Annotated in this window: 40 protein-coding genes, 1 pseudogene and 1 riboswitch; of the genes and pseudogenes, 19 read left to right on the forward strand and 22 right to left on the reverse strand. The window is 70.4% G+C overall.

The genetic code is table 11. The features are described from left to right. The first annotated feature begins 12 nt into the window (after positions 1 to 12). Positions 13 to 921, forward strand: coding sequence for a 1-aminocyclopropane-1-carboxylate deaminase/D-cysteine desulfhydrase (locus tag CA983_RS07860; protein WP_086600182.1), 909 nt, complete (start codon positions 13 to 15; stop codon positions 919 to 921). A 39-nt stretch (positions 922 to 960) separates the two neighbouring features. Here the strand turns inward: CA983_RS07860 and CA983_RS07865 are convergent, their stop codons facing one another. Beyond that, positions 961 to 2,559 (reverse strand): Na+/H+ antiporter, encoded by a 1,599-nt coding sequence (locus CA983_RS07865; protein WP_086600150.1) that lies wholly within the window; start codon positions 2,557 to 2,559, stop codon positions 961 to 963. A 62-nt stretch (positions 2,560 to 2,621) separates the two neighbouring features. Between CA983_RS07865 and CA983_RS07870 the strand changes: the two genes are divergently transcribed. From CA983_RS07870 to CA983_RS07880, 3 genes and pseudogenes are all read left to right on the forward strand, one after another. After that, complete coding sequence (locus CA983_RS07870) at positions 2,622 to 2,882, forward strand: UBP-type zinc finger domain-containing protein (RefSeq protein WP_086600151.1); 261 nt, start codon at positions 2,622 to 2,624, stop codon at positions 2,880 to 2,882. 260 nt (positions 2,883 to 3,142) lie between these two features. Next, on the forward strand, positions 3,143 to 3,556 hold the full coding sequence (locus tag CA983_RS07875; protein ID WP_003992877.1) for an ATP-binding protein: 414 nt from the start codon (positions 3,143 to 3,145) through the stop codon (positions 3,554 to 3,556). Between the two features lie 17 nt (positions 3,557 to 3,573). After that, positions 3,574 to 4,710, forward strand: a pseudogene (locus CA983_RS07880) (RNA polymerase sigma factor SigF). 3 nt (positions 4,711 to 4,713) lie between these two features. On the opposite strand, the gene CA983_RS07885 reads toward CA983_RS07880, so the two are convergent. Continuing rightward, a complete protein-coding gene (locus CA983_RS07885; RefSeq protein WP_086600183.1) occupies positions 4,714 to 5,154 on the reverse strand; it encodes a hypothetical protein in 441 nt (146 codons plus the stop codon). A gap of 116 nt (positions 5,155 to 5,270) precedes the next feature. Between CA983_RS07885 and CA983_RS07890 the strand changes: the two genes are divergently transcribed. After that, positions 5,271 to 6,239: a diacylglycerol/lipid kinase family protein gene (locus CA983_RS07890; protein WP_086600152.1), complete on the forward strand. Its 969-nt coding sequence runs from the start codon at positions 5,271 to 5,273 to the stop codon at positions 6,237 to 6,239. Between the two features lie 321 nt (positions 6,240 to 6,560). Beyond that, positions 6,561 to 6,818, forward strand: a complete 258-nt coding sequence (locus CA983_RS07895) for a WhiB family transcriptional regulator (RefSeq protein ID WP_003992873.1) — start codon at positions 6,561 to 6,563, stop codon at positions 6,816 to 6,818. Positions 6,819 to 7,026: 208 nt separating this feature from the next. Here CA983_RS07895 and CA983_RS07900 read toward each other — a convergent pair whose 3' ends face one another. After that, positions 7,027 to 8,493 carry a sensor histidine kinase gene (locus tag CA983_RS07900; RefSeq protein ID WP_086600153.1) on the reverse strand — a complete coding sequence of 489 codons (1,467 nt, stop codon included), beginning with the start codon at positions 8,491 to 8,493 and terminating at the stop codon, positions 7,027 to 7,029. A 439-nt stretch (positions 8,494 to 8,932) separates the two neighbouring features. Further along, positions 8,933 to 9,649 carry a TetR/AcrR family transcriptional regulator gene (locus CA983_RS07905; RefSeq protein ID WP_244206724.1) on the reverse strand — a complete coding sequence of 239 codons (717 nt, stop codon included), beginning with the start codon at positions 9,647 to 9,649 and terminating at the stop codon, positions 8,933 to 8,935. Positions 9,650 to 9,746: 97 nt separating this feature from the next. Here CA983_RS07905 and CA983_RS07910 point away from each other — a divergent pair, with 97 nt between their 5' ends. Further along, positions 9,747 to 10,499: an SDR family oxidoreductase gene (locus CA983_RS07910; RefSeq protein ID WP_086600154.1), complete on the forward strand. Its 753-nt coding sequence runs from the start codon at positions 9,747 to 9,749 to the stop codon at positions 10,497 to 10,499. 87 nt (positions 10,500 to 10,586) lie between these two features. Here CA983_RS07910 and CA983_RS07915 read toward each other — a convergent pair whose 3' ends face one another. Continuing rightward, on the reverse strand, positions 10,587 to 11,657 hold the full coding sequence (locus CA983_RS07915) for an SIS domain-containing protein (RefSeq protein WP_086600155.1): 1,071 nt from the start codon (positions 11,655 to 11,657) through the stop codon (positions 10,587 to 10,589). Positions 11,658 to 11,906: 249 nt separating this feature from the next. On the opposite strand from CA983_RS07915, the gene nagB reads away from it, so the two are divergent. Continuing rightward, entirely contained in the window at positions 11,907 to 12,692 is a 786-nt protein-coding gene (nagB, locus tag CA983_RS07920) for a glucosamine-6-phosphate deaminase (protein ID WP_086600156.1), read from the forward strand. Here the strand turns inward: nagB and CA983_RS07925 are convergent. The 6 genes from CA983_RS07925 to CA983_RS07950 all read right to left on the reverse strand — a co-directional run bounded on the left by CA983_RS07925 (position 12,689) and on the right by CA983_RS07950 (position 18,271). Then, entirely contained in the window at positions 12,689 to 13,234 is a 546-nt protein-coding gene (locus tag CA983_RS07925; protein ID WP_086600157.1) for a hypothetical protein, read from the reverse strand. The two genes, nagB and CA983_RS07925, sit on opposite strands and share 4 nt — an antisense overlap. Continuing rightward, complete coding sequence (locus CA983_RS07930) at positions 13,231 to 13,479, reverse strand: helix-turn-helix transcriptional regulator (protein WP_086600158.1); 249 nt, start codon at positions 13,477 to 13,479, stop codon at positions 13,231 to 13,233. Before CA983_RS07930 ends, CA983_RS07925 begins: the two co-directional genes overlap by 4 nt. A 30-nt stretch (positions 13,480 to 13,509) precedes the next feature. Further along, positions 13,510 to 15,084, reverse strand: coding sequence for a glycoside hydrolase family 3 protein (locus tag CA983_RS07935; RefSeq protein ID WP_086600159.1), 1,575 nt, complete (start codon positions 15,082 to 15,084; stop codon positions 13,510 to 13,512). A gap of 9 nt (positions 15,085 to 15,093) precedes the next feature. Continuing rightward, positions 15,094 to 15,933, reverse strand: coding sequence for a carbohydrate ABC transporter permease (locus tag CA983_RS07940; protein ID WP_086600160.1), 840 nt, complete (start codon positions 15,931 to 15,933; stop codon positions 15,094 to 15,096). Further along, positions 15,930 to 16,916, reverse strand: coding sequence for a carbohydrate ABC transporter permease (locus tag CA983_RS07945; protein ID WP_086600161.1), 987 nt, complete (start codon positions 16,914 to 16,916; stop codon positions 15,930 to 15,932). The genes CA983_RS07940 and CA983_RS07945 overlap by 4 nt, the downstream gene beginning before the upstream one ends. A 74-nt stretch (positions 16,917 to 16,990) precedes the next feature. Beyond that, positions 16,991 to 18,271: an extracellular solute-binding protein gene (locus CA983_RS07950; RefSeq protein ID WP_086600162.1), complete on the reverse strand. Its 1,281-nt coding sequence runs from the start codon at positions 18,269 to 18,271 to the stop codon at positions 16,991 to 16,993. A 313-nt stretch (positions 18,272 to 18,584) separates the two neighbouring features. Between CA983_RS07950 and CA983_RS07955 the strand changes: the two genes are divergently transcribed. From CA983_RS07955 to CA983_RS07990, 7 genes are all read left to right on the forward strand, one after another. Continuing rightward, positions 18,585 to 19,349 (forward strand): GntR family transcriptional regulator, encoded by a 765-nt coding sequence (locus tag CA983_RS07955; RefSeq protein ID WP_208636915.1) that lies wholly within the window; start codon positions 18,585 to 18,587, stop codon positions 19,347 to 19,349. 130 nt (positions 19,350 to 19,479) lie between these two features. Further along, positions 19,480 to 19,746: a DUF3311 domain-containing protein gene (locus CA983_RS07960; RefSeq protein ID WP_086600164.1), complete on the forward strand. Its 267-nt coding sequence runs from the start codon at positions 19,480 to 19,482 to the stop codon at positions 19,744 to 19,746. Then, complete coding sequence (mctP, locus tag CA983_RS07965) at positions 19,743 to 21,371, forward strand: monocarboxylate uptake permease MctP (RefSeq protein ID WP_086600165.1); 1,629 nt, start codon at positions 19,743 to 19,745, stop codon at positions 21,369 to 21,371. Before CA983_RS07960 ends, mctP begins: the two co-directional genes overlap by 4 nt. Before the next feature lie 72 nt (positions 21,372 to 21,443). After that, a complete protein-coding gene (locus tag CA983_RS07970) occupies positions 21,444 to 21,950 on the forward strand; it encodes a GNAT family N-acetyltransferase (RefSeq protein ID WP_086600166.1) in 507 nt (168 codons plus the stop codon). 52 nt (positions 21,951 to 22,002) lie between these two features. Continuing rightward, positions 22,003 to 22,131: riboswitch (cobalamin riboswitch) on the forward strand. Positions 22,132 to 22,253: 122 nt separating this feature from the next. Then, entirely contained in the window at positions 22,254 to 24,653 is a 2,400-nt protein-coding gene (locus CA983_RS07975; protein ID WP_086600167.1) for a ribonucleoside-diphosphate reductase subunit alpha, read from the forward strand. After that, positions 24,653 to 25,660: a ribonucleotide-diphosphate reductase subunit beta gene (locus CA983_RS07980; RefSeq protein ID WP_086600168.1), complete on the forward strand. Its 1,008-nt coding sequence runs from the start codon at positions 24,653 to 24,655 to the stop codon at positions 25,658 to 25,660. Before CA983_RS07975 ends, CA983_RS07980 begins: the two co-directional genes overlap by 1 nt. Before the next feature lie 248 nt (positions 25,661 to 25,908). After that, a complete protein-coding gene (locus tag CA983_RS07990; RefSeq protein ID WP_086600169.1) occupies positions 25,909 to 26,871 on the forward strand; it encodes a helix-turn-helix domain-containing protein in 963 nt (320 codons plus the stop codon). 13 nt (positions 26,872 to 26,884) lie between these two features. On the opposite strand, the gene CA983_RS07995 is transcribed toward CA983_RS07990, so the two are convergent. From CA983_RS07995 to CA983_RS08040, 10 genes are all read right to left on the reverse strand, one after another. After that, a complete protein-coding gene (locus CA983_RS07995) occupies positions 26,885 to 28,255 on the reverse strand; it encodes a bifunctional albaflavenone monooxygenase/terpene synthase (protein ID WP_086600170.1) in 1,371 nt (456 codons plus the stop codon). Continuing rightward, the gene (gene cyc1 / locus CA983_RS08000; protein WP_086600171.1) at positions 28,252 to 29,337 is read right to left on the reverse strand and encodes an epi-isozizaene synthase; all 1,086 of its coding nucleotides are present in this window, start codon (positions 29,335 to 29,337) and stop codon (positions 28,252 to 28,254) included. Before cyc1 ends, CA983_RS07995 begins: the two co-directional genes overlap by 4 nt. A 294-nt stretch (positions 29,338 to 29,631) precedes the next feature. Beyond that, positions 29,632 to 30,282 (reverse strand): peptide deformylase, encoded by a 651-nt coding sequence (def, locus tag CA983_RS08005; RefSeq protein WP_086600172.1) that lies wholly within the window; start codon positions 30,280 to 30,282, stop codon positions 29,632 to 29,634. Positions 30,283 to 30,413: 131 nt separating this feature from the next. Beyond that, entirely contained in the window at positions 30,414 to 31,394 is a 981-nt protein-coding gene (locus tag CA983_RS08010; RefSeq protein ID WP_086600186.1) for a tetratricopeptide repeat protein, read from the reverse strand. Between the two features lie 117 nt (positions 31,395 to 31,511). Then, the gene (locus tag CA983_RS08015) at positions 31,512 to 32,849 is read right to left on the reverse strand and encodes an HD domain-containing protein (protein ID WP_086600173.1); all 1,338 of its coding nucleotides are present in this window, start codon (positions 32,847 to 32,849) and stop codon (positions 31,512 to 31,514) included. Continuing rightward, complete coding sequence (locus tag CA983_RS08020; RefSeq protein ID WP_086600174.1) at positions 32,756 to 34,087, reverse strand: HD-GYP domain-containing protein; 1,332 nt, start codon at positions 34,085 to 34,087, stop codon at positions 32,756 to 32,758. Before CA983_RS08020 ends, CA983_RS08015 begins: the two co-directional genes overlap by 94 nt. A 153-nt stretch (positions 34,088 to 34,240) precedes the next feature. Then, positions 34,241 to 34,552: a mycothiol system anti-sigma-R factor gene (rsrA, locus tag CA983_RS08025; RefSeq protein WP_033314427.1), complete on the reverse strand. Its 312-nt coding sequence runs from the start codon at positions 34,550 to 34,552 to the stop codon at positions 34,241 to 34,243. After that, positions 34,549 to 35,235: an RNA polymerase sigma factor SigR gene (gene sigR / locus CA983_RS08030; protein ID WP_059416549.1), complete on the reverse strand. Its 687-nt coding sequence runs from the start codon at positions 35,233 to 35,235 to the stop codon at positions 34,549 to 34,551. Before sigR ends, rsrA begins: the two co-directional genes overlap by 4 nt. 256 nt (positions 35,236 to 35,491) lie before the next feature. Continuing rightward, positions 35,492 to 36,157, reverse strand: a complete 666-nt coding sequence (locus CA983_RS08035; RefSeq protein WP_086600175.1) for an alpha/beta hydrolase family protein — start codon at positions 36,155 to 36,157, stop codon at positions 35,492 to 35,494. 1 nt (position 36,158) lies between these two features. Further along, on the reverse strand, positions 36,159 to 36,974 hold the full coding sequence (locus tag CA983_RS08040) for an SOS response-associated peptidase (RefSeq protein WP_086600176.1): 816 nt from the start codon (positions 36,972 to 36,974) through the stop codon (positions 36,159 to 36,161). 103 nt (positions 36,975 to 37,077) lie between these two features. On the opposite strand from CA983_RS08040, the gene CA983_RS08045 reads away from it, so the two are divergent. From CA983_RS08045 to CA983_RS08060, 4 genes are all read left to right on the forward strand, one after another. Further along, on the forward strand, positions 37,078 to 37,800 hold the full coding sequence (locus CA983_RS08045) for a M50 family metallopeptidase (RefSeq protein ID WP_086600177.1): 723 nt from the start codon (positions 37,078 to 37,080) through the stop codon (positions 37,798 to 37,800). A 94-nt stretch (positions 37,801 to 37,894) separates the two neighbouring features. Next, entirely contained in the window at positions 37,895 to 39,211 is a 1,317-nt protein-coding gene (aroA, locus tag CA983_RS08050; RefSeq protein WP_086600178.1) for a 3-phosphoshikimate 1-carboxyvinyltransferase, read from the forward strand. A gap of 17 nt (positions 39,212 to 39,228) precedes the next feature. Further along, entirely contained in the window at positions 39,229 to 40,239 is a 1,011-nt protein-coding gene (gene rsgA, locus CA983_RS08055; RefSeq protein WP_086600179.1) for a ribosome small subunit-dependent GTPase A, read from the forward strand. 173 nt (positions 40,240 to 40,412) lie between these two features. Further along, positions 40,413 to 40,736: a DMT family transporter gene (locus CA983_RS08060; RefSeq protein WP_086600180.1), complete on the forward strand. Its 324-nt coding sequence runs from the start codon at positions 40,413 to 40,415 to the stop codon at positions 40,734 to 40,736. 7 nt (positions 40,737 to 40,743) lie between these two features. On the opposite strand, the gene CA983_RS08065 is transcribed toward CA983_RS08060, so the two are convergent. Next, positions 40,744 to 41,349, reverse strand: a complete 606-nt coding sequence (locus tag CA983_RS08065; protein WP_086600181.1) for a TetR/AcrR family transcriptional regulator — start codon at positions 41,347 to 41,349, stop codon at positions 40,744 to 40,746. Positions 41,350 to 41,617: the final 268 nt, after the last annotated feature.

Genomic DNA, 41,617 nt, shown 5'->3' on the forward strand with positions numbered 1-41,617 from the left:
GACAATGGCCCGGTGACCAGCCCCGACACCTCCGGATTCGCCGCACTGCGCCCGCGGCTGCCGTCGCCGGTGCAGGAGGTCGCGGACGACCGGTTCGAGCGTCACGGCGTCCGGCTGGTGCTGAAGCGGGACGACCTGATCCACCCGGAGCTGATCGGCAACAAGTGGCGCAAGCTGGCGCCGAACCTCGCGGCGGCGACCGGCCGTACCGTCGTCACCTTCGGCGGCGCCTACTCCAACCACCTGCGCGCCACGGCCGTGGCCGGCCGGCTGCTCGGCATCCCCACGGTCGGCGTCGTACGCGGCGAGGAGCTGGCTGGCCGGCCCCTCAACCCCTCACTGACCCGCTGTACGGCCGACGGCATGCGGCTGCACTTCGTCGACAGGGCGACGTACCGCCGCAAGTCCGAGCCGCGGACCCTGGGCGCGATCCTGCGCGCGGCGGACGCCGAGGAGGCGTACGTCGTCCCCGAGGGCGGCAGCAACGCGGAGGCCGTACGCGGCTGCCGGGCGCTCGGCGCCGAACTGCACGGCCAAGCCGATGTCGTCGCCGTGGCCTGCGGCACCGGCGGCACACTGGCGGGACTGGCCGCCGACCTCGCCCCCGGGCAACGTGCCCTGGGCGTCCCGGTCCTCAAGGGCGGCTTCCTGGCCGCCGACGTCAGGGCCTTGCAGCACCAGGCCTTCGGCGGTCCGCGCGGCACCTGGAGCCTCGACGACCGCTTCCACTTCGGCGGCTACGCGCGCGTGCCCGACGCGCTCGACTCCTTCGCCGCGGACTTCGAGCACCGTCACGGACTGCCCGTCGAACGCCTGTATGTCGCCAAGCTGCTGTACGGACTCGTCGCCCTGGCCGGCGAAGGCGCCTTCCCGCCCGGGACGACGGTGGCGGCCGTGGTCACCGGCCACCCCTTCCCATGACGCCCGGCAGCGCGCCCGTGCCGTCCGCCCCTCCCGCCTCTACGCCGTCTCCCGGAAGGCCGCCGCCTCCTCCAGGTCCAGCCTGCGCAGCAGCGTCCGGAGCATCTCGTCGTCGATGTACCGGGCGTCCCGGAGCTTGACGAACACCTCGCGCTCGGCGCTGATCATCTCCCCCGACAGCCGCCGGTAGGTGTCGTCGACGGACTCCCCGGTGACCGGGTTGGCCTGCCCGAGCCGTTCCCAGACGGCGTTGCGGCGGCGCTCCAGGACGGTGCGGAGCCGGTCGGCGAGCGGCCCGGGCAGGGCGTTGCGCTCGTCGGCGAGGAGTTCGTCCAGGCGCCGCTCGGCGGCCCGGGAGGCCTGCGCCTGGGCGTTGGCCTCGGCCAGTGTCTCGGCCTGTGTGTCCCGCCCGGGGAACCGCAGCAGACGGATCAGCGGGGGCAGGGTCAGCCCCTGCACGACCAGCGTCCCGATGACGGTCGTGAAGGTCAGGAACAGGATGAGGTTGCGGTGCGGGAAGGGCTCCTCGCCGTCGTGCAGGGTGAGCGGGATCGAGAAGGCGATGGCGAGGGAGACCACGCCCCGCATACCGGCCCACGCGACGACGAACGGCCCTTTCCAGGTCGGACTCGCCTCCCGCTTCCGGATCCGGGCGGACAGCAGCCGCGGCAGGAAGGTCGCCGGGTACACCCACGCGAACCGGGCCGCGACGACCACCAGGAAGACGGCGACCGCGTACCAGGCGGCCAGGACCCCCTCGTACTCCCCGAGGCCCCTCAGCACCACCGGCAGCTGGAGTCCGATCAGCGCGAACACCGCCGACTCCAGGACGAAGGCGACCATCTTCCACACCGCCTCCTCCTGCAGACGCGTGGCGAAGTCGACCTCCCACGCGCGGTGTCCCAGGTAGAGCGCGACGACCACGACCGCGATGACACCGGAGGCGTGCACCTGCTCGGCGACGGCGTACGCGACGAACGGGGTCAGCAGGGAGAGCGTGTTCTGGAAAAGCGCCTCCTTCACGTGCGTGCGCAGCCAGTGGATCGGCGCCATCAGCACGAGCCCGACCACGACGCCGCCGACCGCCGCGAGCAGGAACTCGCCGATGCCCCCGGCCCAGGTCGCGCCCTCGCCGACGGCGGCGGCCAGGGCCACCCGGTAGGCGGTGATCGCGGTGGCGTCGTTCAGCAGGGACTCGCCCTGGAGGATCGTGGTGATCCGCGACGGCAGCCCGACCCGGCGGGCCACGGCCGTCGCCGCGACCGCGTCCGGCGGCGCCACAACCGCGCCGAAGACCAGGGCCGCGGTCAGCGGCAGGTCCGGCACGATCAGGTACAGGGCCCAGCCGACGACGAAGGTCGCGAACAGCACGTACCCGACGGACAGCAGCGCCACCGGGCGCAGCTGCGCCCGCAGGTCGAGGTAGGAGCTGTCGGTGGCGGCCGTGTGCAGCAGTGGGGGCAGCAGGAGCGGCAGGACGATGTGCGGGTCGAGGGTGTAGTCCGGCACCCCGGGGACGGAACTGACCGCCAGCCCGACCGCCACCAGCAGCAGTGGCGCCGGCACCGGTGTGCGCCTGGCCGCCGCGGCGATCGCGGCGCTGCCCGCCACCAGAAGCAGCAGTGGCATCACGTCCATCGTTCCCGCCCGCCCTCTTTTTTCCACGCGGTCTTCGGCGCGACCGTCGTAACCTGGCAATCATGAAACAGTGCACGCACGCCGAGGCGCTGCCTCACCCCGAACCCGTCCCGCTCAGCGAGACGTGTCCGGAGTGCCTGGCGGAGGGCAGGGATCCGGTGCAACTCCGGCTGTGCCTGAGCTGCGGTCACGTCGGCTGCTGCGACTCCTCGCCGGGGCGGCACGCGGCGGAGCACCACGAGAAGTCCGGGCATCCCGTGATGCGGACCCATGAGCCCGGGGAGACGTGGCGCTGGTGCTTCGTCGATCATGTCCTGGTGTGACTCGACAGGACCCCGGCGCGGGACGGTTCGACCGTCTGACGTCTGGGTACGTCAACCCGGCGCACGCTCTTCCCATTTGGGCCCGCAGAACCTCTAGACACGGAGCGTATCCACAGGTTTACTGTGAGTGACGGCAAGGGGTTGGGGTCCCGGGGACAGGACCGTTGAGAGCGCGGTAGCGTCACCGCTGAACCATGTATCGCGTTACCCCGGGGGGCGACCCTCGGCCCTGAAACACTTGTACCACCATGGAGGTGAGGGTGTCCCAGATCGCAGGCGAGCCCGCGACGCAGGACTTCGTGGAAGTCCGGCTGCCGGCTGCGGGTGCCTACCTGTCGGTGCTGCGTACGGCCACGGCCGGTCTCGCGGCCCGTTTGGACTTCACCCTCGACGAGATCGAGGACCTGCGCATCGCGGTGGACGAGGCCTGCGCGATCCTGCTTCAGCAGGCCGTGCCCGGCTCCGTGCTCAGCTGTGTCTTCCGCCTCGTCGACGACTCGCTCGAGGTCACCGTCTCGGCGCCGACCACCGATGGTCATGCCCCCTCGCGGGACACCTTCGCCTGGACCGTCCTGTCCGCTCTCGCGGGCAAGGTCTCCTCCGCCGTGGACAAGGACAAAACCGTTTCGATCAGCCTCTACAAACAGCGCGGCGCGGGACCCGGGCCGGCGTGAGGAAAGAGGACGGGCCGGTGCGGGACGAAGAGCGCGGCACACGAGAGCTGCCGGCCGAGGGCACGGCCATGGACCCGTGCGGTCCGGCCGGGGCCCGGCGCACGGCGGACGGCATCGACGGCATCCCCGAGCAGGCCCGCCCGCATCCGGAGGACGACTCCGCGGGGGCCGTCCTCCCGGGCGGCGGGCAGCGGGACCAGGACGCCGTACGGAGCGCGCCTCCGGGTGGAGGGATCGCAGCATCTCCTGCCCAGGGGGGTCCCCCCACTCGCGCGCAGTCGGGAGTGGCGGAGGAGGCGAGGGCTCGGGGAAGGGCGACGGGCGGGACGATGAGCTAGCACTAGCGACACTCCGAGGACGAAGCGCCGCGCGCACGCCACGCACAGGGTGCGCACGGCTCCCCGGACCGCAGCGGGGCGCGCGAGATGTTCCTCAAACTGCGCACGCTGAGCAATGGCAGCCCCGAGTACGCGGAGCTGCGCAATCAGCTGGTCCGTATGCACCTGCCGCTCGTGGAGCATCTCGCACGCCGCTTCCGCAACCGCGGGGAGCCGCTCGACGACCTCACCCAGGTCGCCACGATCGGGCTGATCAAGTCGGTCGACCGCTTCGACCCGGACCGCGGCGTGGAGTTCTCCACGTACGCGACCCCGACGGTCGTGGGCGAGATCAAGCGGCATTTCCGCGACAAGGGCTGGGCGGTGCGCGTCCCGCGCCGGCTCCAGGAGCTGCGTCTTTCGCTGACCACGGCCACGGCCGAGCTGTCGCAGCTGCACGGCCGCTCTCCCACGGTCCACGAGCTCGCCGAGAAGCTGGCGATCTCCGAGGAGGAGGTCCTGGAGGGCCTGGAGTCCGCCAACGCGTACTCCACGCTGTCCCTGGACGTCCCCGACACCGACGACGAGTCCCCGGCGGTCGCCGACACCCTCGGCGCGGAGGACGAGGCGCTGGAGGGCGTGGAGTACCGGGAGTCCCTCAAGCCGCTGCTGGAGGATCTCCCGCCGCGCGAGAAGCGGATCCTGCTGCTGCGTTTCTTCGGCAACATGACCCAGTCGCAGATCGCGCAGGAGGTCGGCATCTCTCAGATGCACGTCTCGCGGCTGCTGGCGCGCACCCTGGCCCAGCTTCGGGAGAAGCTCCTCGTCGAGGAGTGACGGCTACTTTTGTACGTTGCCGGGCCCGCGGATCCCGAGGGCCCGGGTCGTCTCGGGGTTCACGAGCAGGACGAGCGCCGCTACGGCCACGACTGCGAGGGCGATCCCGGCCGGAATGGCCATGCTGTCGGCCTGGAGCAGGTTGTAGGCCACGGGCAGCGCCATGAGCTGGGTGATGACGGCCGGGCCGCGGCTCCAGCTGCGGCGGCCGAGCAGCCCGCGCGCGGCGAGCAGCGGCAGCAGCGCGAGCACGACAAGCGTGACGCCCCCGGTCACGGCCTGCTGCCGGTCGTCCGGCTCGCCGGTGATCCCGAGGACGAGCATCCAGACGCCGCCGATGACCAGCGCGAGCCCCTCCAGTGCTGACAGCAGCGCGGCGTACGTCAGCCGGCGCGGGCGGGGGCCGGTGTTCTCCGGGGTGGTGGGGGTCTGCTCACTGCTCACCCCTGAAGAGTAGCCCTGGTCGTACGCGCCCCTCTTGGCGAGGTTCACCCCCGGTCTCTTACCCGATCCCTACCTCGGTATGGGCCAGGTACCACCCAGTAGGTACGCTGCCAGTCATGCGTGCACTTCTCGTGGTCAATCCGGCGGCAACCACCACAAGTGCGCGCACCCGCGACGTACTGATCCACGCGCTCGCCAGTGAGATGAAGCTGGAAGCGGTCACCACCGAGTACCGCGGTCACGCGCGCGACCTGGGCCGGCACGCGGCGGAGAGCGACGACATCGACCTCGTGGTGGCCCTCGGCGGCGACGGCACGGTCAACGAGGTCGTCAACGGCCTCCTGCACGCGGGCCCCGCCCCGAGACACCTCCCCCGTCTCGCCGTGGTCCCGGGCGGCTCCACCAATGTCTTCGCCCGCGCCCTGGGCCTGCCCAACGACGCGGTGGAAGCCACCGGCGCCCTGCTGGACGCCCTGCGCGACGGCAGTGAACGCACCGTCGGCCTGGGCCTGGCCTCCGGCACGCCGGGCACGGAGGACGAGGCGGTGCCCTCCCGCTGGTTCACCTTCAACGCGGGACTCGGCTTCGACGCCGGGGTGGTCGGCCGGGTCGAGCAGCACCGCGAGCGCGGCCGGAAATCCACACACGCTCTTTACGTACGCCAGGTCGTGCGCCAGCTCCTGGGCGAACCGAACCGCCGGCACGGCACGATCACGCTGGAGCGGGCCGGCGAGGATCCGATCACCGATCTGGTGCTGTCCATAGTCTCGAACACCTCCCCGTGGACGTTTCTGGGGAATCGCCCGATCTACGCGGCACCTAAGGCCTCGTTCGATACCGGCCTCGATCTCTTCGGTCTCAGTCGGCTGTCCACCGCGGCCGTTGCCCGGTATGGCACCCAGTTGCTCACTTCGTCCCCTGAGCGCGGACCCCGTGGCAAGCACGCCACCTCTCTGCACGATTTGACCGAGTTCACCTTGCATTCGAAGGCGCCGCTCCCCCTCCAGATGGACGGTGACCACCTGGGCCTGCGAACAAGCGTGACGTTCACAGGCGTACGCCGTGCACTGCGTGTGATTGTGTGAGCAGAACTGGCTAAAGTCCTTTCACTCGAACGTTTAGGCCAGGGTCCACCCCATGGAAGTACGGCTGTGACCTAGTCGACACCGAAGAATCAAAAAAAACTTTCCAGAAGGGGTTGTATCCGCCGCTGAGGTTTGCGAGTCTCTACGTGGCGATCGGGACGGCCCGCAACATCGGCCTCCACTGATCACCAGAACCCCTCTTCAATTCACAGGACCCACGCCAGGGAACCTGGCGGTCGGCCCTTCACTTGTTGAGGGATTCGTGAAAGCGTTCACATTCACAAGCATCCCTGCACGTAATACCAAGGAGAGGTAGCAGCCATGGACTGGCGTCACAACGCCGTTTGCCGCGAGGAAGACCCCGAGCTCTTCTTCCCCATCGGCAACACCGGTCCTGCGCTGCTGCAGATCGAGGAAGCCAAGGCCGTCTGCCGTCGCTGCCCGGTGATCGAGCAGTGTCTGCAGTGGGCGCTTGAGTCCGGCCAGGACTCCGGCGTCTGGGGTGGTCTCAGCGAGGACGAGCGCCGCGCCATGAAGCGCCGCGCCGCCCGCAACCGGGCCCGTCAGGCCTCCGCCTGACAACCCACCCCTGCTGACAGCCTGAGCTTGGCGGCGCGTGTGCCTGTCGGCATTACTCCGTTGACAGCGAGTACGCATCTCCCGCCCCCGAGCCGCAGCGCGCAGTTCCCCCGATGCGCTTGAGTTAAGCAGCAACGAGCTTTAGCCCCGGGCCACTTGGTGGCCCGGGGCTCAATGCTTTTCAGGGCCGGATCCGGATGGGCGTTGCCTACTTCCGCGTCGGCACCGGGATGTCCAGGATCACGCGCGTGCCGCGCTCCGGGGCCGGGACCATGTCGAACGTTCCGCCCAACTCGCCCTCCACCAGGGTCCGTACGATCTGGAGGCCGAGGTTGCCCGCGGTCTGCGGATCGAAGCCGTCCGGCAGACCGACACCGTCGTCCTGGACGGTGACCAGCAGGCGGGCCTCCTTGGTCGTACCGCCGCGGACCGCCGACACCTCGACCGTGCCGGTGTCGCCCTCGCGGAAGCCGTGCTCCAGCGCGTTCTGCAGAACCTCGGTCAGCACCATCGACAGCGGGGTGGCGACCTCGGCGTCGAGGATGCCGAAGCGGCCGGTGCGCCGGCCCGTGACCTTGCCCGGGGAGATCTCCGCGACCATCGCCAGGACGCGGTCGGCGATGTCGTCGAACTCCACGCGCTCGTCCAGGTTCTGGGAGAGCGTCTCGTGCACGATCGCAATCGATCCGACGCGTCGCACCGCCTCCTCCAGGGCCTCGCGGCCGCGGTCGGATTCGATGCGCCGGGCCTGGAGGCGGAGCAGGGCCGCCACCGTCTGGAGGTTGTTCTTGACGCGGTGGTGGATCTCCCGGATCGTCGCGTCCTTGGTGATCAATTCGCGCTCGCGGCGGCGGAGCTCGGTGACGTCACGGAGGAGGACCAGCGAGCCGATGCGGGTGCCCTTGGGCTTGAGGGGGATCGCGCGGAACTGGATGACCCCGTCGGTGGCCTCGATCTCGAACTCGCGGGGCGCCCAGCCGCTGGCGACCTTGGCGAGCGCTTCGTCCACCGGTCCCAGGGTCGGGGCGAGTTCGGCGGTGGTCTTGCCCAGGTGCTGGCCGACGAGGTCGGAGGCGAGGCCGAGGCGGTGGTAGGCGGACAGCGCGTTCGGGGAGGCGTACTGGACGATGCCGTCGGCGTCGAGCCGGACCAGTCCGTCACCCACCCGGGGCGAGGCATCCATGTCGAGCTGCTGGTTCGCGAACGGGAAGGCGCCGGCCGCGATCATCTGCGCGAGGTCGGAGGCGCTCTGGAGGTAGGTGAGCTCCAAGCGGCTCGGCGTGCGCACGGTCAGGAGATTGGTGTTGCGCGCGATGACGCCGAGGACGCGTCCCTCCCGCCGCACCGGGATCGACTCGACCCGGACGGGGACCTCTTCCCGCCACTCGGGGTCCCCCTCGCGCACGATGCGGCCCTCGTCGAGGGCGGCGTCGAGCATCGGGCGGCGGCCACGCGGGACGAGGTGGCCCACCATGTCGTCCTGGTAGGACGTGGGACCGGTGTTGGGCCGCATCTGCGCGACGGACACGTACCGCGTGCCGTCGCTGGTGGGGACCCACAGCACCAGGTCGGCGAAGGAGAGGTCGGAGAGCAGCTGCCACTCCGAGACCAGCAGGTGGAGCCACTCGAGATCCGTGTCGTCGAGGGCGGTGTGCTGGCGTACGAGTTCGTTCATGGAGGGCACGTGAGCGAGCGTACCCGGGGGTTTGTACGGCTCTGAAATGTATGGGCCCTCACAGATTCGTACGGGCCCTCACAGATTCGTACGGGCCCTCACAGAGAGGGGTCCTCGCAGACGGGGTCCTGAAACACCCGCGGGCCGCGGCGCCTGGGAGGGACCCTCAACCCTCCCGGCACCGCAGCCCGGAGCAGTATCGGCCGTGGGGTGTGCGGTCCCGGTCGGCCGAAGGACGAGGAGCCGGGGCAGTCAGGGCAGAGAGCCTCGGTTCCTCTGTCCGCCTTCCTGTGCGGGGAAGGCGGAGGCTGGTGCGCGCTTCACACGCGCTCTCATCACGCATTGTGGACTAGACCACTCGTAGGTGTCCATGCGTTGGAGGCTGTTCGTTGCTGTTAGTTCTCCGACTGATCGGACGCACTGGCGTCCTCCACGCAGCCTAACCCGTGTGGGTTCCTGTGCGGGGCCAGATGGACATGGCAATTTCCGCGACCGCCTCCAGTTCCTCCCGGCTCGCCCCGTCCCGCGCCTGTTGCGACATGCCCTGGATCATCGCTCCGGTATGGCGGGCCAGGGCGGCGGCGTCGGTGCCCGGGGGCAGCACGCCGGCGGCGACATCGGCTCTGATGCGGCTCTCGAACGCGGCGATGTTGGCGTTGCGGCGGTCCCGCAGCGACTGTTCGACCTCGGGCGTCGAGCAGTTCGCGGCGGCGTGGACGACGAGGCAGCCGTGCGGGTGGCCGGCTTCCGTGTACGCGGTGGCGGCCTCGCGCAGCACGCGCTCGACGGCGGCCCGGGCGGTGGGCTCCTCGGCGAGGGCCCGGTCGGTGAACGAGCCGTACCTCGTGCCGTAGACCTGCACGACCTCCTCGAAGAGGGACCGCTTGTCGCCGAAGGCCGCGTAGAGGCTGGGCGCACCGATGTCCATGACGCGGGTGAGGTCGGAGACGGACGTGGCCTCGTAGCCGTGCTCCCAGAAGGCCAGGAGCGCCTTCTCCAGTGCCGTCTCGCGATCGAAGGAGCGGGGGCGGCCGCGAGGCCTCCGCTTGACCTTGCCCGTCGAGGCTCCGAGCCTCTCGGCCTCCGCGATTCCGGGCCTCTCGGCCTCCACGGCCCCGCGCCCCTCGGCCCTCATGGTCCCGTCGTCGTTCACCATGGAGTGCATTTTATAGCGGGCACTAGAGAAATGTCGGCGGGGTGCGGTACGGTCATTTCTGTAGCGACCACTAGGGAAATGTGAAAGGGGCGCCGCCATGGGCGTGCTCACGGGCAGGACGGCACTCGTCACCGGGGCGAGCAGGGGCATCGGGCGAGGGATCGCCGAGCGGCTGGGCCGCGACGGCGCGCGGGTCGGGGTGCACTACGGCAGGAACGAGACGGCGGCGAAGGAGACGGTCGCGGCGATCGAGGCGGCGGGCGGCTCGGCGTTCGCGGTGGGTATGGAGCTGGGCGTGCCGGGGGACGCCGAGGCGCTGTGGGCGGAGTTCGACCGGCACGCGGACGGGCTGGACATCCTGGTGAACAACGCGGGGATCGGCAACACGCGGCCGATCCAGGAGCTGGACGAGCAGGAGTACGACAAGGTCTTCGCGGTGAACGTGAAGGCGCCGCTCTTCATCCTCAAGCACGGCATGAGCCGGCTGCGGGACGGCGGCCGGGTCGTCAACATCTCGTCGGGCTTGGCCCGGACCGCCGTGATGCCGGACAACATGGCGTACGCGATGACGAAGGGCGCCCTGGACGTCCTCTCACGGGACCTGTCCAAGGTACTGGGCCCTCGGGGCATCACGGTGAACTCGGTGGCGCCGGGGATCATCGACACGGACAACACGGCCCGGTTGCTGCGGGGCACTGCCGACGGCTGGGCGAAGGCCGCGGCGATATCGGCGCTGGGCGGGGTGGGCGAGCCGGCCGAAGTCGCCGACGTGGTGGCGTTCCTGGTCTCGGACGGGGGCCGGTGGGTCACGGGGAGCTGGGTTGATGTGACGGGGGGTTCGCTCACGTAGGGGCGTCGGCACGTAGCCGGGGGATCCAGGCGAGTGTCCATCGCCCTGCCCCTGTCATCAGCCAGTCACCATCACCCCGCCCCGGCCTCAGCGAGTCGGCGTCACCTTCGCCAGCGCGCGAGGGGCGTCCGGGTCCTGGCCGCGGGCGATGGTGACCTCGTAGGCCAGGAGCTGGAGGGGAATGATCTCCAGGACGGGCTGGACCTCCTCGGCCACGTCGTCCGTCGGCAGGGCGAAGCCGGCCGACGTCTGCTCGACTTGATGCCTGGGGCCGATGACGACCAGGTCGGCACCTCGGCCGCGCAGCCGGTCGAGGACCGGCTGGAGCGCTTCGCCGCCCTTGCCGTCGGTGACCACGGCGATGACCGGGGAGACGTTGTCGACCATGGCGAGCGGTCCGTGCAGCAGGTCGGCGCCGGAGTAGGACAGGGCGGGTATGTAGCTGGTCTCCATCAGCTTGAGGGCGGCCTCCTTGGCCGTGGGGTAGCCGTAGCCGCGTGAGGTGATCACCATGCGCTCGGCGAAGCGGTAGCGGGCGGCGAGGGTACGCACCTCGTCCTGCCGGGCGAGCAGCTGCTCGGCGAGGTCCGGCAGCACCTGGGCGGGCGCGCCGTCGCCGCCGCGCAGGCCCTCGACGAACAGGTAGAGCGCGAGGAGGGAGGCGGTGTACGTCTTGGTCGCGGGGAGGGCCTTCTCCGGTCCGGCCATGATGTCGATGTGGTACTCGGAGACGCCGGCGAGCGGTGAGTCCGGATTGTTGGTGACGGCGAGCGTGATCGCGTCGGCCTCGCGGGCGGCCCGGGTCGAGGCGACCAGGTCCGGAGAGCCGCCGGACTGACTGACGGTGACGACCAGGACGTCCGTGAGGTCGGGCCGGGCGCCGTAGGCCGTGGTGGTGGACATGGAGGTGAGGCCGCAGGGCAGGCCGAGCCGGATCTCCAGGAGGTACTTGGCGTAGAGGGCGGCGTTGTCGGAGGTGCCGCGGGCGGTCAGCAGGACGAAGCGGGGAGCACGGGCGGCGATCCGCCGTGCCACGTCCCGGATGGCGGGGGCGCCGTCGGCCAGGATCCGGCGCAGGACGGCGGGCTGCTCCGCCATCTCCCGGGCCATGATCCGGCCCGGGCGCTCGCTGAGGGTGTCCGGAGTGGCGGCGGTCATGGCGGGGTTCCTTCCGGGGACGCGGGCGGATGCAGCTCCCATTCCACTCCCCCGCGCCGCGGAACGCCCACGCGGGACCGGCGCTGTTCACCTGCCGGAGACCTGGCCGGCACCGGGCCGCTGCCCCTGTGGGACCGGCGGCATTCACCCTGGGAGCGACGCCACCGCTCTGTTAGATTGGTCTAAACCACACGACCCCTCCCGGGTCCCGTCCCAGTTGAGCATCCCTCTCAGATCGGCAGGCCCAGCGTGGAAGTTGTCATCGTTCCGGACGCCAAGGCGGGCGGCGAGCTCATCGCCGAGGCCATGGCTCAGCTGCTCCGGCGCAAGCCCGACGCCCTGCTCGGCGTGGCGACCGGCTCGACGCCGCTGCCCGTGTACGAGGCGCTGGCGGCCAAGGTGCGGTCCGGTGCCGTGGAGGCCGCGCGGGCGCGGATAGCCCAGCTCGACGAGTACGTGGGGCTGCCTGCCGACCATCCGGAGTCGTACCGCTCGGTGCTGCGGCGTGAGGTGCTGGAGCCGCTGGGGATCGGGATGGACCAGTTCATGGGGCCGGACGGCACGGCCGAGGACGTGCCGGGGGCGTGCGAGGCCTACGACCAGGCGCTCGTGGACGCCGGGGGTGTGGACCTTCAGCTGCTCGGGATCGGGACCGACGGGCACATAGGGTTCAACGAGCCGTGTTCGTCGCTGGCGTCGCGGACACGGATCAAGACGCTGACCGAGCAGACCCGGATCGACAACGCGCGCTTCTTCGACGGCGATATCGAGCGGGTGCCGCACCACGTGATCACGCAGGGCATCGGCACGATCCTGGAGGCCCGCCACCTGGTGCTGCTCGCCACCGGTGAGGGCAAGGCGGACGCGGTCGCGGCGACGGTGGAGGGGCCGGTCGCCGCGGTGTGCCCCGCCTCCGCGCTCCAGCTCCACCCGCATGCGACCGTCGTTGTCGACGAGGCCGCCGCGTCGAAGCTGAAGCTGGCGGACTACTTCCGGCACACCTACGCCAACAAGCCGGACTGGCAGGGCATCTAGCGGCCGAGCGCCCCTGCCTCAAGAGGCTCGTCCTCGGCCGGCTCGTCCTCGGCCCGCAGGCCGGCCACCCACAGCGGCATGACCCAGTGGACCACGAGGACGGCGATGAGGAGGGGTGCCGCGTAGGCCTTCGGGGCATTGCCGTCGACTCCGCCTGCGATCAGCAGGGCGACCGCCGTCGCGGCCAGGAGCAGCGTGGTCATGCGGTGGGCCCGGGCCAGGACGCGGCTGCGCTCGGCCGACTGCCGCTCGTCCAGTACGTGTTCGCGCAGCTCCAGCAGGCCCCGGGTGGCGCCGTTGATGATCCCGGTCGCGACCATCCAGGGAAGCAGCAGCACCGCCATCGCGGCGACGGGCCACAGCGGCTCACCCTCGGCGAGGAAGAAGTGGGTCATCAGTGCGCCGATGGCCACGGTGAGGGTGATGTGCGCGGCGACGGCCAGACGTCGGCGTGCCGCCGTGGCGTACCAGGCCTGGCCGCGACGGTCGTTCATGAGCCGCAGCATGCTCCGGTCGTAGCGGGTCAGGCGTGTCGTCGTCATGGCTGGTTCCTCCCGTAGACCTCGTCCGTGAGCGGCCGGAACGGTTCGAGGGAGAACAGGGCCTCGACCGGCAGATCGAAGAACTTCGAGATCTTCAGTGCCAGGTCGAGGCTCGGGTTGTACTGCCCTCGCTCGATGTAGCCGATGGTCTGGTAGTGGGCTCCCACTGCCTCGGCCAGGCTCTGGCGCGACACCTTCCGTTCGGCGCGCACCATGGCCAACCTGTTGTGCACCTGCTCGCTCATGTATAAGAAGTACTACATCCGGAGGTAGCTTTACAACCCGGCGATCACCTCGGCCGCCGCCCGGCCGCAGACGCGGGCCGCGCCGTGGGTGGCGATGTGCAGGGCGCCGCGGGGTGCGGCCTGGGGGACGCCCATTTCGACCACGATGGTGTCGGGGCGGGCGGCCAGCAGGGTGTCTAGGGCCGACGCCATCCAGGGGTGGCGGTGTTCGTCGCGGACGACGGCGACGATGCGGCGCGCACCGGCCGCCTGAAGGGCCGCCCGTCCGGCGCGCTCACCGGCATCGCTCACCTTGCCGTCCGCCACCTCGCCGTCCTCCACCCTGCCGTTCTCCTCCTCGCCGTCCTCGGCGGAGAAGCTGCCCGTCACCGTGCCCGGCAGGAGGTGGACGAGTTCCGCGGCGATGCCCCAGGGGGTCTCGTCGCCCACCGCGATGTTGGCGACGGGGGTGAGGGCGGCGACGTAGGGCGGTTCGGTGAGGGGCTCGAAGGTCTCCGGGCTGCCCAGGCCCGGGGCGGCGGTGACCGTGAGGGCGCGGCGGGCGGCGTGCAGGCCGATCTCGCTGCCTCGGGTCTCCTCGGGTACGCGGTCGGCCGTGCTCGCCCAGCGGGACAGCGCCCGGACCCGGTCCGCGGCCTCGGCCAGGCGGTCCCCCGGCAGTTCACCCGCGCGTACCGCCGTGACCAGGGCGTCCCGCAGGCGCCGTACGGTCTCGTCGTCGGCCAGGCCGCCGCCCACGCAGATCGCGTCGGCACCGGCGGCGACGGCGAGGACGCTGCCGCGTTCGATGCCGTAGGTGCCCGCGATGGCCCGCATCTCCATGCCGTCGGTGACGATGAGGCCGTCGTAGCCGAGTTCGCCGCGCAGCAGGCCGGTCAGGATGCGGCGGGAGAGGGTGGCCGGGCGGTCGGGGTCCAGGGCCGGGACCAGGATGTGGGCGCTCATCACGGCCCGGCTGCCGGCGGCGATGGCCGCGCGGAACGGGGCCAGCTCGCGGTCGGTCAGCACGTCCGCGGGGACGTCGATGCGCGGGAGGGCGTGGTGGGAGTCGACGGCCGTGTCTCCGTGGCCGGGGAAGTGCTTGGTGCAGGCGGCGACTCCGGCGGACTGGAGGCCCGTCACATAGGCAGCGGTGTGCCGGGCGGCCAGTTCGGTGTCGGCGCCGAAGGATCGGACACCGATCACCGGGTTGCGCGGGTCGGAGTTCACGTCGGCGGACGGGGCCCAGTTGAGGTTCACCCCGCAGGCCGCGAGACGGCGGCCCAGTTCGTGGGCGACCTCGCGCGTCAGCTCCACGTCGTCCACCGCGCCGAGAGCGTGGTTGCCCGGGAAGGAGGAGCCGGTCCGCACCTCCAGGCGCGTCACGTCACCGCCTTCCTCGTCGATCGCGACCAGGACGTCGTCGCGCTCGGCCCGCAGTTGCGCGGTCAGCGCGGCCAGTTGGCCGGGCGAGGCGATGTTGCGGCCGAACAGGCCGACGGAGGCGAGGCCCTCGCCGAGCCGGCGCAGCAGCCAGTCCGGGGCGGTGGTTCCGGTGAAGCCGGGCTGGAGAACGGTCAGGGCGTCACGGGTGAGCGTGTCGGTACCGCTGGCGAGTGTCGTCATGGGGTGGGGTCATCCCTTCACGGCGCCCGCGGTCAGGCCCGCGGCCATCTTGCGCTGGACGAGGAGGAAGAGGGCGACGATCGGCACGGCCATCATCGTGGCGCCGGCCATCATCGGGGCGTATTCGGTGCCGTGCTTGGTGGTGAAGTTGCCGAGCCAGACGGTCGCCGTCTGGTTCTTCTGGCTGAGCAGCATCAGGGCGTACAGGTACTCGTTCCAGGCCTGGATGAAACCGTAGACCGAGGTGGCGACCATGCCGGGGGCCAGGAGCGGGAAGACGACCCGGAGGAAGGCGCCCGTGCGGGAGCAGCCGTCGACCATGGCCGCCTCCTCCAGTTCCTTCGGGATGTTGACGATGAAGCCCCTCAGCGTCCACACGGTGAACGGGAGGATGAAGGTCAGGTACGTGATGATGAGGCCGGTCAGCCGGTCGTACTGGCCCAGGTCGTTGAGCAGCAGGAACACCGGGATGATCATGGCGACCAGGGGGACCATCTGGACCGCGAGGATGCCCACGATCACGATCTTGCGGCCGCGGAAGGCGAAGCGGGAGATGGCGAGCGCGGCCAGCAGCCCCACGGCCATGCCGATGACGACCACCGCCAGCGACACCACCATGCTGCGTCCCACCGGGCCCCAGAAGTCGGCGATGTCCAGCGCCCGGCCGAAGTTGGCGAAGGTGATGCCGGTCGGCAGCAGGCTCGGATCCGGGTCGATGGCGTCCTTGGCGGGCTTGAACGCCGTGTTGAGCATCCAGTACAGCGGGAAGCCCGCGGTGACGAAGACCAGGAGGCCGAGGACGTTCCACCAGAGCTTCGGCGCCCGGCGGCCGGTCAGCGTGCTGCTCATTCGACCTCTCCGATCTTCAGCATCTGCCGCATGTAGACGGCGACCACGCCGAGCAGCAGCAGGACGGTGATCAGCGCGATGGCCGAGCCCTGGGCGTAGTCGTTGACCACGAACGCCCGGTCGTAGGAGTAGGTGTTGAGGACCTGGAACTCCGGCTCGGGGTGGCCGTTGCGCATCACGAACACCTGGGGGAAGACGCCCATGTCCCAGATGACCGACAGGGTCGTGAGCATCACGATGATCGGCTTGAGGACGGGCAGGGTGACATAACGGAAGACGCCCCAGGAGCCGGCGCCGTCCAGGCGGGCCGCCTCCTCCAGCTCCTTGGGCACCTGGGTGAGGCCCGCGCTGAGTGTGATGACCACGAACGGCACGGCTCCCCACACCACCAGCAGCATGATCACGGCCAGGCCCTCCGGCCCGCTCGCGAACCAGTTGTGGCCGATCATCTCGACGCCGGGCAACTTGCTGAGCAGCGCGTTGAAGACGCCGTAGTCCGAGTCGAAGAGCCACTTGAAGACCGTGGTCGCCACGATGACGGGCATGCCCCAGCTGGCCACCAGAACGATGTTGATGAGCACCTTCAGCCAGCCGGAGACCCGCTGGAGGAGCAGGGCGATCGCCATGCCGATCACCATCGTGAAGACGACGGCCCCGGCGGCGAAGACGATCGTGCGGACCACGACGGTCCAGAACTCGCCGTCGCCCAGCACCTTCGCGAAGTTGTCGAAGCCGACCGACTCGGCCGGCTGGAAGCCCCACAGCTGGGACTGCCCGAACTTCTGGAAGGACAGGGTGACCAGACGGGCCAGCGGATAGCCCATGACCAGGGCCAGGATCAGCAGGCAGGGCGCGAGCAGCAGCCAGGGGACCGCGGTCCCGCCCGACGGCCGGTTGGCCCGTGGCGGCTCATCGGCGGGAGATGGCGGTGCCTGCCGCGGTGGCGGCACCTTGACGGGGGTGGTGGTGTCTGCGGCACTCATCGCGCGCTCCTCGGCGGTCCCTCAGTTCGTACGGAGGGCGGGGCTCCGCCCGTGAGGGAGCCCCGCCTCGAAGGTCACTTGGTGTTGATGACCTTGTCGATCGCGGCGTCCGCCTCCTTGGCGGCGGCCTCAACCGACTTCTTGCCGGTGCCGATGCTCTGGAGCATGGTCTGGAGGATCTGCGCTTTCTCGACCTGACCCCAGCCGGGGGCCATCGGGACGAACCAGTTGGACTCGGCCGCAGTGGCGGGGACCGCCGTCTTCGGGTCGTTCTTCAGCGTCGCGAGGTCGGTCTTGTTGTTGGGCAGGTTGCCCTTGGCCATCAGGCCCTTCTGGCCGGAGGAGCCGGCGAACGCGTTGATCCACTCGGCGGCCAGGGCCGGCGCGTCGGACTTCACCGGGACGGCGAGGTCACTGCCGCCCAGGAAGACGGGCATGTTCTTGCCGGACGGGCCGGGCATCACGAAGTTCTCGAGGTTGCCCTTGAGCTTGCCGCTCTTGTCGTTCTTCGGGTCCTCGGCGGTCGCGCCTTCCCACGCGGCGGCGAAGATCATGGCGGACTTGCCCTGGCCGTAGACGATGTAGCGGTCGGACTCGTCCTTGGTCTTGTCGCCGTGCATGTACCTGTCGACGACGTTCTTGAACTCCTTCAGGCCCTTGAGGGACTCGGGCGAGGAGAGGGAGGCCTTCCACTGGCCGCCCGACTCGGTGGCGATGGCGCCGCCGGCGTCGTAGACGAAGGACATGGCCGCGTACCAGTCGCGGGTGGGCTGGTACCAGGCGCTGAACTTGTCGCCCTGCTTCTTCTGGATCTTGTCCAGGGCGGCGGTGAGCTCCTTGTACGTCTTCGGAGGCGTCTTCACCCCGACCGAGGCTGCCACGTCCTTGCGCCAGTTGGCGACGCGGCCACCGGCGTAGTACGGGACGCCGTAGGTCTTGCCCTCGTAGGTCACCGAGGCCTTGAGGCCGTCCAGCCAGGCGTCCGAGCTGTCGAAGTCGGCGGGGTCGAGCGGAGCGAAGGCGCCCTTGACCATGTAGCCGAGCATCTCGGTGTTGCCCATCTCGACCACGTCGGGGACCTTGTCGGTGGCGAGGACGGCGTCGAGCTTGGCGTTCTTGTCGGGCCAGCCGTAGTACTCGTGGTTGATCTTCAGGCCGGGGTGCTTCTTCTGCACCGCAGCGTCGGCGGCCTTCACCAGCTCCGGCCAGTTGTTCTGGGCGTCGACGGTGAGCCAGACGGTCAGCTCCTTGGCGTCCGCACCCTTGTCCGAACCCCCGCCACCCTCGCCCCCGCACGCCGCGATGGAGACCACCATGCCCGCGATACCGATCGCGGATATCAGCTTGCGCTTCACGCCACCCTCCTCAGGGATGCCACCGACCCCCCTGCTCCCCGCGGTGAACGTGGGGCCAGGACCCTGGACCAATGGTGTAGACCAGTAGGGGGAGCTTGGACCAGACCAGCAGGCCTGTCAAGGGTCCAGAATGAGCTCTGACCAGCCGTTATGCGACGTACATATGCAGGAACCTTTAAGTAAGAACCCGGCGAAAACCCGGCCGGGCACGGCATACTCCAGGTAGACCACTTAGAGTTGTGGACTAGACCAAAAGCAGCGCCGACGGTATACAAGTGGGATCGTGTCGGCAGAGGAGCCGGGAAGGCGGAGCATGAGCACCGACATCAGCAGTGCGGAGCACGAGAGCGGGGCACCCGTCCGTACCGCACGCGTGCCCAAGTACTACCGCCTGAAGAAGCACCTGCTCGACATGACCGAGACGCAGGCGCCCGGCACGCCGGTCCCGCCCGAGCGCACACTGGCGGCGGAGTTCGACACCTCGCGCACGACCGTGCGCCAGGCGCTGCAGGAGCTGGTCGTCGAGGGCCGGCTGGAGCGCATCCAGGGCAAGGGCACGTTCGTCGCCAAACCGAAGGTCTCGCAGGCACTGCAACTGACCTCGTACACCGAGGACATGCGCGCCCAGGGTCTCGAACCCACCTCGCAGCTCCTGGACATCGGCTACATCACCGCCGACGACCGTCTCGCCGGGCTGCTCGACATCACGACCGGCGGGCGGGTGCTGCGCATCGAGCGGCTGCGCATGGCCAACGGCGAGCCGATGGCCATCGAGACCACCCACCTCAGCGCGAAGCGCTTCCCGGCCCTGCGCCGCTCCCTGGTGAAGTACACGTCCCTCTACACCGCGCTCGCAGAGGTCTACGACGTCCATCTCGCGGAGGCCGAGGAGACCATCGAGACGTCGCTGGCCAACCCGCGCGAGGCCGGCCTGCTCGGCACGGACGTCGGCCTGCCGATGCTGATGCTCTCCCGTCACTCACTGGACCGGGAGGGCCAACCGGTGGAGTGGGTGCGGTCGGTGTACCGGGGCGACCGGTACAAGTTCGTGGCCCGTCTGAAGCGCCCCCAGGAGTAGCGGACCGGCAGCCGAACCGTCGGTTTCTTTTGGGTACCGCATTACGGACGAGGGGTTCCGCTGTCGCCACACCCTGACCTAGATTGCCTGCGCATTGCACAGGTGATCACTGAGGGGACGGAGCCGCCTGATGTCGCAAGCCCCAGAAGCCGGCAGAGGGGCGACGGTGACGCCGATGCGCGTCGTCATCGCCCTCTGCCTCATAGCGCCCTTCGTGGCCATGCTGTGGGTCGGCTCGTACGCCAAGACCGACCCGGCCTTCATCGGGATCCCGTTCTTCTACTGGTACCAGATGGCGTGGGTCCTGATCTCCACCGTGCTGACGATGATCGCCTACAAGCTGTGGCAGCGTGACCAGCGCGCCCGCTCTGCCGCGAAGGGCGGTGCGTCGGAGTGAAGGACGGCGTGAACGGCGTCGCACTCGCCGTCTTCATCTTCTTCTTCCTGCTCGTCACGGTCCTGGGCTTCCTGGCCGCGCGGTGGCGCAAGGCCGAGAACGAGCACAGCCTGGACGAGTGGGGCCTGGGCGGCCGCTCGTTCGGCACCTGGATCACCTGGTTCCTGCTCGGCGGCGACCTGTACACGGCGTACACCTTCGTGGCCGTACCGGCGGCGATCTACGCGGCGGGCGCGGCAGGCTTCTTCGCGGTGCCGTACACCATCCTGATCTACCCGCTGATCTTCACGTTCCTCCCCCGCCTGTGGTCGGTCTCGCACAAGCACGGGTACGTGACGACGTCCGACTTCGTGCGCGGCCGCTTCGGCTCCAAGGGCCTCTCCCTGGCCGTGGCCCTCACCGGCATCCTCGCGACCATGCCGTACATCGCGCTCCAACTGGTCGGCATCCAGGCCGTGCTGGACGTGATGGGCGTCGGCGGCGGCGAGGACACCAACTGGTTCATCAAGGACCTGCCGCTGCTGATCGCCTTCGGTGTGCTGGCCGCGTACACGTACTCGTCGGGTCTGCGGGCACCGGCGCTGATCGCGTTCGTGAAGGACACCCTGATCTACATCGTCATCGCGGTGGCGATCATCTACATCCCGATCAAGCTGGGCGGCTTCGACGAGATCTTCGCCAAGGCCGGCGAGGCGTACAGCCAGACCAACCCGGCGACGGGCGCGCCGCGCGGTGCGCTGGTGCCGCCGGAGGCGGGGCAGTGGACGTACGCCACGCTGGCGCTGGGATCCGCGCTCGCGCTCTTCATGTACCCGCACTCGATCACGGCGACGCTGTCCTCGAAGAGCCGTGAGGTGATCCGGCGCAACACCACGATCCTGCCGCTGTACTCGCTGATGCTGGGCCTGCTGGCGCTGCTCGGCTTCATGGCGATCGCGGCCGGGATCAAGGTGCAGAACGGGCAGCTGGCGATCCCGCAGCTGTTCGAGACCATGTTCCCGGACTGGTTCGCGGGCGTGGCCTTCGCGGCGATCGGCATCGGCGCCCTGGTCCCGGCGGCCATCATGTCCATCGCGGCCGCGAACCTCTTCACCCGCAACATCTACAAGGACTTCATCAAGCCCGACGCCACGCCCGCGCAGGAGACCAAGGTCTCCAAGCTGGTGTCCCTGCTGGTGAAGGTGGGCGCGCTGGCCTTCGTCCTCACCATGGACAAGACGGTCGCCATCAACTTCCAGCTGCTCGGCGGCATCTGGATCCTCCAGACCTTCCCGGCCCTGGTCGGCGGCCTGTTCACCCGCTGGTTCCACCGCTGGGCCCTGCTCGCGGGCTGGGCGGTCGGCATGGTCTACGGCACGGTCGCCGCGTACGGCGTCGCCTCCCCGACCCAGAAGCACTTCGGCGGCTCGTCGAAGGAGATCCCGGGCATCGGCGAGATCGGCTACATCGGCCTCACGGCGTTCGTCCTGAACGTCGTCGTCACCGTGGTCCTGACCTTCGTCCTCAAGGCCCTGAAGGCCCCCGACGGCATCGACGAGACCAAGCCGGAGGACTACACGGCGGACGCGGGCGACCCCGGGGTCCAGGTGGAGCTTCCGCCGGCGACGGCGGGCACCTCGCACTGAGTCGCAGGTGACTACGGGCCGCCGGTGAGAAACCGGCGGCCCGTTGTCATACCCGTCCCGCACACTCGGACCATGGACATCCTCATCCGGCGAGTGAAGCCCACCGAGTACGACGCCCTCGGCGAGATCACCGCCCAGGCCTACCTGAAGGACGGCCTCCTCCACTTCGGTGAGAGCGACTGGTACCTCGGCGAACTCAAGGACGTGGCCAAGCGGGCCGCCGCCGCGGACGTCCTGGTGGCCACCCGGGGCGAACACCTTCTCGGTGGCGTCACCTTCGTCCCCTCCGGCGGCCCCATGGCCGACATCGCCCGGCCCTCAGAGGCCGAGATACGGATGCTCGCCGTCGCCCACGAGGCCCGCGGCCGCGGCGCCGGAGAGGCCCTCGTCCGCGCCTGCGTCGACCGGGCCCGCGCGACAGACGGCTGCGTCCGCGTCGTCCTGTCGACGCAGCGCACCATGCACTCCGCCCACCGCCTCTACGAACGCCTCGGTTTCGTCCGTGTCCCGGAGCGCGACTGGAACCCGATTCCGGAGCTCGACGACATCACTCTCCTCACCTACGAGTTGACGCTGTGAAACCGTCGCGACACTACATCTAGGGGTGCTTTCTCCACCCGGCACAAGATGTATGCTCATGCTCGCTGTCGCCGCAGGGGAATCCGGTGCGAATCCGGAACTGTCCCGCAACGGTGTACCCATGCCTTTTTATGCGTGCATGGGAGTCAGTCCGAGGACCTGCCGACAGCGCGCCCGGCCGTCCGGCCGGTGTGCCCCGACGTCCGGGCCTCGTGGAATGGGCCGGTGGACGCGACGCCGCGTGCGCTCGCGTGCTGCCCCCTGCCCTGCGAGGCCCCCGTGCCGAGCGAGGGAGAGCCCCACGTGACCATCGCGCCAGCCGATCCGGTCTCAGCCGCCGAAGAAGAGCACGACGGTCCTGGTGCCGCGCTGCTGCGGACCCTGACCGAGCTGACCGCCGACCTCCCCGACGCCGACCCCGGCCGGGTCGCCGCCGCCGCGCTGCGCGGCCGGTCCGCGCGGGCCGACGAATCGGAGTTGCGCGAGCTGGCGACGGAGGCGGCCGCCGGCCTCATCTCCGAGGATCCCGCCTACTCCCGGCTGGCCGCGCGCCTGCTGACGATCGGGATCCGCGCCGAGGCCGCCTCGCAGGGCGTCACGTGCTTCACCGAGTCCGTCGCGGTCGGGCACCGGGAGGGCCTCATCGCCGACCGGACCGCCGAGTTCGTGCGCGTCCACGCCGCCCGCCTCGACGCCCTGATCGACACGGCCGCCGACGACCGCTTCGGCTACTTCGGCCTGCGCACACTCCACAGCCGCTACCTGCTCCGGCACCCGATCACCCGCAAGGTGATCGAGACGCCCCAGCACTTCATGCTGCGCGTCGCCGCCGGCCTCGCCGAGGACGACACCACCCGGGCGCTCGACGAAGTCGCCGCGCTCTACCGGCTCATGAGCCGGCTGGACTACCTCCCCTCCTCCCCCACCCTCTTCAACTCCGGCACGCGGCACCCCCAGATGTCGTCCTGCTACCTGCTCGACTCCCCCAAGGACGAGCTGGACTCGATCTACGATCGGTACCACCAGGTGGCGCGGCTGTCGAAGCACGCCGGCGGCATCGGCATCGCGTACTCCCGTATCCGTGCCCGCGGTTCGCTGATTCGCGGCACGAACGGCCACTCCAACGGCATCGTCCCGTTCCTGAAGACTCTCGACACCTCGGTCGCCGCCGTGAACCAGGGCGGCCGCCGCAAGGGCGCCGCCGCGGTCTACCTGGAGACCTGGCACTCCGACATCGAGGAGTTCCTGGAGCTGCGCGACAACACCGGCGAGGACGCCCGCCGCACGCACAACCTGAACCTCGCGCACTGGGTGCCCGACGAGTTCATGCGGCGGGTGAACGCCGACGCGCACTGGTCGCTGTTCTCCCCCTCGGACGTGCCCGAGCTGGTCGACCTGTGGGGCGAGGAGTTCGACGCCGCCTACCGGGCCGCCGAGGCGAAGGGCCTGGCGAAGAAGACGCTGCCCGCGCGCGAGCTGTACGGCCGGATGATGCGCACCCTCGCGCAGACCGGCAACGGCTGGATGACCTTCAAGGACGCCGCCAACCGCACCGCCAACCAGACCGCCGAGCCGGGCCACGTCGTCCACTCCTCCAACCTCTGCACGGAGATCCTGGAGGTCACCAGCGACGGCGAGACGGCGGTCTGCAACCTGGGGTCGGTCAACCTCGGCGCGTTCGTCGACCAGACCGGCGGGGACATCGACTGGGAGCGGCTGGACGAGACCGTCCGCACGGCCGTCACGTTCCTCGACCGGGTCGTGGACATCAACTTCTACCCGACCGAGCAGGCGGGCCGTTCCAACGCCAGGTGGCGTCCGGTCGGCCTCGGAGTCATGGGCCTCCAGGACGTCTTCTTCAAGCTGCGCCTGCCCTTCGACTCGCCCGAGGCCAAGGCGCTGTCCACCCGCATCGCCGAGCGGATCATGCTCGCCGCGTACGAGGCCTCCGCCGAACTCGCCGAGCGCCCCCAAGCACCTACGACAAGCTCCGGTGCAGGGGGGACCCCCATCGGCCCGTTGCCGGCCTGGGAGAAGACCCGTACGGCCCGGGGCGTGCTCCACCCCGACCACTACGACGTGGAACCGACCTGGCCGGAGCGCTGGGCGGCCCTGCGCGAGCGCATCGCCGCGACCGGCATGCGCAACTCCCTGCTCCTCGCCATCGCGCCGACGGCCACGATCGCCTCGATCGCGGGCGTGTACGAGTGCATCGAGCCGCAGGTGTCCAACCTGTTCAAGCGCGAGACGCTGTCGGGTGAGTTCCTCCAGGTCAACTCCTACCTGGTGGAGGAGCTGAAGCGGCTCGGCGTGTGGGACGCCCGCAGCCGGGAGGCCCTGCGTGAGGCGAACGGCTCGGTGCAGGACTTCGCCTGGATCCCCGACGACGTGCGCGCCCTGTACCGCACGGCGTGGGAGATCCCGCAGCGCGGCCTGATCGACATGGCGGCGGCCAGGACCCCGTTCCTGGACCAGTCCCAGTCCCTGAACCTCTTCCTGGAGACGCCGACCATCGGCAAGCTCTCCTCGATGTACGCCTACGCCTGGAAGTCCGGGCTGAAGACCACGTACTACCTGCGCTCGCGCCCGGCGACCCGCATCGCCCGCGCCGCCCAGGCCACCGTCCCCGTGCAGGCCACCCCGGACCCCGAAGCGACCGCCTGCTCCCTGGAAAACCCCGAGTCCTGCGAGGCCTGCCAATAATGACGACTCAGAACCTTCTCGACCCCGGCTTCGAGCTGACTCTCCGCCCGATGCGCTACCCGGACTTCTACGAGCGCTACCGGGACGCCATCAAGAACACCTGGACCGTGGAGGAGGTCGACCTCCACTCGGACGTCACCGACCTCGCCAAGCTCTCCCCCGCCGAGCAGCACCTGATCGGCCGTCTGGTGGCCTTCTTCGCGACGGGTGACTCGATCGTCGCGAACAACCTGGTGCTGACCCTGTACAAGCACATCAACTCCCCCGAGGCGCGGCTGTACCTGTCACGCCAGCTGTTCGAGGAGGCCGTGCACGTCCAGTTCTACTTGACGCTGCTCGACACCTATCTCCCCGACCCGGACGACCGCGCCGCCGCGTTCGCCGCCGTGGAGAACATCCCCTCCATCCGCGAGAAGGCGGAGTTCTGCTTCAAGTGGATCAACGAGGTCGAGAAGCTGGACCGCCTGGAGACCCAGGCCGACCGCCGCCGCTTCCTGCTCAACCTCATCTGCTTCGCCGCGTGCATCGAGGGCCTGTTCTTCTACGGCGCCTTCGCCTACGTGTACTGGTTCCGCAGCCGGGGCCTGCTGCACGGGCTGGCCACCGGCACCAACTGGGTGTTCCGCGACGAGACGATGCACATGTCGTTCGCCTTCGACGTGGTCGACACCGTCCGCAAGGAGGAGCCGGAGCTGTTCGACGACCAGCTCCGGCAGCAGGTGACGGACATGCTCCGCGAGGCCGTCGAGGCCGAGCTCCAGTTCGCGCGCGACCTGTGCGGGGACGGCCTCCCGGGCATGAACACCGAGTCGATGCGGCAGTACCTGGAGTGCGTCGCCGACCAGCGGCTCACCCGCCTCGGCTTCGCTCCGGTCTACGGCTCCGAGAACCCCTTCTCCTTCATGGAGCTCCAGGGGGTTCAGGAGCTGACCAACTTCTTCGAGCGGCGGCCCTCCGCGTACCAGGTGGCGGTGGAGGGCACCGTCGACCTGGACGAGGACTTCTGAACCGCCACGCCTTCGCGGGTCTCCTGGGCCTCCCTGATCTGACGGTCGACGCGCCGGTCGCGCACGATACCGATCACTGACGGGAGGACCAGGAGGACCAGCGTCCCGAGCACGAAGATCATTGCGATGAGTGTCTGTACCTGGTTCGTGTCCATGGACACCACTGTCGCGCCGGTGACTCCTTACCGTCAGTGGCAGTACTGTCGTAGACCCTCGAATTACTGCCACTGACGAGGCACACTGGAGGCATGCTCCAGAACGTGGCCGTCATCCTCCTCGACGGCGTGAACCCCTTCGAACTCGGTGTGGTGTGCGAGGTCTTCGGCACCGACCGCAGCGACGACGGACTGCCGGTCTACGACTTCGCCGTGGCCTCGGCCGAGGGCCCGGCCCTGCGCACGAACACGGGCTTCGCGCTGCAGATCGAGCACGGTCTGGAGCGGCTGGAGACGGCCGACCTGATCGCCGTGCCCGCCGGGCACCGCTACGAGTCCCGGGCCTTCCCGCCGGAGCTGCTGGACGCGCTGCGCCGCGGTGTCGACCGCGGCGCCCGGGTGCTCAGCGTCTGCTCCGGCGTCTTCGTGCTGGCCGCGGCCGGGCTGCTGGACGACCGCCGCTGCGCCACGCACTGGCGGCACGCGGAGGACCTCGCCCGGCAGTACCCGCGGATCACCGTCGAGCCGGACGTGCTCTACGTCGACGAGGACCCGGTGATCACCTCCGCCGGCACGGCCGCCGGCATCGACGCCTGCCTCCACCTGGTGCGCAAGGAGCAGGGCTCGGAGGTCGCCAACAAGATCGCCCGGCGGATGGTGGTGCCGCCGCACCGCGACGGCGGCCAGGCCCAGTACATCGAGCGCCCGCTGCCGCACTCCGAGGCCGACACGATCGGCGAGGTGCTGGCGTGGATGGAGCGGCACCTCGACGAGGAGGTCACCGTCGAGCAGCTGGCCGCCCGCGCCCACATGTCTCCGCGCACCTTCGCCCGTCGCTTCCAGCAGGAGACCGGGACGACTCCCTACCGCTGGATCCTGCGCCAGCGCGTGCTGCTGGCCCAGCGGCTGCTGGAGGCGACGGACGAGACGATGGACGCGATCGCCGGTCGAACGGGGTTCGGCAACGCGGCCGCGCTGCGCCACCACTTCGTCCGGTCGGTCGGGACGACGCCGAACGCCTACCGGCGCACATTCAGGGGCCCCGAAGCGGCCTGACGATCACCAGCGCTCACCTCGGCACCGGCCGCAGCCGCAGGTCGTGCGGCCGGAGCGTGATGCCCACCCGTGTCGCGTCGTTGGAGCCGGCCACCTGCTCGAAGCGGAACCTGGTGGCCAGCGCCGCCGTGATCAGCGTCAGCTGGGCCATCGAGAAGTGGTCGCTCGGGCACTTGCGGTTGCCCACGCTGAACGGGCTCATGGCGTGCTTCGGGATGTCCTTGACCCGGTCCGGAAGCCAGCGGTCGGGGTCGAACTCCAGGTTCCGCGCGTACGACTTCGGATCGCGCTGGATCGCGTACGGGCTGTAGACGATGTCCGCCCCGGCCGGAATCCGGTATCCGCCGAGTTCCGTGTCCCGTACCGCCCGTCGCGTCAGAATCCACACGGCCGGGCTCAAACGCATGGACTCGACGACGACATTGTTGGTGTGCCTGAGTCCTCGGACGTCTGCGAATGCCACCGGCCTCCCACCGGTGACGGCTTCTACTTCGTCACGCACCCGGTCCGCGTGTTCAGGGTGTTCCGCGAGCATATGCAGCAGCCACATGATCGTGGATGCGACGGTTTCGCTGCCGGGGGTGAGGATCGCGACGACCTGGTCGTGGATCTCCTGTTCCCCGATGGGGTCGCCATTCTCGTCCGTCGCCTCCAGCAATGCCGTCAGCAAATCGTCCGGCTTTTGACCGGATGCGCGGCGCTCGGCGACGATCTCGTCGACCAGGAGATGCAAATCGGCCAATGCCCGGTTGAATTCCCGGTTGGCCGGGAGCGGCAGCTTGTAGAGCGGTCCGAGCGGCACCACCATCCGCCGGTACATCCCGCGGAAGACGGTGGCGAGCGCGACGCACAGCCGCTCCGCCCGCTCGTCCATGTAGTCGCCGCGCAGCAGGCAGCGGGCCGCGATGCGCACGGCCACCCGGAACGACTCGGAGGTGCAGTCGATGGTCTGCCCCGGCTTCCAGCGCTCGGTGAGCGCGTGTGCCTCCTCCTCCATGATCGGCCCGTAGGCGGGGATGGCGTCGAGCCGGAAGGCGGGCTGGATGGTGCGCCGCTGGCGCCGGTGCCGCGGGCCGTTCGCCGTGGCCACGCCCTCCTTGCCGAGCAGACCCTCCAGGGATTCCCACAGCGGCCCGGCGATGATGAAGTCGTTGCTCAGCGCCAGCGCGCCGGTGAGCGCCGGGGTGGTGACGGCGTACACCGTCTTCGGTCCGAGCTTCAGCCGGACCACGTCGCCGTGGTCGCGCAGCCGGGACATGAACGCCAGCGGGTCGCGCACCAGCTTCCAGCCGTGCCCCAGGACGGGGACACCGCCGCCGGCCCGGGGCGGTTCGAGCGGCTCCGGAACCAGTGGGGCTTCAGGCTTCACAGACTCGACGGTCATTTCTCACCTGCCGCTTCGTTGTTGACGTACGGGGGCGTGGACCGGTCGTCCCAGCTGTCGACCATGTACCGGCCGGACTCGTGATGGAACCAGTAGACGGAACTGAACCAGTTCCGCATATTGCTCAGACAGGCCCGCACGGCGGCGCTGAGTTCCTTTCCCCGCACGGTGCCGTCGGCGAGTCCGTCGGCGAACCGTAATGCTTCCTGTTCGACGTCGATGAATTCCGTGATGCAGTACTCGACACGGCTCCTGACTTCTGTGACCGCCTGTTCGAGTGTCAGCCCCTCATGGGTGATGAGACTGATTCCGAGATTGTGCACCTCGTCGCCCGCTATTTCCTTCGGAAGCGAGCAGAGGTCGTTGTACCAGGCGGCGAACTCCTGGCTCAGCAGCGCGGCCCGCCGATATGCCGGGTGTTTCCGTACGGCGTCGGGGAGTTCGCATCCCGCGGTCGGCTCCAGCAGATCCGTCCAGATCCAGTGGGCGAAGGTAAGCCGGCGCAACCGCAGATACTCCTCGACCGTGGGCACGATTCCGTGGGTGCGGTTGTGGAACTCCCGGTCGTACGCGTCGATCACCTCGTGGAAGTGCCGGGCGAACCGGAGGTTCCACGTCGCCGGCAGGAAGGCGTACAGCCGCAGCACGCTGTCCGCGAACCCGGCGACCAGTGGGTCCTCGTGGTGCAGGTGCTCCCCGGGGGAGTCGAGGGCCGAGTGCAGCCGGTCCCGCAGCCGCCGCCAGGCGATCGGGCGGCCGTGCACGATGTCGCGGTCGTGACGGTCGTCCCAGACGAAGAACCACGCGCTGTAATCCGCGATCGCCTGCATGACCTCGTCGGAGGCGCCGATGTAGTACCCGGCCATGAGGTCGGTGTAGCACAGGCCGTCGGCATATTCCTCCACCGTGTCCGCGGGCATGAGCCGCTTTTCGAGCAGCCAGGCCCGCGTCTTCTCCTGGCACTTCGGCCAATACGGGTGGAGTTGCCGGGGAAACGCCGCCTCGATCACCGGAAGGGAGAGCGACGGTGGAACAGCGATGGTGGTCGGTGTCGATGTGGTGCCGTGTGACAAAGCATGCACGAACTAACCCCTCTCAGCCGCCAGTTGGCGCGGGCGCCCCTCCTTCCGTGCCGGGCGTGCGCCGTTGCATACCCCGCTCCCTCCATTCAGCACCACAACTGACCGTTCTGGGAACGCATTTGCTTCATTCACTACCCCAAGGGCCTGGAACCTCCCGTTGCGTGACTGATACCGGATCACCAGGAGAGCAGAAGCGATCGAACGTGCGACGGACAGGCGAACGGCACAGACGAACGGCGTCTGTTCGGGACGGGAATCCCGAACAGACGCCGTGCGCCTGGTGATCGTGAGGTCTCAGTCGTTCGCGACGACGGGGTACCGGGGCTCGTTCTCGGCCATCTGACGCAGCGCGTCCTTGCGTTCGCGCTTGGAGAGGCGGTCGATGTACAGGTAGCCGTACAGATGGTCGGTCTCGTGCTGCAAACACCGAGCGAAGTACCCGGTGCCGCGTACCCGGATCGGGTTGCCCCGCTCGTCCTGCCCGGTCACCTCGGCGTAGTCGGGCCGGGCGAGCTGCGCGTACGCGGTCGGCACCGACAGGCAGCCCTCGTTGCTGTCGTCCAGCCGGCGCTTGTCGGCGGGCAGTTCGACGAGCCTGGGGTTGCAGACGACACCGGTGTGCCGGACGCCCTCGTCGTCCGGGCAGTCGTAGACGAAGACCTTCAGGTCGACGCCGATCTGGTTGGCGGCCAGGCCCACGCCCTCGGCGGTGCGCTGCGAGGCGAACATGTCCGCCACGAGCTGCTGGAGCTCGTCGCCGAAGTCGGTGACGTCCTTGCACTCCTTGTGCAGCACCGGGTTCCCGACCACCGTGATCGGCCGCGAGGTCCCCCGCTCCCGCCAGGCCGCCTCGCGCTCCTCGCAGTCCTCCGTGTCGATCACGTACCCCTCGTCATCGACGGGGAGCACGCCCGCGCGCTGCTGATCGGTGTCCTGCTGAGCCATGACGTTACGTACGCCTTCCTGAACCTAACCGAGCTGAGATGCTGATACAGGGTACGCGGGTGGCGGAGGCCCCTTCAGGGGCGCGGGGAACTGCGCGAGAAACCACGCCGGCGCCGCACCCGGCACATGACCTAGCACACCTCTTCCAAATCCCGCCAATCCCGAGAATCCGGACTGTCGGCAACCCACCCGTCCAGCAACCCCCTCACGAGGGAAGCCGGCGCAGCCAACCCGCACTCCCGCTCGGGAACCCACAGCTGCCCGTCCGTCCGATGCCCCAGCGGCCCGGGATGCCCCGGCTCACTGTGATCGTGCGGATCGAGATGCTCCCCGTCCCCCTCGTCGGACGGCATCCGTGACTCGGAGCACATCCGGCACAGCAACCGCACCGAGGAAGACCAGTCCTCCGCGGCGAACCCGGCATCCCCGGCGAGCTGCTCCAGCGCGTCCCGGTCCGCCTCGGTCGCGGCCTCCAGCAGCACCACCCAGGTCGGCACCGGCGACGGCGCCCACAGCTCGATCTCGTCGAACACCGGATACGTGTGCCCGGCGGCCGTCGTCCGCTCCCCGTGCGGCACACCGTCGTGCAGTACGACCTCACCCCAGCGCCGCCCCGACGACGGCAGCGGAATGGACAGCACCTCGATCCGCGCGGGATCCAGCCGCCGCCCCCACACGACCTCGGCCTCCCCCTCCGGGGACAGCCGCACGGCCGCGCTGCCGAGGTCCATGCCGACGGGCTCACCGGAGTCGTTGGGCGGCCCCGGCACCCGCAGCCCGTAGGCCTGCCAGGCGCGCCGGGCCAGCGGCCAGTCCTGGAGGGCGGTCGCGGCGATGCCGACGTTCCACCAGTCGGGCGCGCCGGTGTCCCGGTCGAGCAGCGCCACGGCCCTGAGCCCCGCCGCCCGCGCCTGCTCCCAGTCGTGCCGGAACTTGTGCAGCAGGGCGAGGTTGAACCAGGACTCGGACAGCCAGGGCTCCAGGTCGGCGGCACGTGTCAGCAATGCGCCGGCGTCCTCGTACCGGCCGTCGCCGATGAGAGTGAACGCCCGGTCTGTGGCCTGCCGCCAGGAGGCGGAGGGCCGGTGCCGTCCCTTGCCGAAGATCCTCACGATTCCCGCCTGCCAGTTCCGTGCGGTGGGCTGGCCGTAGCTGTGTTTCGAGCCCCCGGACACCTTCTTCTTCGCATCCAACCACGTACGGCCTCCGGGGCGCTCATTACCCATGGGTTACCCAGTCACGGGCAAGGTCAGACTGCTCCTTGCCAGTACCCGGGCCAGCGATTCCACCACCTCCGGGGCGTACTCCCCGGCGGTGGCGAGCCGGAGTTCCTCCAGCGCCGTCAGCGGTCCGCCCAGGCCACCTTCCCGGGACTTCTCCTCGTACGCGTTCACGGCCCGGACGATCCGCGCGGCGAGCGGCTGCTCCGCGTAGGGGTCGGCCTGCCGCTCCACGACCACGGCGACCGCCTCGTCGACGCCCGTCTGCCGTACGACAGCCCCGCCGAGCAGCGCGATCCGCCGCGCCTCGGCGGCGGGCAGACCGGCGGTGGCGCCCGCCGGCACCGGGTCGACGAGGCTCAGCTGGCCGATGTCGTGCATGAGCGCGGCGTACTCCAGCACGGCCAGCTCGGGCTCGGTGAGGCCCAGGTCACGGCCCACCGCCTGGCTGAGCGCGGCGACGCGGCGGGCATGCCCGCAGGGGGTGTACCCGGCGACCTCGGTGGCCCGTGCCAGGGAGGCGATGGTCTGCCGGTAGGTCGCCCGGACGGCGGCGTAGCGGCGGAACGACATCTGGGCGAGCAGCAGCGGCACGGAGAAGACGGGCAGCGCCCACAGCCCCACGACGGCGACCGCCAGGGCCATCACCGCCCCGGTCGCGATGACGGCGGAGCCGATGCCGAGCACGGCCCGCAGCTCGTCCCGCAGCACCGGGCCGAAGGGCCAGCCCGTGCGGGAGTGGGCCAGCGCGGCGGCGAGCACCGCGTCGCACAGCGCGGTCAGGGACAGCAGCGCGAGCAGCAGCAGCGCGTAGGCGGGGCCGCCCCAGTCGTCGAACATGCCCCGGTTGTACGGGGGCTGGAAGCACACGGCGACGAACCCGACGGTGAGCACCCGGCGTGCCAGGTGGTCGAGCGTGGGTCCCTGCCCGCGCGCCACGTGCGGCACGCTGGCGAGCAGCGAGGCGGCGAGCACGACGGCGACGACCTGGGCGGGGCCGTGGTGCGTGGCCCGCCCGCCGGCCTCGCCGAGCAGCGCGTACGACAGGGCCGCGGCGGCCCCGAGCGGCGCCGGCTCCCTGACCCGCGCCCCGTTGCGCCGGGCGAGCTCCCCGACGGTGACGAGGACGCCGAAGGCGAGGGCGACCCGGCGTTCCTCCAGCCCGTCGTAGAGGGTGACGGCGAGGGAGCCGGCGGCGAGGAGGGCGGCACAGCCGTGGACGAGGGTGAAGAGCGGCGGCGGGCGGTACGCGCTCACCGGTGGGCTCCCGGTCGGCTGGAGACGGGTGCGCCGGGCGGGGGAATCCGGGTCGGGTCGACGTCGTCGGCGGTCACGGCGGGGCGCCATCCGGCCCGGCCGACGGCCTCCACGAGAGCCTCGACCATCTCCGGGTCGAACTGGCTGCCGGAGCACCGCTTCAGCTCCGCCAGGGCGACCGCGACGGGCCGGGCCCTGCTGTAGCTCCGTGTGGAGGTCATGGCGTCGAAGGCGTCCGCGACCGCCACGACCCGGGCGGACTCCGGGATCTGACTGCCCATCAGGCCGTACGGATACCCGGTGCCGTCCAGCCGTTCGTGGTGGTGCAGCACGGCGGCGCGGGCCTCCCCGAGGAAGCCGATGCCGCGCACCATCTCGTGCCCGTACTCGGGGTGCAGCTCGATCACCCGCCGCTCCTCGGGCGTCAGCGGCCCGTCCTTCCTGAGCAGCCGGGTGGGGACGCCCAGCTTGCCGACGTCGTGCAGGATCCCGGCGAACCGGAGCACCTCGACGCGCTCGTCGTCCATGCCCAGTTCGCGCGCGATCATCATGGAGGCCTGCCCGACGCGCTCGCTGTGGCCGCGTGTGTAGCCGTCCTTGATGTCGACGGCCTGCACCAGCGCCCGGATGGTCGCCTGGTGGGCGGCCCGTTCCCGGTGGTACTGCGCGAAGGCCCACCACGAGACGCACATCGGCAGCAGCACGAGCAGCGCGGCCACGGGACCGTACGGGCTGCGCCACAGCACGGCCATCATCAGCCCGGCCAGCCCGTGCACGGCGATGGGCGCGAGGGAGCGCGACACGAGCCCCCGCCAGGCCCGCCGCACCGGCACCCGCTCGGCGACGGCCAGGATCCCGCCGTCCAGCAGCGCGAGCACCAGGCAGAACGCCAGCACGGCCGCCCCGGCCGGCCCGAGCGCATAGGGGACGTCGCCCGCGACGACCGCGTCCCGACCGCCGAGCGCCCAGTGCACCCGGGCCGCGGCCCACACGCCGAGGACGAGCTGGGCGGCCCGCCAGACCCGGCGCAGCGCCAGGGGCCGCTGCTCGACGTGCGAGAGCAGCGCGCCGGGCACGGCCACCAGGGCGGCGGCGGGCGCGGGCAGCAGGAAGGCACCGGCGAGCAGCACGGGATAGAAGGTCCCGGCCGGATGGGAGATCCCGACGAACCGGGACCGGGCGACGCGCTCGCAGCCCGCGTACAGCGTGGCGAGCAGCGCCACGGCCCACCAGGGCGTACGGATGCCCGGCAGCGGCAGCAGACAGAGGAGGGCGGCGACGGCGACACAGGCGACGTACACGCGTGCCCGCACCGGTACCGCTTCCATGCACCCCTCCCCCGGCCATGTCCGTCAGGCCCGGAGCCTAGGACGGCGGCGGGGGGCTCCGCGGGCCGATAACCCGCGGATTAGCACGTTCGAGTGATGCGTTCGAGGATGACTACCCCGCCAGAGGCGGGGTAGTTGAAAAGCGCGGGAGTGTCAGGACTCCTGCGGCGTGGCAGGCGAGGCCGTGACGTCCTGCTCGGGGACGGCCTGGCCGGAGCGGATCAGCTCGATCCGCCCCATGACCTTGTCGCGCAGGTCGCCCGGCACGTCGTCATGCCCGCAGCAGCGCTTGACCAGCTTCTTGACGGCCTGCTCGAGCCCGTACTTCTCCAGGCAGGGCGAGCACTCCTCGAAGTGGTGCTCGAACTTCACGCAGTCCGAGTCCGGCATCTCACGGTCGAGGAACTCGTAGAGATGATCGAGGATTTCGCTGCAATCCGTCTCGTGCGGCTCTCCGCAGCTCATGACCCCGAGCCTTTCGCTTCGTTCGACTCTCCGGCGCCGGCCGGGACCATCCCGCGGTCACGGGCGTAGTCCTCCAGCATGCCGCGCAGCTGACGGCGTCCCCGGTGCAGCCGGGACATCACCGTACCGATGGGTGTCCCCATGATGTCGGCGATCTCCTTGTACGCAAAGCCCTCGACGTCCGCGAGATACACGGCGATGCGGAACTCCTCGGGGATCGCCTGGAGCGCTGCCTTCACGTCCGAGTCGGGCAGGTGGTCGAGCGCCTGCGACTCCGCGGAGCGCAAGCCCGTCGACATGTGCGACTCGGCGCGGGCGAGCTGCCAGTCCTCGATCTCCTCGGCCGCCGAGCGCTGCGGTTCACGCTGCTTCTTGCGGTAGGAGTTGATGAAGGTGTTGGTGAGGATCCGGTACAGCCACGCCTTGAGATTGGTGCCCTCGCGGAACTGGTGGAAGGACGCGTACGCCTTGGCGTACGTCTCCTGCACCAGGTCCTCCGCGTCGGCCGGGTTGCGCGTCATGCGCAGGGCGGCCGAGTACATCTGGTCGAGGAACTCGAGCGCGTCCCGCTCGAAGCGCGCGTTGCGCTCCGCGGCCGTCTCCGCGCCCGTGCCACCCTGGCCCTCGGGCTGCTCCGCCTGGCCGTGTTCGGTCCCTGCGTCGGTCCCAGTGACCGGACCCACCTCCTCCAGTGTTCTCGCGAGACCGAGACCGGTCTCACCCGAATCGGAGGATAGACGACGATCCGGTCCGCCCGCCGCCCGAATGGGGGCGGTCCTGGCCGCGTGCAGCACCGTCCAGTCCAGGTCGGCGCGGCTGCTGCGGCTCGGGCAGTAGATCGAACCCATGCGGCGGACTCCCTCTCCTACGGCGTCGGTGCTGGTCTCCAGCGCGTACGTCCCGCACAACAGTGCTCGCCGCCCCGGCATTCCCGGAGCTTTACCCGAGTGACCCGGTCCACTCCACGACCGCGTCCGTGATGACCGCCACTGCCTCCTCCTGCGTGGTCTCCGCGCGCTTGGGGACGGCGAAGCCGTGATCGCCGTGCGGCACCTCCACGAGCTCGTACGGCCCCTCGGGGAACTCCCCGGGCTTCCCGAACGGGTCGTTCCCGCCCTGCACGACCAGGGTGGGCACCCCGGAACCCAGCAGTTCGGCGGCGCGGGACTTCTCGGGCCTGCCGGGCGGGTGAAGAGGAAAGCTGAGGGCGAGGACAGCGTGGGCGCCGAGCTCGGTGGCGGTACGGCAGGCGACCCGGGCCCCGGCGCTGCGGCCGCCGGACACGACCGGCAGGCCGGGCTCGGCGAGGGCGGGCCAGATGCCGCGCCAGCCGAGGTCCAGGGTCCTGGGCGCGGGCGCGAGCTTCTTCCCGGCCACTCGCCAGGGCTGCTCCACACGGGCCACGGTGACGCCGTGGGCGGGCAGGACGGCGGCCAGGGCCATCAGGTCGCGGGCCTCGATGCCGCCGCCGGCGCCGTGGCCGACGGCGAGGACCAGCCGGGCCTTTTTCGCCTTGTGCCAGGTGATTCGGGCGGGTCCGGCCTCGGTCTCGACGATCTCGGGGGTCGCGTTTGCCGCCTTGGTCACATCGTTCACATCCGTCACGTCAGAAGAGTGTGCCCTCTTCCGGCCCTTCCAGCTCCTTCAGCAGCTCCGGGCCGTTGTTGCGGACGTTGCTGACGGCCGTCGTGACGGGGTAGGCGCGCATCAGCCCGGCGGGCGGCGGGGCGAGCAGCTCGCGCAGGTCGTCCGCGTCCGTGCGGGACGGGTCCAGCCACGCGTCCCAGCGGTCGGGCGTCAGCATCAGCGGCATCCGGGGGTGGATCTCGGCCAGGGCCCGCGGACCGTCCACCGGGGACACCGCCAGCGGGCTGGTCTCGGCCTCGGTGGTGATGACGGAGCACGTCACCCACCAGGCCCGCGGGTGGTCGTCCGGCAGCGTCTTGTCCCGCCAGAACTCGTACAGCCCGGCCATCGCGAAGACCGACCCGTCCGCCGGGGTCACGAAGTAGGGCTGCTTGCGGGGCCGCTTCTTCTTCCCCTCGACCTCCAGCTCGCGCTCCTGCTCGCCGGTGACCCACTCGTAGTAGCCGTCGGCGGGCAGGATGCAGCGCCGGGAGGTGAAGGCGCGGCGGTAGGACGGCTTCTCGTGGACGGTCTCCGCGCGGGCGTTGATCATCCGGGCGCCGCCCTCGGGGGTCTTCGACCAGGACGGGACGAGCCCCCACTTCAGCGTGCGCAGCTGCCGAACCGGCCGCGGGTCGTCCGCGTCTTTCACAGGACGGTCGAGGACGGCGTAGACCTCTTTGGTGGGCGCCACGTTGTAGTCGGGCTCCAGAGTCTCCTCGGGCTCCCACTTCTGGATCTCAAAGATTCCTGCGAGATCCTCTGGCCTACGACTCGCTGCATACCGTCCGCACATACGTGCCACACTGCCAGGCCCACCCGTCTCCCGGCCACCACCCCTCAACGCGGCGCTTCGCGCCGCCCCTTCCGAATCCGCCCACAGGGAGCCATCGCCGCACATGGACAGCACCGCAACCGCCTCCCTCGCCTCCCTCTGGGACGAGGTCTCCGGCACGCAGCCCGACCCCGACCTGTGGGTCGTGATCGCGACCCTGGTGGCCGCGCTGGCCGTGGTGATCCCGCACGGCCTGTGGCGCGTCTCCCGCAACGCCATCACCATCGCCCACGAGGGCGGCCACGGGCTCGTGGCCCTGCTCACCGGCCGCACCCTCACCGGCATACGGCTGCACTCGGACACCAGCGGCCTGACCGTCAGCCGCGGCAAGCCGTACGGCATCGGCATGATCCTCACCGCGGCCTCCGGCTACACCGCCCCGCCCCTGCTGGGCCTCGGCGGCGCGGCCCTGCTGGGCTCCGGGCGCATCACGCTCCTGCTGTGGCTGGCCACGGCCCTGCTGCTGGCCATGCTCGTGATGATCCGCAACGCCTACGGCGCCCTCACCATGATCGTCACCGGCGGTCTGTTCGTCCTGGTGTCCTGGCTGGCCGGCCCTCAGGTCCAGGCGGCGTTCGCGTACGTGGTGGTGTGGTTCCTGCTGATCGGCGGGGTGCGTCCGGCGTTCGAGCTCCAGGTCAAGCGGGCGCGGGGCGGTGCGGGGGACTCGGACGCGGACCAGTTGTCGCGGCTGACGCATGTGCCGGCGGGGCTGTGGTTCTTCCTGTTCCACGCGGTGTCGCTGTGCTCGCTGATCGGCGGGGGCAGGTGGCTCCTGGAAGTGTGACGCGGGGCGGTGCCGATGTGCGGCTCCGCCCGCGTGGGCCGACCAGCCCCCACGGCGCCGCACCCGAGCCACTGCCTCCTTATAAAGTGAAGCCATGGCCCCGAACACCGCAGACACCGCCCTTTGGCCCGCCCCGCACGCGAGCGGAGCCGTCGACGCGACGGTCCACGTGCCCGGGTCCAAGTCGGTCACGAACCGCGCCCTGGTCCTCGCCTCCCTCGCCTCCGAACCGGGCTGGCTGCGCCGCCCCCTGCGCTCCCGGGACACCCTGCTGATGGCCGGCGCGCTGCGCGCCATGGGCATCGAGATCGAGGAGGGCGTGGGCCCGGACGGCACCGGGGAGGCCTGGCGCGTGATCCCCACGGGCCTGCGCGGCCCGGCCACGGTCGACGTCGGCAACGCCGGCACGGTGATGCGGTTCCTGCCGCCCGTCGCCGCGCTCGCCGACGGCCCGGTCCGCTTCGACGGCGACCCCCGCTCGTACGAGCGTCCCCTGAACGGCGTCATCGACGCGCTGCGTCAGCTCGGTGCCCGGATCGACGACGACGGCCGTGGCGCGCTGCCGCTGACCGTGCACGGCAGCGGCGCCCTGGACGGCGGCCCGGTCGCCATCGACGCGTCCTCCTCGTCGCAGTTCGTGAGCGCCCTGCTGCTGTCCGGCCCGCGCTTCAACCAGGGCGTCGAGGTCCGCCACACCGGCGCCACGCTGCCCTCCATGCCGCACATCCGCATGACCGTCGACATGCTGCGCGCGGTCGGCGCCCAGGTGGACACGCCCGAGTCGGGCGGCGAGCCCAACGTCTGGCGGGTCACCCCCGGCGCCCTGCTCGGCCGCGATCTGACGATCGAGCCCGACCTGTCCAACGCCCAGCCGTTCCTGGCGGCCGCGCTGGTGACCGGCGGCCGGGTCGTCGTCCCGGACTGGCCGTCCCGCACCACCCAGCCCGGTGACCGGCTGCGCGAGATCTTCACCGAGATGGGCGGCTCCTGCGAACTGACCGAGTTCGGGCTCGTGTTCACCGGCTCCGGCTCGATCCACGGCATCGACGTCGATCTGAGCGAGGTCGGCGAGCTGACGCCGGGCGTCGCGGCGGTCGCGGCCCTCGCCGACTCCCCGTCGACCCTGCGCGGCGTGGCCCATCTGCGGCTGCACGAGACGGACCGCCTGGCCGCGCTGACCAAGGAGATCAACGAACTCGGCGGTGACGTCACGGAGACCGCCGACGGTCTGCACATCCGCCCGCGCCGGCTGCACGGCGGGATCTTCCACACGTACGACGACCACCGCATGGCCACGGCCGGCGCGATCATCGGCCTGGTTGTGGACGGAGTGCAGATCGAGAACGTGGCGACGACGGCCAAGACCCTGCCCGACTTCCCCGATCTGTGGACCGGGATGCTCGGGGCGTAGGACACGGGGATCAGGTCATGCGCCGCTACGGCAAGCACACCGACGAGGACGACATCCGCACCCGTCCCGGCCGCCGGAACACCCGGCCCCGGACGAACCTCCGGCCCAAGCACGAGGACGCCGCCGAGGGCCTCGTCCTCACGGTCGACCGGGGCCGCCTGACCTGCCTCGTCGAGGACCGTGTGGTCATGGCGATGAAGGCCCGCGAGCTGGGCCGCAAGGCGGCGGTGGTCGGAGACCGGGTGGCCCTCGTGGGCGACCTGTCCGGCACGAAGGACACGCTCGCGAGGATCGTCCGCATCGAGGAGCGCACGTCCGTGCTCCGCCGCACCGCGGACGACGACGATCCGTACGAGCGCGTGGTCGTCGCCAACGCCGACCAGCTGGCCGTGGTCACCGCCCTGGCCGATCCGGAGCCCCGCCCGCGGCTGATCGACCGCTGTCTGGTCGCGGCCTACGCCGGCGGCCTGGACCCGCTGCTGGTCCTGACCAAGTCGGACCTCGCCCCGCCGGACAAGCTGCTGGAGCTGTACGGCCATCTCGACATCCCCTACGTCGTCACCAGTCGCGAGGAACTCCAGAACGGCACCGCCGTGGCCCGCGTACGCGAGCAGCTCGACGGCAAGATCACCGCGTTCGTCGGCCACTCCGGTGTGGGCAAGACGACCCTGGTCAACGCGCTGGTTCCGGAGGAGCGGCGGCGTACGACCGGGCATGTGAACGCGGTGACGGGCCGGGGCCGGCACACGACCACCTCGGCGCTGGCGCTGCCGCTGGCCGGCAGCGACGGCTGGGTGGTCGACACGCCGGGCATCCGGTCCTTCGGCCTGAACCACGTGGACCCGTCCCGGGTCATCCACGCCTTCCCCGACCTGGAGCCGGGCACCGAGGGCTGCCCGCGCGCGTGCAGCCATGACGAGCCGGACTGCGCGTTGGACGCGTGGGTGGCCGAGGGGCACGCGGATCCGGCGCGGCTGTACTCGCTGCGGCGGCTGCTGGCCACGCGGGAGCGGAAGGAAGGCGACTGAGGAAGGCGGCCGAGGAAGGCGACTGACCTCCGCGTTGTTTGTCATGGCGTGCGGACGGTAAGTGCATAATCGCACCAAGCCGGATGCAAGACCGCCCAGAAGCTGACGAATCTGGCGTACTTGCTCGAACTGACTAAGCGGTCGCTGAACGTGGGATACGGGAGGAACGACTCATGGCGTGGCTGCTGGTCATAGTGGCGGGGTTGCTGGAGACCGGCTTCGCCGTGTGTCTGAAGCTGTCGCACGGTTTCACACGGCTCTGGCCGACGATCGCGTTCTGCGTCTTCGCCCTCGGCAGTTTCGGCCTGCTGACCCTGGCGCTGAAGAAACTCGACGTGGGCCCCGCCTACGCGGTGTGGACCGGCATCGGCGCGGCAGGCACCGCGATCTACGGCATGGTGTTCCTCGGCGACCTGGTGTCGACGCTGAAGATCGTGTCGATCAGCCTCGTCATCATCGGTGTGATCGGGCTTCAGTTGTCGGGGTCGGCGCACTGACGTCGTGTCAGTCGGCCTGCCGTTGAAGGACGCTGCGGACCAGGTCGGCGACGCCGCCCTCGCCGGGTGGCGCGGCCACGCAGGACAGGGCGAGCCGGACGGCGAGTTCGCAGGAGCGGGCCAGGTCGGCGGTGTCGGACTTGGGGGTGCCGGGTCCCGCCAGGACGGTGACGGCACGGTCGCGGACGAGGGCGACGAAGTCACCGGGTGAGGGCAGTGGACCGTCGGCCCGGCGCTGGGCCGGTACGGCTGAGCTGGAGGGCACGGCCGACAGGGCCGGGGACGGCAGCCGTTCGCTCCAGCAGCCGGTGAGCATGGCGCGGACGAGTGCGTTCTCGCGAGCCGCCGAGGTGATCCACTCGGCGGTGGCGGTGAGCCGGTCGCGCAGGTCGCTGTGCTCCGTGAGCGCGCGGTCGACGCCGGCGAGATATCCGTCGGCCTCTCTCCTCACGAGCGCCCGGGCGAGCCCGTCCTTGCTGCCGAACTCGTTGTACAGCGTCTGCCGGGACACTCCCGCCGCCGCGGCCACGTCCACCATCCGTACGGCGGACCACGGCCGGCGCGCCAGCGCCGCGTAAGCGGCGTCCAGTAGAGATTCCCGCGCTGCAGGCATCAACGCCTCCCCTTGGGGCGAGCGGCTCTGCGCCCAGATTTGACGTGCACGAAACCACTGTCAAGGGTCCGCGGGCGCACACGGGGGCGCCTTTGAGCCGACCTGCGCGGGTGCCTCCGGCGGTCTGGCCGTGGCACCCGCTCGCGGGTTGTGGGTCCGGGCCGCGCGCGGCTGCGGGTGGGTGTCCGCTGAGCTGCGGGCAGTCGCGCCGCTGGGGGCGGCGCCCGCCCCGGGAGAAGCGGCACCCCGCTCCGCCGGGCTGCGGACC

Origin of the sequence: Streptomyces swartbergensis, assembly GCF_002148965.1 — a bacterium.
Lineage (GTDB): Bacteria > Actinomycetota > Actinomycetes > Streptomycetales > Streptomycetaceae > Streptomyces > Streptomyces swartbergensis.

Bases quoted from the DNA above. Each gene is read 5' to 3' on its own strand.
- CA983_RS07865 (WP_086600150.1), bottom strand. From the start codon at position 2,559: ATGGACGTGATGCCACTGCTGCTTCTGGTGGCGGGCAGCGCCGCGATC.
- CA983_RS07870 (WP_086600151.1), top strand. From the start codon at position 2,622: ATGAAACAGTGCACGCACGCCGAGGCGCTGCCTCACCCCGAACCCGTC.
- CA983_RS07890 (WP_086600152.1), top strand. From the start codon at position 5,271: ATGCGTGCACTTCTCGTGGTCAATCCGGCGGCAACCACCACAAGTGCG.
- CA983_RS07895 (WP_003992873.1), top strand. From the start codon at position 6,561: ATGGACTGGCGTCACAACGCCGTTTGCCGCGAGGAAGACCCCGAGCTC.
- CA983_RS07900 (WP_086600153.1), bottom strand. From the start codon at position 8,493: ATGAACGAACTCGTACGCCAGCACACCGCCCTCGACGACACGGATCTC.
- CA983_RS07905 (WP_244206724.1), bottom strand. From the start codon at position 9,649: ATGGTGAACGACGACGGGACCATGAGGGCCGAGGGGCGCGGGGCCGTG.
- CA983_RS07910 (WP_086600154.1), top strand. From the start codon at position 9,747: ATGGGCGTGCTCACGGGCAGGACGGCACTCGTCACCGGGGCGAGCAGG.
- CA983_RS07915 (WP_086600155.1), bottom strand. From the start codon at position 11,657: ATGACCGCCGCCACTCCGGACACCCTCAGCGAGCGCCCGGGCCGGATC.
- CA983_RS07925 (WP_086600157.1), bottom strand. From the start codon at position 13,234: ATGACGACGACACGCCTGACCCGCTACGACCGGAGCATGCTGCGGCTC.
- CA983_RS07930 (WP_086600158.1), bottom strand. From the start codon at position 13,479: ATGAGCGAGCAGGTGCACAACAGGTTGGCCATGGTGCGCGCCGAACGG.
- CA983_RS07935 (WP_086600159.1), bottom strand. From the start codon at position 15,084: ATGACGACACTCGCCAGCGGTACCGACACGCTCACCCGTGACGCCCTG.
- CA983_RS07940 (WP_086600160.1), bottom strand. From the start codon at position 15,933: ATGAGCAGCACGCTGACCGGCCGCCGGGCGCCGAAGCTCTGGTGGAAC.
- CA983_RS07945 (WP_086600161.1), bottom strand. From the start codon at position 16,916: ATGAGTGCCGCAGACACCACCACCCCCGTCAAGGTGCCGCCACCGCGG.
- CA983_RS07955 (WP_208636915.1), top strand. From the start codon at position 18,585: ATGAGCACCGACATCAGCAGTGCGGAGCACGAGAGCGGGGCACCCGTC.
- CA983_RS07960 (WP_086600164.1), top strand. From the start codon at position 19,480: ATGTCGCAAGCCCCAGAAGCCGGCAGAGGGGCGACGGTGACGCCGATG.
- CA983_RS07970 (WP_086600166.1), top strand. From the start codon at position 21,444: ATGGACATCCTCATCCGGCGAGTGAAGCCCACCGAGTACGACGCCCTC.
- CA983_RS07980 (WP_086600168.1), top strand. From the start codon at position 24,653: ATGACGACTCAGAACCTTCTCGACCCCGGCTTCGAGCTGACTCTCCGC.
- CA983_RS07990 (WP_086600169.1), top strand. From the start codon at position 25,909: ATGCTCCAGAACGTGGCCGTCATCCTCCTCGACGGCGTGAACCCCTTC.
- CA983_RS07995 (WP_086600170.1), bottom strand. From the start codon at position 28,255: ATGACCGTCGAGTCTGTGAAGCCTGAAGCCCCACTGGTTCCGGAGCCG.
- def (WP_086600172.1), bottom strand. From the start codon at position 30,282: ATGGCTCAGCAGGACACCGATCAGCAGCGCGCGGGCGTGCTCCCCGTC.
- CA983_RS08015 (WP_086600173.1), bottom strand. From the start codon at position 32,849: ATGGCGCCCCGCCGTGACCGCCGACGACGTCGACCCGACCCGGATTCC.
- CA983_RS08020 (WP_086600174.1), bottom strand. From the start codon at position 34,087: ATGGAAGCGGTACCGGTGCGGGCACGCGTGTACGTCGCCTGTGTCGCC.
- rsrA (WP_033314427.1), bottom strand. From the start codon at position 34,552: ATGAGCTGCGGAGAGCCGCACGAGACGGATTGCAGCGAAATCCTCGAT.
- CA983_RS08040 (WP_086600176.1), bottom strand. From the start codon at position 36,974: ATGTGCGGACGGTATGCAGCGAGTCGTAGGCCAGAGGATCTCGCAGGA.
- CA983_RS08045 (WP_086600177.1), top strand. From the start codon at position 37,078: ATGGACAGCACCGCAACCGCCTCCCTCGCCTCCCTCTGGGACGAGGTC.
- aroA (WP_086600178.1), top strand. From the start codon at position 37,895: ATGGCCCCGAACACCGCAGACACCGCCCTTTGGCCCGCCCCGCACGCG.
- rsgA (WP_086600179.1), top strand. From the start codon at position 39,229: ATGCGCCGCTACGGCAAGCACACCGACGAGGACGACATCCGCACCCGT.
- CA983_RS08060 (WP_086600180.1), top strand. From the start codon at position 40,413: ATGGCGTGGCTGCTGGTCATAGTGGCGGGGTTGCTGGAGACCGGCTTC.
- CA983_RS08065 (WP_086600181.1), bottom strand. From the start codon at position 41,349: ATGCCTGCAGCGCGGGAATCTCTACTGGACGCCGCTTACGCGGCGCTG.